Annotated in this window: 51 protein-coding genes, 1 tRNA gene and 1 pseudogene (1 of these 53 running past the window's edge); 24 read left to right on the forward strand and 29 right to left on the reverse strand. The window is 46.3% G+C overall.

Annotation, left to right across the window (positions count from 1 at the left end):
* Positions 1-80: 80 nt before the first annotated feature.
* Positions 81-512 (forward strand): Hsp20/alpha crystallin family protein, encoded by a 432-nt coding sequence (locus ASG33_RS00555; RefSeq protein WP_056279258.1) that lies wholly within the window; start codon positions 81-83, stop codon positions 510-512.
* A gap of 217 nt (positions 513-729) precedes the next feature.
* Complete coding sequence (locus ASG33_RS00560; protein WP_056279260.1) at positions 730-2262, forward strand: Do family serine endopeptidase; 1533 nt, start codon at positions 730-732, stop codon at positions 2260-2262.
* A gap of 58 nt (positions 2263-2320) precedes the next feature.
* On the opposite strand, the gene ASG33_RS00565 is transcribed toward ASG33_RS00560, so the two are convergent.
* Positions 2321-3928, reverse strand: coding sequence for a pseudouridine synthase (locus ASG33_RS00565; RefSeq protein ID WP_056279262.1), 1608 nt, complete (start codon positions 3926-3928; stop codon positions 2321-2323).
* A gap of 298 nt (positions 3929-4226) precedes the next feature.
* Here ASG33_RS00565 and ASG33_RS00570 point away from each other — a divergent pair, with 298 nt between their 5' ends.
* From ASG33_RS00570 to ASG33_RS00580, 3 genes are all read left to right on the forward strand, one after another.
* The gene (locus tag ASG33_RS00570) at positions 4227-6176 is read left to right on the forward strand and encodes an acetoacetate--CoA ligase (protein ID WP_056279264.1); all 1950 of its coding nucleotides are present in this window, start codon (positions 4227-4229) and stop codon (positions 6174-6176) included.
* A 164-nt stretch (positions 6177-6340) separates the two neighbouring features.
* Positions 6341-8047 carry a S41 family peptidase gene (locus ASG33_RS00575; protein WP_056279267.1) on the forward strand — a complete coding sequence of 569 codons (1707 nt, stop codon included), beginning with the start codon at positions 6341-6343 and terminating at the stop codon, positions 8045-8047.
* A gap of 28 nt (positions 8048-8075) precedes the next feature.
* Positions 8076-8828: an SDR family NAD(P)-dependent oxidoreductase gene (locus ASG33_RS00580; RefSeq protein WP_056279269.1), complete on the forward strand. Its 753-nt coding sequence runs from the start codon at positions 8076-8078 to the stop codon at positions 8826-8828.
* Positions 8829-8836: 8 nt separating this feature from the next.
* On the opposite strand, the gene ASG33_RS00585 is transcribed toward ASG33_RS00580, so the two are convergent.
* From ASG33_RS00585 to ASG33_RS00595, 3 genes are all read right to left on the reverse strand, one after another.
* Positions 8837-9517 carry a peptidoglycan DD-metalloendopeptidase family protein gene (locus ASG33_RS00585; protein WP_056279271.1) on the reverse strand — a complete coding sequence of 227 codons (681 nt, stop codon included), beginning with the start codon at positions 9515-9517 and terminating at the stop codon, positions 8837-8839.
* 58 nt (positions 9518-9575) lie between these two features.
* The gene (locus tag ASG33_RS00590; protein WP_056279273.1) at positions 9576-12152 is read right to left on the reverse strand and encodes a zinc-dependent metalloprotease; all 2577 of its coding nucleotides are present in this window, start codon (positions 12150-12152) and stop codon (positions 9576-9578) included.
* Positions 12153-12228: 76 nt separating this feature from the next.
* The gene (locus ASG33_RS00595) at positions 12229-13164 is read right to left on the reverse strand and encodes a phosphatase (RefSeq protein WP_056279276.1); all 936 of its coding nucleotides are present in this window, start codon (positions 13162-13164) and stop codon (positions 12229-12231) included.
* Between the two features lie 157 nt (positions 13165-13321).
* On the opposite strand from ASG33_RS00595, the gene rpsU reads away from it, so the two are divergent.
* From rpsU to ASG33_RS00610, 3 genes are all read left to right on the forward strand, one after another.
* Positions 13322-13516 carry a 30S ribosomal protein S21 gene (gene rpsU, locus ASG33_RS00600; protein WP_026629542.1) on the forward strand — a complete coding sequence of 65 codons (195 nt, stop codon included), beginning with the start codon at positions 13322-13324 and terminating at the stop codon, positions 13514-13516.
* A gap of 102 nt (positions 13517-13618) precedes the next feature.
* Positions 13619-14491, forward strand: coding sequence for a tyrosine-type recombinase/integrase (locus ASG33_RS00605; RefSeq protein WP_056279278.1), 873 nt, complete (start codon positions 13619-13621; stop codon positions 14489-14491).
* Positions 14492-14557: 66 nt separating this feature from the next.
* Complete coding sequence (locus ASG33_RS00610; protein ID WP_056279280.1) at positions 14558-17143, forward strand: phosphoenolpyruvate carboxylase; 2586 nt, start codon at positions 14558-14560, stop codon at positions 17141-17143.
* Between the two features lie 90 nt (positions 17144-17233).
* On the opposite strand, the gene ASG33_RS00615 is transcribed toward ASG33_RS00610, so the two are convergent.
* Positions 17234-17746 carry a hypothetical protein gene (locus ASG33_RS00615; protein WP_056279282.1) on the reverse strand — a complete coding sequence of 171 codons (513 nt, stop codon included), beginning with the start codon at positions 17744-17746 and terminating at the stop codon, positions 17234-17236.
* Positions 17747-17817: 71 nt separating this feature from the next.
* A complete protein-coding gene (locus ASG33_RS00620) occupies positions 17818-19671 on the reverse strand; it encodes a zinc-dependent metalloprotease (RefSeq protein WP_056279284.1) in 1854 nt (617 codons plus the stop codon).
* Between the two features lie 256 nt (positions 19672-19927).
* Here ASG33_RS00620 and ASG33_RS00625 point away from each other — a divergent pair, with 256 nt between their 5' ends.
* The 3 genes from ASG33_RS00625 (at position 19928) to ASG33_RS00635 (ending at position 21749) form a co-directional block, all read left to right on the forward strand.
* Positions 19928-20362: a MarR family winged helix-turn-helix transcriptional regulator gene (locus tag ASG33_RS00625; RefSeq protein ID WP_056279286.1), complete on the forward strand. Its 435-nt coding sequence runs from the start codon at positions 19928-19930 to the stop codon at positions 20360-20362.
* A gap of 192 nt (positions 20363-20554) precedes the next feature.
* Entirely contained in the window at positions 20555-21286 is a 732-nt protein-coding gene (locus tag ASG33_RS00630; protein ID WP_056283063.1) for an SIMPL domain-containing protein, read from the forward strand.
* A gap of 127 nt (positions 21287-21413) precedes the next feature.
* On the forward strand, positions 21414-21749 hold the full coding sequence (locus tag ASG33_RS00635; protein ID WP_056279288.1) for a YtxH domain-containing protein: 336 nt from the start codon (positions 21414-21416) through the stop codon (positions 21747-21749).
* A gap of 50 nt (positions 21750-21799) precedes the next feature.
* Here the strand turns inward: ASG33_RS00635 and nudK are convergent, their stop codons facing one another.
* On the reverse strand, positions 21800-22396 hold the full coding sequence (gene nudK, locus ASG33_RS00640) for a GDP-mannose pyrophosphatase NudK (RefSeq protein ID WP_056279290.1): 597 nt from the start codon (positions 22394-22396) through the stop codon (positions 21800-21802).
* Between the two features lie 131 nt (positions 22397-22527).
* Here nudK and ASG33_RS00645 point away from each other — a divergent pair, with 131 nt between their 5' ends.
* On the forward strand, positions 22528-23034 hold the full coding sequence (locus ASG33_RS00645) for a cupin domain-containing protein (RefSeq protein ID WP_056279291.1): 507 nt from the start codon (positions 22528-22530) through the stop codon (positions 23032-23034).
* Positions 23035-23038: 4 nt separating this feature from the next.
* Here ASG33_RS00645 and ASG33_RS00650 read toward each other — a convergent pair whose 3' ends face one another.
* Both ASG33_RS00650 and ggt read right to left on the reverse strand, forming a co-directional pair.
* Positions 23039-24388 carry a hypothetical protein gene (locus ASG33_RS00650; RefSeq protein ID WP_056279292.1) on the reverse strand — a complete coding sequence of 450 codons (1350 nt, stop codon included), beginning with the start codon at positions 24386-24388 and terminating at the stop codon, positions 23039-23041.
* A gap of 110 nt (positions 24389-24498) precedes the next feature.
* Positions 24499-26265 carry a gamma-glutamyltransferase gene (ggt, locus tag ASG33_RS00655; RefSeq protein WP_056279293.1) on the reverse strand — a complete coding sequence of 589 codons (1767 nt, stop codon included), beginning with the start codon at positions 26263-26265 and terminating at the stop codon, positions 24499-24501.
* A gap of 128 nt (positions 26266-26393) precedes the next feature.
* Here ggt and ASG33_RS00660 point away from each other — a divergent pair, with 128 nt between their 5' ends.
* Both ASG33_RS00660 and ASG33_RS00665 read left to right on the forward strand, forming a co-directional pair.
* Positions 26394-27635 carry an ABC transporter permease gene (locus tag ASG33_RS00660; protein WP_056279294.1) on the forward strand — a complete coding sequence of 414 codons (1242 nt, stop codon included), beginning with the start codon at positions 26394-26396 and terminating at the stop codon, positions 27633-27635.
* A 61-nt stretch (positions 27636-27696) separates the two neighbouring features.
* Positions 27697-28149: a hypothetical protein gene (locus ASG33_RS00665; protein ID WP_056279297.1), complete on the forward strand. Its 453-nt coding sequence runs from the start codon at positions 27697-27699 to the stop codon at positions 28147-28149.
* 12 nt (positions 28150-28161) lie between these two features.
* Here ASG33_RS00665 and ASG33_RS00670 read toward each other — a convergent pair whose 3' ends face one another.
* Positions 28162-28494, reverse strand: a complete 333-nt coding sequence (locus ASG33_RS00670; protein ID WP_056279299.1) for a translation initiation factor — start codon at positions 28492-28494, stop codon at positions 28162-28164.
* A gap of 33 nt (positions 28495-28527) precedes the next feature.
* On the reverse strand, positions 28528-29403 hold the full coding sequence (locus ASG33_RS00675) for a diacylglycerol kinase family protein (RefSeq protein WP_056279301.1): 876 nt from the start codon (positions 29401-29403) through the stop codon (positions 28528-28530).
* Between the two features lie 225 nt (positions 29404-29628).
* Between ASG33_RS00675 and ASG33_RS00680 the strand changes: the two genes are divergently transcribed.
* Positions 29629-30063 (forward strand): DUF4440 domain-containing protein, encoded by a 435-nt coding sequence (locus ASG33_RS00680; RefSeq protein ID WP_056283066.1) that lies wholly within the window; start codon positions 29629-29631, stop codon positions 30061-30063.
* A 50-nt stretch (positions 30064-30113) separates the two neighbouring features.
* Here the strand turns inward: ASG33_RS00680 and ASG33_RS00685 are convergent, their stop codons facing one another.
* Positions 30114-30596 (reverse strand): lipocalin family protein, encoded by a 483-nt coding sequence (locus ASG33_RS00685; RefSeq protein WP_056279302.1) that lies wholly within the window; start codon positions 30594-30596, stop codon positions 30114-30116.
* 104 nt (positions 30597-30700) lie between these two features.
* Entirely contained in the window at positions 30701-31687 is a 987-nt protein-coding gene (meaB, locus tag ASG33_RS00690; RefSeq protein ID WP_056279304.1) for a methylmalonyl Co-A mutase-associated GTPase MeaB, read from the reverse strand.
* A gap of 134 nt (positions 31688-31821) precedes the next feature.
* Here meaB and ASG33_RS00695 point away from each other — a divergent pair, with 134 nt between their 5' ends.
* Positions 31822-33816: a M1 family metallopeptidase gene (locus ASG33_RS00695; protein ID WP_056279306.1), complete on the forward strand. Its 1995-nt coding sequence runs from the start codon at positions 31822-31824 to the stop codon at positions 33814-33816.
* A 73-nt stretch (positions 33817-33889) separates the two neighbouring features.
* Here ASG33_RS00695 and ASG33_RS00700 read toward each other — a convergent pair whose 3' ends face one another.
* The 5 genes from ASG33_RS00700 to yihA all read right to left on the reverse strand — a co-directional run bounded on the left by ASG33_RS00700 (position 33890) and on the right by yihA (position 38057).
* The gene (locus ASG33_RS00700; protein WP_056279310.1) at positions 33890-34834 is read right to left on the reverse strand and encodes a 3-oxoacyl-ACP synthase III family protein; all 945 of its coding nucleotides are present in this window, start codon (positions 34832-34834) and stop codon (positions 33890-33892) included.
* Between the two features lie 129 nt (positions 34835-34963).
* Positions 34964-36088, reverse strand: coding sequence for a glycosyltransferase (locus tag ASG33_RS00705; protein WP_056279311.1), 1125 nt, complete (start codon positions 36086-36088; stop codon positions 34964-34966).
* Positions 36085-36744 (reverse strand): deoxyribose-phosphate aldolase, encoded by a 660-nt coding sequence (gene deoC, locus ASG33_RS00710; RefSeq protein WP_056279313.1) that lies wholly within the window; start codon positions 36742-36744, stop codon positions 36085-36087. Before deoC ends, ASG33_RS00705 begins: the two co-directional genes overlap by 4 nt.
* A gap of 70 nt (positions 36745-36814) precedes the next feature.
* Positions 36815-37351, reverse strand: a complete 537-nt coding sequence (locus ASG33_RS00715; RefSeq protein ID WP_082489048.1) for a DUF5606 domain-containing protein — start codon at positions 37349-37351, stop codon at positions 36815-36817.
* A gap of 94 nt (positions 37352-37445) precedes the next feature.
* Positions 37446-38057, reverse strand: coding sequence for a ribosome biogenesis GTP-binding protein YihA/YsxC (yihA, locus tag ASG33_RS00720; RefSeq protein ID WP_056279315.1), 612 nt, complete (start codon positions 38055-38057; stop codon positions 37446-37448).
* Positions 38058-38209: 152 nt separating this feature from the next.
* Between yihA and ASG33_RS00725 the strand changes: the two genes are divergently transcribed.
* Complete coding sequence (locus tag ASG33_RS00725; RefSeq protein WP_056279317.1) at positions 38210-38683, forward strand: thioredoxin fold domain-containing protein; 474 nt, start codon at positions 38210-38212, stop codon at positions 38681-38683.
* A 70-nt stretch (positions 38684-38753) separates the two neighbouring features.
* Here ASG33_RS00725 and gmd read toward each other — a convergent pair whose 3' ends face one another.
* Positions 38754-39866: a GDP-mannose 4,6-dehydratase gene (gene gmd / locus ASG33_RS00730; protein ID WP_056279318.1), complete on the reverse strand. Its 1113-nt coding sequence runs from the start codon at positions 39864-39866 to the stop codon at positions 38754-38756.
* Positions 39867-39921: 55 nt separating this feature from the next.
* Positions 39922-40488: an SPOR domain-containing protein gene (locus tag ASG33_RS00735; RefSeq protein WP_200942709.1), complete on the reverse strand. Its 567-nt coding sequence runs from the start codon at positions 40486-40488 to the stop codon at positions 39922-39924.
* A 110-nt stretch (positions 40489-40598) separates the two neighbouring features.
* On the opposite strand from ASG33_RS00735, the gene murB reads away from it, so the two are divergent.
* The 3 genes from murB (at position 40599) to ASG33_RS00750 (ending at position 44912) form a co-directional block, all read left to right on the forward strand.
* The gene (gene murB, locus ASG33_RS00740) at positions 40599-41615 is read left to right on the forward strand and encodes a UDP-N-acetylmuramate dehydrogenase (RefSeq protein WP_056279320.1); all 1017 of its coding nucleotides are present in this window, start codon (positions 40599-40601) and stop codon (positions 41613-41615) included.
* 3 nt (positions 41616-41618) lie between these two features.
* Complete coding sequence (locus ASG33_RS00745; protein ID WP_056279322.1) at positions 41619-42848, forward strand: hypothetical protein; 1230 nt, start codon at positions 41619-41621, stop codon at positions 42846-42848.
* Between the two features lie 63 nt (positions 42849-42911).
* Complete coding sequence (locus ASG33_RS00750) at positions 42912-44912, forward strand: T9SS type A sorting domain-containing protein (RefSeq protein ID WP_082489049.1); 2001 nt, start codon at positions 42912-42914, stop codon at positions 44910-44912.
* Positions 44913-44965: 53 nt separating this feature from the next.
* On the opposite strand, the gene ASG33_RS00755 is transcribed toward ASG33_RS00750, so the two are convergent.
* The 3 genes from ASG33_RS00755 to ASG33_RS00765 form a co-directional block, all read right to left on the reverse strand.
* Positions 44966-45676, reverse strand: a complete 711-nt coding sequence (locus ASG33_RS00755) for a glycosyltransferase family 2 protein (RefSeq protein ID WP_056279325.1) — start codon at positions 45674-45676, stop codon at positions 44966-44968.
* Between the two features lie 50 nt (positions 45677-45726).
* On the reverse strand, positions 45727-46635 hold the full coding sequence (locus ASG33_RS00760; RefSeq protein WP_056279327.1) for an ROK family protein: 909 nt from the start codon (positions 46633-46635) through the stop codon (positions 45727-45729).
* A 73-nt stretch (positions 46636-46708) separates the two neighbouring features.
* Positions 46709-47419, reverse strand: coding sequence for an SDR family oxidoreductase (locus tag ASG33_RS00765; RefSeq protein WP_056279329.1), 711 nt, complete (start codon positions 47417-47419; stop codon positions 46709-46711).
* A 60-nt stretch (positions 47420-47479) separates the two neighbouring features.
* Between ASG33_RS00765 and ASG33_RS00770 the strand changes: the two genes are divergently transcribed.
* Both ASG33_RS00770 and ASG33_RS00775 read left to right on the forward strand, forming a co-directional pair.
* Complete coding sequence (locus tag ASG33_RS00770; protein WP_056279331.1) at positions 47480-48208, forward strand: ABC transporter permease; 729 nt, start codon at positions 47480-47482, stop codon at positions 48206-48208.
* 29 nt (positions 48209-48237) lie between these two features.
* The gene (locus tag ASG33_RS00775) at positions 48238-48984 is read left to right on the forward strand and encodes an ABC transporter ATP-binding protein (RefSeq protein WP_056279333.1); all 747 of its coding nucleotides are present in this window, start codon (positions 48238-48240) and stop codon (positions 48982-48984) included.
* Positions 48985-48994: 10 nt separating this feature from the next.
* On the opposite strand, the gene ASG33_RS00780 is transcribed toward ASG33_RS00775, so the two are convergent.
* From ASG33_RS00780 to ASG33_RS25995, 6 genes and pseudogenes are all read right to left on the reverse strand, one after another.
* Positions 48995-50494: a polysaccharide biosynthesis C-terminal domain-containing protein gene (locus tag ASG33_RS00780; protein WP_056279335.1), complete on the reverse strand. Its 1500-nt coding sequence runs from the start codon at positions 50492-50494 to the stop codon at positions 48995-48997.
* A gap of 114 nt (positions 50495-50608) precedes the next feature.
* A complete protein-coding gene (locus tag ASG33_RS00785) occupies positions 50609-51214 on the reverse strand; it encodes a TetR/AcrR family transcriptional regulator (protein ID WP_056279337.1) in 606 nt (201 codons plus the stop codon).
* A 279-nt stretch (positions 51215-51493) separates the two neighbouring features.
* Positions 51494-51564: transfer RNA gene (locus tag ASG33_RS00790), tRNA-Gln, on the reverse strand.
* A 66-nt stretch (positions 51565-51630) separates the two neighbouring features.
* Positions 51631-52509, reverse strand: coding sequence for an ACP S-malonyltransferase (gene fabD / locus ASG33_RS00795; protein WP_056279340.1), 879 nt, complete (start codon positions 52507-52509; stop codon positions 51631-51633).
* 109 nt (positions 52510-52618) lie between these two features.
* Positions 52619-53005, reverse strand: a 387-nt coding sequence (locus tag ASG33_RS25675) for a gliding motility-associated C-terminal domain-containing protein (RefSeq protein WP_157474642.1), incomplete at its 5' end; no start/stop codon positions are given.
* 1 nt (position 53006) lies between these two features.
* Positions 53007-53179 (reverse strand): annotated as a pseudogene (locus ASG33_RS25995) (gliding motility-associated C-terminal domain-containing protein); the annotation flags it as partial.
* 3027 nt (positions 53180-56206) lie between these two features.
* Here ASG33_RS25995 and ASG33_RS00810 point away from each other — a divergent pair.
* Both ASG33_RS00810 and ASG33_RS00815 read left to right on the forward strand, forming a co-directional pair.
* A complete protein-coding gene (locus ASG33_RS00810) occupies positions 56207-56878 on the forward strand; it encodes a succinate dehydrogenase cytochrome b subunit (protein ID WP_056279346.1) in 672 nt (223 codons plus the stop codon).
* 59 nt (positions 56879-56937) lie between these two features.
* Positions 56938-57671 carry the start of a fumarate reductase/succinate dehydrogenase flavoprotein subunit gene (locus ASG33_RS00815; protein ID WP_056279347.1) on the forward strand. 1255 nt of this gene lie beyond the right edge of the window, so the window shows 734 of its 1989 coding nt (coding positions 1-734); it begins with the start codon at positions 56938-56940; its stop codon lies off the right edge, out of view.

Raw genomic sequence — 57671 nt, forward strand, 5'->3', positions numbered from 1 at the left:
AACCCGGAATGGAAGTTGATAATATCACTGCATACCACGAAGGTTAAAACTGGAAATTAAAAACATAAAATCTTATAGCAATGAGCACATTAGTTAAAACCCAATTTGCAACTCCTTCTTACCTGAACGGATTTTTTGGAAAAGACCTTTTCAATGAATTTAACACACCAGCTTTCTCGGGAAGTGTACCGGCTGTGAATGTGGTGGAAAGTAAAGAAGGTTTCCGTATCGAAGTAGCCGCTCCGGGTTTACAGAAGTCGGACTTTAAATTGAACCTTGAAAAAAACCAGCTGACGATCTCTGCGCACAAAGAGCAGAAAAGTGAGGAAGCAGGGGAGAAATATACTCGCAGAGAGTTCAAATACAACTCGTTCCAGAGGACTTTCACATTGCCGAATTCAATTGACGGCGAGAAAATTGAAGCTAATTATGCCGATGGGATTTTGAGCATCTTGCTACCAAAAAGGGAAGAAGCGAAAGAGAAACCTGCCCGTCAGATCGAAATCGCCTAATTAAGTTCAGTATTACGGAAGGCGTTATTTTCACGAATAACGCCTTCTTCTATGATCAACGAAATGGCCCAAAATGCAGACAGAACTGGCAGGATATTTTGGTTAGATTTGAAATGAAATATCTTTGTTAAATTATGTTAAACGGGCCTGATAAGGGAATAAATAGTTATTTGCTTTGCGTTAATCATTCATAAAATTAAAACCCCAACATATGTCTATGAAAACAAATTGGAAAGGTTTAGTGTTGGTTGGGTTGATTTCAAGTGCGTCAACTCTTGCCGGCTTTAAACTATTAGGTCCGGACAGCGGCACGAATGTGATTTTCAAAGAAGCCCCTGCCGAATCTATTGCACGTTTTACCTCAACAGGCACGCCGGTAGGTGCACCTGGCGATTTCGTCTACGCAGCAGAAGCAACTACTCCAACGGTTGTGCACATAAAGTCAACAATGACCCGCCAGGCTTATCGCGGAGGCGGGCAGCAGATCCCGGATATTTTCAGGGACTTCTTCGGAGATGATTTTGGAGGCAGCCAGCGCGGTCCCCAATCTCAGGAAGCTTCGGGCTCTGGTGTTGTAATTTCAGCTGACGGTTACATTGTAACAAACAACCACGTTGTGGAAGGTGCACAGGAGCTGGAAGTGACTTTGCATAACAAGAGAAAATACAGAGCGAAAGTAATCGGAACCGACCCTTCTACGGATATTGCCGTAATTAAAGTGGAAGCGAAAGATCTTCCTGCGGTGACCTTGGGTAACTCCGATGCAGTGAAAGTAGGAGAATGGGTAGTGGCAGTCGGTAACCCTTTTAACCTGGAATCAACAGTTACTGCCGGTATCGTTAGTGCAAAAGGCCGGGGTCTTGGGATCATTGGTCAATCACGCCGCAATGGTGTGACACCGGCTTCTGCAAGCGCAGGAGATTCGCCGCTTGAATCTTTTATTCAGACTGACGCAGTTGTAAACCCTGGAAACAGTGGTGGTGCACTTGTGAACCTTAAAGGTGAGTTGATTGGTATCAATACCGCGATCGCGAGCCCGACAGGTAGCTTTGCAGGTTATGCTTTTGCAGTTCCTTCCAGCATTGTGAAGAAAGTGTCCAGTGACCTAATCAAATTTGGTAATGTACAACGCGGATACCTTGGCATTCAGCTGGACGATCTTGACAGCAGAAAAGCAGAAGAGTATGGAGTGAAAGTGAATGACGGTGTTTACGTACGTGAATTCACTGAAAACAGCGCAGCAAAAGCAGGCGGTGTAAACAAAGGCGACGTGATCGTGAAAGTAGATGGAATGGATATCCATTCTGTTCCTGAGCTGCAACAATCAATCGGCTTGCACAAGCCTGGCGATAAAGTGAACCTGACTGTAAACCGTGATGGCAAGGAAAAAGACCTGAGCATTACGCTACGCAACAGGACAGGCGGTTCTGATATCATCAAACGCGATGAAACCGCTGCGATCATGAATGTGCTGGGTGCACAATTCGGTAACCTGAGCGACGCGGAAAAACAACGTTTGTCCAGATATAAAATCGAAGGTGGTGTAAAGGTAGTTTCTATTGAAGGCGGCAAGTTTGCCCGCTCGCAGGTGGAAGAAGGATTTATCATCACCAAAGTAAATGGAAAGGCAATCCGTACCGTGAAGGAGTTTGAAGCGGCAATTGCCGGCAAAGAAGAGTCAATGGTAACATTCGAGGGGCTTTACCCTGATGCACCTTACGATGTATTCTCTTTCGGATTCAGATTGTAATAGCAATAGATTGAAACAAAACGAGGCTGCGAATTCCGCGGCCTCGTTTTGTTTTGTATCAAAGCATATATTTGAGCTTGACAACCTCTTTCTCACTCAAAAACCGCCATTTACCTCTTGGCAGGTCTTTCTTATTCAAACCTGCAAAAACGGTCCGGTCCAGCTTCTGGACTTCATAACCCAATTGCTCAAACATCCGGCGAACAATCCGGTTGCGACCACTGTGGATTTCAAGTCCTACCACCATTGCATCAGGAGTCACGATACCAACTTCATCGGGGCGAATAAAACCGTCTTCCAGATCTACCCCGTGCTGTAACCGCTCGAAATCTTCTGTTGTGATTGGTTTATCCAGCTCAGCCTGGTAAATCTTCTTGATCCCACTTGAAGGGTGCGTCAGCTTTTCGGCGAGTTCACCATCGTTAGTCAGCAATAGCAAGCCTGTTGTGTTCCTGTCCAAACGACCCACCGGGTACACACGCTCATTACACGCGCCTTTGATCAGGTCCAAAACAGTTTTACGCTCTTCCGGATCGTCCGTTGTAGTGATATAATCCTTCGGTTTGTTGATCAGGATATAAACCATTTTCTCAGGATTAAGCGCCTTTTTGCCGTATTTGACAACGTCGCTCATCTTGACTTTATAACCCATTTCGGTAATCGTTTTTCCATTTACCGAAATCTGGCCGGAAGAAATCAGATCATCAGCTTCCCTGCGCGAACAGATACCTGCATTCGCGATATAGCGGTTCAGCCTGATGTCAGTGCTGATTTCTTCTTTTTTTTTTGGAGCTATCTTCTTCTCATAATCTTGCAGATTGTAGCGGGGTGCTGTCTCATATCTGCCCACTCTGCGGTCCAATCCGCTTCTGTCTTCGGCATCAGGTGCTCTTTCTTCTCGCGGAGCTCTCTCGTCCCTTACTGGTCTTTCGCCTCTTGGCGCTCTTTCATCGCGTCCGGATCTATCACTTCTCGGTGCCCGCTTGTCGCTTTGATCCCGATTTTCTCTCGGTCTGAAACCTTCACGCGGCGCTCTTTCTTCACGTCCGAAACTCTCTCTTGGCGCTCTGTCACCATCCTCTCTTGCCCTGAAATTTTCTCTCGGTCCGCCTTCTCTGGATTCTCTAGGACGGAACTCATTTCTGTCTTCCCTCTTCCCGAATGCAGGTCTTCCTTCCGGCCTGAACTCACGTGTTTTATCAAAACGTGGCCTTTCATCCCTGTCGGAAGATGTTCTTCTGTCTGAAAAAGGCCTTCTTTCTGAATTTTCATCTGTACTGCGTGGTCGGAACGGGCGGCTTTCTCCTGATTCAGGTTTTCTGAAAGACCTTTTCTCTCCCTGGAAGCCCGAATCTTTTTTGAAACCACCGGCATTTCCGAAGGGTTTGTCCTTGCGGAAACCACCTTGTTCGCGATTGAAACGCGGCCTGTCATCTGCTGGTTTTTCGTGTCCGAAGCTTGGACGTGATTTGGCTGGCTTGTTTTCCTGTGCTGAGAATTTCAGACTGGATTTTTTAACACTCGGCTTACTGAAACGGCTTTCAGTTTCTGGCTTTGGTTTTCTGAATGAATTACCGCCGCCGCCGCTGCTTTTGCGGAAGGATTTGTCCCCTCCACCCGAAGACTGGCCACCTGCCGGTCTCGAATTGTTTGTTCTTTTTCTCATTTTAGGAATGCAGTATCACTACTGGGATTTTTTCCTCTTAACAAATTGCTTGTAACTGAAAGTTAATTTGTGGTATATTTTCCGACATTAATGCCACCAAAATCAGTTAGCCAGCGTATCTGATCATCAGAAAGTGTTGATAATTTATAGATTAGCCTGCAAAGATACGCCAATTTTCCGGTTAAATATTTCGCGGCCATTTTATGTCAAAAGTCATAAAGCAACGTTTATTAGTACTATCAGCGAAATGCCGGTTACAAGGCTTTCGGATCTAAATCTTCAATGAACGATATCGTATATGTCAACCGAGGTGCAGACTCAGCCATTATGGAAACCTGGACGGACATTGCTGGAACAATCCAATCTGAAAAAGTATATGGATTGGCTTTTTGTCAAAAAGGGACTTTATTTTCGATCTTATCACGACCTGTGGGAGTGGTCTGTAACCGATCTGGAAGATTTTTGGGAAAGTCTCTGGAATTACTTCAATATTAAGTCACACGATCTTTATCTCGAAGTTTTGCAACGCCCGCAAAGTGGAATGATAGGTACCAAGTGGTTTACCCGCTCCAAGCTCAACTACGCAGAGCATATTTTCAGGAATAAAACAAAAGATCGGCCCGCCATTCTGTTTAAATCTGAGCAAGAAGGACTTCGTGAAATATCGTGGGAGCAGCTGGAAGCGGAAGTAGCAGCGGTAGCTACCTGGCTCAAACAAATAGGAGTGCGGCCCGGCGATCGTGTAGCGGCTGTTCTACCCAACATACCTCAGGCAGTGGTGGCGTTTCTGGCAGCTAACTCCATTGGTGCAGTTTGGTCTTCGTGCTCGCCGGATTTTGGAAAAACGGCGTTGGTCGAGAGATTCCGGCAAATTGAACCCAAAGTCCTGTTTATCGCCGACGGTTGCCAGTACAACGGCAAAGTTCACGATCTGACCGCATTCGCGCAGGAGCTTTCCATTTCGCTTCGCTCTGTTAAGGATATCGTTTTAATCAATAATACTGGTGCCGAAAGCAGGTACGAAAGATATACATCCTGGGAGGATATTCTCCATTTGCAGCATTTTGGCATTGACTTTGAGCCGGTTCCCTTCGATCATCCGATCTGGATTTTGTATTCGTCGGGAACAACTGCTGAGCCTAAGGCGATTACGCACGGGGTAGGCGGTTGTTTAATAGAGCATTTGAAGGCTTTGGTTTTACACCAGAATGTGAAACCGGGCGACCGTTACTTCTGGTACTCCACAACGGGCTGGATGATGTGGAATTATGCGTTGAGCTCACTGCTTTGCGGTGCTACGCTGGTGCTTTACGACGGGGCGCCTGCTTATCCTTCCTCACAGGTACTTTGGAGTCTGGCAGAAGAAGCCAGGATTACGCACTTTGGAAGTGGCGCTGCGTTTTTCATAAACTCCATGAAAAGCGGTGTCAGCATTACATCTGAGCGCCTTTCCGCATTAGAAACGATTGGGTCTACCGGGTCCCCCCTGCCCCCGGAAGTTTTTGAATGGGTTTATAAGCAGGTTAAAAAAGATGTGTGGCTGATCTCGCTAAGCGGAGGTACCGACGTTTGTTCCGCATTCGTAGGTGGCTGCCCCATCGTACCGGTATATGCTGGCGAGATACAATGCAGAATGCTCGGTGCACGCATTGAAGCTTTTGGCGAAGATGGTAAACCGGTAAAGAATGAGCTGGGAGAAATGGTAATTACCCAACCAATGCCTTCTATGCCCGTCTGTTTCTGGAATGACCCTTCCCAGGAAAAATATCACAGCAGCTACTTTGAAATGTACCCGGCTGTTTGGCGGCACGGAGATTGGATCAAAATAACCGACCGGCACTCAGTAATCATCTACGGACGCTCTGATGCCACATTAAACAGAGGAGGAGTGCGTATCGGAACTGCGGAGATTTACCGGGCAGTTGAAAGCCTGCCCGAAGTGAAAGACAGCCTGGCTGTTTATCTTGAAAAATCCAATGGCGAGGGTACCATTTCTCTTTTCGTTGTGCTGGGCAGAGAGCAGGACCTGACCGATGAATTGAAGGCCAAGATCAGGGAAACGATTCGCAGCCAGTACAGTCCGCGGCATATTCCTGATACGATCGAGCAGGTTGCCGACATTCCTTACACGATCAACGGGAAGAAAATGGAGGCTCCCATGAAGCGCATACTTATGGGCCAGGATCCGGAGAAGTGCATTAACCTGGATACAATGCGTAATCCTGAATCACTGAAATCTTTTGTTTGAGGCCGAAATTCAATTTCTGTTCAGGATCTAAGCCTGCTCTATTTTCGTTTTCCTTCAAAACGTGCCCTCGGCTCTCTTGCAATAAGCAATCAAAATCGCTTACTTCACGTTAGATAGAAGTGTGCCGGACAGTCTTCTCAACACCCTTTTCAAACTTGACCAGCATGAATCCAGAAAAGTCTCAGACACCGATTAATAATCCAAAATCGGTTGTGCGTTTGCCAATCATCATTGGAATAACGCTGGCGGCGGGTGTGTTGCTGGGCAGCACGTTTTTTAGCGGCGGAAAGAAACTGTCAGAAGTTGCCAAGGGATATGCCAAGTTCCGGGAAGTATTGATGCTGGTTGAGAATAACTATGTTGACTCTGTGAATACCGAGGAGCTGGTTGATTTTTCAATTTCAAAAATGCTGGAAAAGCTCGATCCGCACACAGCCTACTTCAATGCAGAAGAAGCTACCGCAGCACGTTCGCAGCTGGAATCGGGCTTTGACGGGATAGGCGTTGAATTCAATATTTACAATGATACGGTTTACGTGGTAACGCCCCTGAGCGGCGGACCTTCGGAGGCAGCGGGTATCCAGAGTGGTGACCGGATTATCTCGGTTAACAAAGAGAACCTTTCGGGGCCGGGTGTAACCAATGCACAGGTCTATAAATTATTACGTGGTAAAAGGGGCACGAAGGTAAATCTCGCCATTGAGCGCGTGGGATTGAATGAGAAGATGAACTTCTCGGTAGTCCGCGACCGCATTCCAACATTCTCCGTTGATGCATCTTATATGGTTGATCAGGAGATCGGCTATATCAAGGTCAGCCGTTTTTCCGAATCAACATTTGAAGAGTTTAAATCTGCACTGAAGACATTGAAGGGGCAAGGATTGAAGAACCTGATCCTCGACCTGCGCGGCAATCCCGGAGGTTATATGGAGCGTGCTACAAGCATGGCCGATGAATTTATCGCGGGAAATAAGCTCCTGGTGTACACCGAAGGAAAGGACAGCCGCTTCGACCGAAAAACACGTTCGCACGTCGACGGACTTTTTGAACAGGGTCCATTGATCGTTCTGGTAGACGAAGGAAGTGCCTCCGCTTCTGAAATTCTCGCCGGCGCATTGCAGGATCATGACCGCGCATTGGTTGTGGGACGGAGATCTTACGGAAAAGGCCTGGTTCAAATGCCAATCAAGCTTTCTGACGGATCTGAACTGCGCCTGACAATCTCGCGCTATTATACCCCGAGCGGAAGAAGCATTCAAAAACCTTACGAACTGGGCAAGGGAGAAGATTACAGCCAGGATCTTTCACATCGTTACGAAAGCGGCGAGCTGTTCAATGTGGATAGTATCAAATTCGATAAAAGTAAAGTTTATAAAACTGACGGCGGGCGCATTGTTTACGGCGGCGGCGGCATTACACCGGATATTTTTGTTCCAAAAGATACCTTGCAGAACAGCAAGTATCTGTTTGAGCTTTACTCAAAAAATATCATCAGAGAATACGCATTGCGTTATGCCAATTCAAATCAGAAGAAATTGGAAAAACAGACTTTTGACGAGTTTGTGAAATCCTTTGAAGTGTCTGATGCTATGCTGGCCGATATGGTAAAAGACGCAACGAAATCAGGCATCAAGCCAAATCCCGCTGAGCTGGATCTTTCAAAAACACTGATTACCTCTCAAACGAAGGCAATCATCGGTCGCTATGTTTGGGGCAGAAAGCAGAAGAGCGGACTTAATAATGAGGTTTTCCAGGTACTTAATCCTACCGATAATGTTTTTCAACAGGCAGTCCAAATGTTTAACCAGGCAGCCCAGCTTGAAAAAGGTCAATTTAGCAGTCTGAATATCCCGCGTAAGAAAAAGGAGTAGTCAGACCAGTAACACAATCAAAATTCTAATGTCCCGTATTGCATTAATTACCGGAGCTACCTCCGGGATAGGAAAAGCAACAGCCGAACTCTTCGCTGATGCAGGAATTGATCTTATTCTGTGTGGTCGCCGCCAGGAAAGGCTCGATGAGCTCGCTGACAAATTATCTTCCAAAGTACAGGTGACCACCCTTCTTTTTGACGTTCGCGACAAAGGTGCTGTGCTTGCAATGATCAACTCGCTTTCCGATGATTGGAAAAATATTGATATCCTGATCAACAATGCAGGCAATGCGCACGGGCTCGGCTCCCTGGATGAAGGCGATACGAATGACTGGGACTCTATGATAGATGGAAATGTAAAAGGCTTGCTATACGTTTCGAAAGCGGTTATTCCATTGCTTTTGGAAAAAGGGAAGGGGCATATCGTCAATATCAGTTCCATTGCAGGCAAGCAGACTTACCCTAATGGAGCAGTATACTGCGCTTCGAAAGCGGCTGTGGAAGTACTAAGCGAGGGAATGCGCCTGGAATTGACACAACACGGAATCAAGGTAACAAATGTGGCGCCCGGAGCTGTGGAGACAGAATTTTCATTGGTTCGCTTCAAAGGCGATGAGGAGCGTGCAGGGAAAGTGTACCAGGGTTTTGATCCATTGCAGGCCGGAGATATTGCTGACGCAATCTTGTACGCTGTAAATGCACCGGATCGCGTGACCATTGCGGATATCACGATTCTGGCCGGTGCACAATCTACTGCAACTACCATTCACAGGAAGTAGCAACCAACTCAGCTATTTTTCGCTATTCTTAAAATGAGATTGGGATCGGGACATATTGAAAAATAATAGTCCTGATCAAAAAAGCTACTTACCCCTGGGAAATCGCCCTCATAATCACCAATATCGCTGATCACCTGGAAATGCAGGTGCGGTGGCCAGTCACCATTTTCCGGATAGTCGCCAATGGAGGCGAAGCGTTCCCCTTTCGCAATGCGTTTTCCGACAGCAAGTCCGTCGAGCGACGAAAGCGACAAATGCCCGTACAATGTATAAAATGGTACTCCGGATAATTCGTGGGCCAAAATGATCGTGGGGCCATAATCTCCGTAGTGGTTGTTGAATGCGTAGCTGTGAACTGTTCCGTCAAGAGGCGCAAACAGCGGCTCGCCCGCTTCAATCCAGATATCAGTACCCAAGTGAATGCTCCTCGCGCCCGGTTCATCGCCTCCGAAATGCATTCGCTGGCGGTATATCACCCGGTTTTCTCCATACCCGCCAATTCCATTGTATCTGCTTCGCGACAGAAGCTCTTCAAAAACATACTTTGAAAACTCACTCGTTTTTGAAAGATCGCGGGTAAGTAATACCTCGTTGCTGGCTGAGAAATCCAGTCTTCTGTAAGGTTTTACGTTGTCAATAACTTTGGCAAATGCAGGATAGTTGCCTAGTATTTGTTTCAAATCCGACATAATTGAGGTTTAAAGCAAAAGAGCCAGGCACGAATGCCCGGCTCTCTGAATTCAAGACTTATTTAGGATCGAGACTTTGTTTGATCCTCTGCAGAATATCCTGCAAGTGATACTTTGTGATTTTGTCCGCACTTTTTGGAATAGCAGCTGTAATCGTCGTTTTCAGATTTTCCAGGTGCGCCCGGGCCACAGAAGGCAGATCCGTTTTTTCCAGCTCCACAACGCGGGTTGAAAAACCATAGGTAATCCCCACCGGAATTGACTGTACATTGGCTTTGCCAGGTTTCAGCAAATCGATCAGCTTTTCGGTATAAACCTTTTGCAGGTTGCGACGATACAAATCGATGTTCTTGCCCGTTTTGGTTTCCGACCAGATACCGCCTTCCAGATCAGTGAACAGCTCATCGAGCGTGTAATTTTTGGCAGTCATACCTGTTTCCATTAACCTCACAGCCCTGTCGCCTGCAAAAAGCGCCGTGATCGCATATTCGTGCAATGCTTTAATCGCCTCTACACCTGTCTCGGGCTTGATCTTATTGATGATATTCTGATCTAAAAGCCAGGTAGGCGTTTTGAAAAGCTGCGCATTCAGGAATTCAACTGCCTCTTTCTGGGTGCTTTTCGCGACCGGTGTAAATGTCGGCCCTTCCATGTCGTAGGTAGTTGGTGTATCGTAAATACCGCCTATATTTTTGATCACGTGGCCGAGGTACCGGCGATATTGCGCAGTTACATTGCTGTAAATCTCATCAAGTTCCTTATAGCTTTCTCCATCTTCACGGCTCCATTCGATCAGGTTCGGGAGAATCCTTTTCAGGTTTTTTATACCATATTCGGAAGCTTTCATCGCATTGTCGCCCAAATCTTCCGTTTGGTACCTCGGATCGTACGGGCTGATTTCTGTTCCAAAGTGCAGCCTGGTATCCTTGTAAGCCTCTTTTGTCATTTCATTTAGCTTCGCCTTCTGCGCTTTTGGATCGCGGATGTCGGCGAAGTTGCTGTAACCCCATTGAATCGCCCACTTGTCATAATCTCCAATCCTTGGGAAAAGATCGGTAATACCATCTTCGGGCTGTGCCACATAATTAAACCGCGCATAATCCATAATGGAGGCTGTGTGGCCGTGCTCTTTGATCCACTCTTTGTCACGCAGCTTTTCTACCGGCGTAGCCGAGCTGGCGCCCATATTATGCCGCAGTCCCAATGTATGTCCGATTTCGTGGGAGGATACAAAGCGCACGAGCTCGCCCATTAATTCGTCGTCAAACTTCTTTGTACGTGCTTTTGGATCTACCGCAGCCGCCTGAATAAGATACCAGTTACGCAGCAGGCGCATTACATTGTGGTACCAGCCAATGTGGCTTTCCAGGATTTCGCCACTTCGCGGATCGTGTACATTCGGACCGTATGCATTCTGGATATCTGCTGCGAAATAGCGGATTACCGAGTACCGGGCGTCTTCCAGGCTCATGGTTGTGTCGCCTTCCGGCCAGTATTCGCCACGGATCGCATTTTTCCAGCCTGCTTTTTCAAAGGCAACCTGCCAGTCATCAACGCCGGCTTTCAGGTACTTGCGCCATTTTTCTGGCGTTGCAGGGTCGATGTAATAGATTATAGGCTTTTTCGGTTCAATCAGCTCGCCATTCTTCTGTTTCGCTGCGTCTTCCGCATTCTTGGGTTCAAGCCTCCATCTTACTGCAAATACTTCCGTATCTGATCGCTGCGATTCTTCACCGAATACCGCATACTGATTGGCAAAATACCCAACTCTGCTATCGAAAATGCGTTTTTGCATGGGTCTTTCGGGCAGCAGGATCATGGAAGTATTCATCTCAAATGTGACAACCCCGGCGTCGAGCCCCGATGGTAAGTACTGGCCGATCTGCGGTACGGGCGTAGGTGTGAGCATTTGTGGCGATACGGTAAAGGTTTTTACAGTCCGTATTTCCGTGTTGATCGGGAAACTTCTCATTTTTTCAATGTAAGAAGCCTCCTTTTTGAAACCTGTCAGTTTCAGCAATTGCTTGTTGACCGAGTTAAGTGAGAAAACCTGGTTATCAGAATTGAAAAACTCGGTAACGTCGATCACCGAAGCTTTTGTGCCCGGATCTTTTTTAACTGCTTTAATGTCGAAAACACCAATGATAGGATCAGAGTTGGAGTTTTTAACAGCCTGGAAAATAGGTTTGGTACTGTCGGGACTGGTTAAAACGACTGTCACGGATCTGAGCAGTACGTTATTGTCTACCCCTTTTTCCCAGCGGATCATCTGACGGTTTACTTCCTCCCCACCAAAAATCCCGCCTCCTGCGGCCGTCTTCGAATATCGGGTAACTGCCATGATATCCCGGTTCAATAACGAATCCGGTATTTCAAAATACCATTTGTCGTCCATTTTGTGCACCGAGATCATTCCTTTCTGGCTCACTGCACTGGTATCGATCAGGTCTTTGAAAGCCTTCGGACTTTTTTTCTTGTCCTCTTTCAGCTTGTCTTTAACCGCCGTCGCCATTGCGTCGACTGCCTTTTCGATTTTTACATCTTCTTCCTTCTTTTTCTTCTTTTTTTGGGCTTGGGCATCATTAAGATACACGAGAGCTAGTCCCGTAAGAATAAGGCACCGAAATAATCTCATGGAATTGTTTAAGAGTTTTGTTTTAAATGATAGAAGCCAGGGAGTAAATCAAAATCTAATTTACGATTAGAAGCAATTAGTTTGACAATAATTCGGCAAGAACACCTTCTTTTAATGCGTAACTGGAAATCTGAATTTTGTGAATGCCGTAACTTTTTAAAACATAGTCAATCAGGCACACTGCGACTACGATCATATCCACCCGCAGCTCGATCATTCCTGAAATTTGCATCCGCTGGTCGTGGTTTCCGGAAACGATAAGGTGATAGGCGCGGTAGAATTCTTCTAATGGAAGATGAAAGTCAGTCTGGTGTTTTGGAGGACCTTCGCCAAGGCGGTATTGAAAATCCATGTCAACAAGCGTGTCGAACGTGCCTGAGGAGCCGATCAGCTTCTGCGGGGCGTATTGATGAATCGCATTAGCCAGTGGAATGAGGTTTTCGTCAAAATAGTTATAGAGGTTCTTCTTGTCGGCGACAGATAGCGGATCGTTTCTCATAAACTTGTCCATCAAACGTTGTCCGCCGATCTCAAAGCTTTGTTTCCAGAATATTTGCGCGTGGTTTCCGATAATGAACTCCACACTTCCGCCCCCAATATCCATGATCAGCGAAGGCTCGTTTCCAATATCGGTACCAAAACGGACACCACGATAAATGTACTCCGCTTCCTTGTTCCCGTCTATAACTGTAATGGAAATGCCCGTTTTGTGGAATACCTCAGTGCAAAACTCGCCCTGGTTTTCTGCATTCCGGATTGCACTGGTACCGAAAGCAAACGTGTGTTCAGCATGGACTCCGTGCAAGTCCAGTGTTTCCCGGAAGTAGGAAAGTACGGCACTCGCGCGGCCGAAAGCCTCCGGTGTGATCGTTTTCCGGTTGATCCCGCCCATTCCAATCCTGGCCGGACGGCTGTCATGAAAGATTTTGGAAAACTGATCCCCATTTTTTTCGATGATCAGCAGGTGAAATGTATTTGTTCCTAAATCGATAATTCCCAGTCGAGAGCTCATATTGGGCTGTCTAATTGTTCCATTGCTTTCCTTCTATCGCGGTACTTGCAAAAATAACCTAATTTTAATGACTTATTTCTTGATTTTCTGTTTGATATAACTTTTCTTTGCAGTCCAATTTCAGAAAACCATTCAAAATAACATTACATTAATAAGCATGCTGATTATTAACATAAAAGACAACGAATCGATTGACCGCGCTCTTAAGCGTTACAAGAAGAAATTTGAAAGAACCGGTACAATGCGTCAGCTTCGTGCTCGTACAGCTTTCGAAAAACCATCTGTTAGACGTCGTTTCGAAGTTTTGCGTGCCGTTTACAAGGAAAAGACTTACGGTCATTTAGAGGACTAGATCCAAAGGAGTGGTTTCTGAATGAATTATACAGGATCATTGTATCCATATCAAAAAAGAGCTGTCTGATTTCAGATAGCTCTTTTTTGTATATTGGCCGCTATGATCGATGCCTTTCTGCAATTTCTGAATTTTGAAAAGCGCGCCAGCGCACATACGGTCAAATCGTACCAAACTGATCTGGACCAATTTCAGAAATACCTGTTGCTTCAATATGAATGCAGTGCTCCTGAAACAGCACAGCCGGCTATGTTACGGTCGTGGGTTGTCAGCTTAATGGAAGAAGGATTAAACCCGACTTCTGTGAACAGGAAAATTGCCTCTCTGCGGAGTTACTATGCATTTTTGAGACGAAAACAATTGATTTCCAAAGATCCGACGAAAGTCCTGTCGGCGTTAAAAACGCGAAAAAAGCTTCCTGCATTCGTTGAAGAGCAGTCAATGGAAATGCTTTTTCAGGAAGATACGTTTTCGGCAGACTTCTCGGGGATGCGTGACCGGGTGGTAATTGAGTTGCTTTATGGTAGCGGGATCCGGCTTGCCGAGCTGCTGGATCTGGAAGTAAGGCACGTGGACCTGCACGCATATACGCTTCGGGTTTTTGGAAAACGCGCCAAAGAACGCATTGTACCGATCGGAAAATCTTTGGCCGAGCTGCTGGATACCTATCTGCAACAAAGAAAGGAAGTTGCGGCCGCACATAACCTGATTGTCACGGACTCGGGGAAAGCAGCTTACCCGGTGTTTATTCAAAGGCTTGTTAAAAAATATCTTTCGGCAGTAACTACTTTATCTCAAAAGAGCCCCCACATCCTCCGTCACACCTACGCAACGCACTTGCTTAACCGCGGAGCCGATCTGAATGCAATTAAGGAGCTGCTTGGTCACGCCAACCTGGCAGCCACGCAGATTTATACCCACAACTCCATTGAAAAGCTGAAAAAAACGCATCAGCAGGCCCACCCAAAAGCCTGAAACCGATTTTTAGGATTATATTTGACCTCCATAGCAGATCTCAAAATATAATTTCGTCGCTTCATTATGAATAACAGTTTTCAGGACGCAGTTGTAACGAAGTATAATATTTTCAACAGCCTTTTCCTGAGTTTGCCCTATCGCGGTATTTTTCAGACGGGTTCGTTACTTCCGATACTTACGCAGCAGAGTGAGACAGGTTTTCAGGAGGGAAAATCCCCGAAGGAAATCATCGAGCACTTTTTTTCGGAACTACTTGAAACCGCCACTCCCAAGGAAAGGACAGATCTGCTTTTTGCATTTATTCAATATATTGAAAGGCAAGTTGTACTCTTCGATTCCGTTGAAGATGCTGCATTTGACCAAACCCACGATCTTACCGGAAAAGGCTCCGTTACTTACCTGACCGAAAGGCTGGACAAAGACGAGCTGAAAAAGAAGCTGCTGACGAAATTGCAGGATTTCAGTGTTCGCATCGTTTTGACTGCCCACCCAACCCAGTTTTACTCAGGTAAAGTGCTCGGGATTATCAACGATCTCGAAGACGCGATCAAAGAGAATGATTTTACCGAGGTAAATCAGCTTTTGCTTCAACTTGGTAAAACTGCATTTATCAATCACGAAAAACCTACTCCATTCGACGAGGCTGTCAGCCTGTGCTGGTTCCTCGAAAATGTATATTATGACGCTATTCCGTCTATCCTTGAAAAGCTGATCAATGGGTTGGGAATGAGCGTTCACGACTGGCCTTATCCGAATGTGTACCGGCTTGGTTTCTGGCCGGGGGGTGACAGGGACGGTAATCCTTTTGTTAATCCGGACATTACGTTGCAGGTAGCGGACAGGCTGAGAGAGACACTTTTGCGCAGCTACTACCGCGATATCCGTCAGCTGAAAAGGAGACTTACATTCAAGGGCGTCGACGAAGCAGTGTCAATTGCGGAAAAGAAGATGAACAGTACCATCTTTGGTCCGTTCGAAGAGGGTTATGCCAATGCACAGGAGCTGATTGACGAGTTGCTGAAAGCACGGGAAGTGCTGGTGAGCAAGCATCAGGGACTGTTTGTGGAGCTGCTGGACAATTTTATTTTGAAGCTTAACCTGTTCGGTTTCTTTTTCGCGAGCCTTGATGTGCGGCAGGATAGCCGGAAACATGCGAAAGCGTGGGAGGATATTCTGAAAAGACTGGAAAAGAAGATCCCGCTATTGAAATACAGTGATTATGAAGGCTGGGACGAGCCGAAGAAAATAGAAATGCTGCTCTCGCTCAATATTCCTTTGCGCGACGAAGATTATGAAGATCCTTTGACAAAAGATATCCTCGGGTCAATCAGAGCAATTAAGACGATCCAGGAGAAAAATGGTGAAAAAGGCGCTCACCGCTATGTTATCAGCAACAATACTTCTGCGTTGAATGTAATGCAGGTGGTTGCGCTGGCGAAGAATCTGATTGCTGATGAAAATGGCAAGCTTGCGCTCGATGTAGTTCCATTGTTCGAGACGGTGGACGACCTGGCCAATGCGCCGGAAATCATGCGCAGCTTGTATGAGAATGAATTTTACCGCAACCATTTACAAAATCGCGAGAACCACCAAACAATTATGGTAGGATTTTCGGATGGAACGAAAGATGGCGGTTACCTGCGCGCCAACTGGTCTATCTACCGCGCGAAAGAGGAGCTGACAAAGGTTTCGAGAGAGTTTGGGATCAAAGTCACATTCTTCGACGGTCGCGGCGGACCGCCTGCACGCGGAGGTGGCAATAACCACAATTTCTACTCCTCGCTTGGATCCGATATTGAAGATAAGGAGATACAACTGACCGTACAGGGACAAACTATCAGCTCCAATTACGGAACCGTAACCACGGCGATGTACAATCTGGAAAGATTGTTTACCGCTGGCTTGGAAAACCATTTATTCCGTGACAATCGTGCTGAGGATGAACTAAGTACAGAAGATAAGGAGTTGATCGAGGAAATGGCAGAAGCAGCCTACAACTCTTACCTGGACCTTAAAAATCACCCGATGTTTGTCAAGTACCTTGATAAGAAAACGCCATTGCGTTTTTACGGTCAGACCAACATTGGCAGCCGCCCCACGAAGCGCGGAAACGATGATGAAGGCTTGAAATTTGAAGATTTGCGGGCTATTCCATTTGTAGGTTCCTGGGCGCAGATGAAGCAGAACGTACCTGGCTTCTATGGTTTTGGATCGGCGATCCGGCAAATGGCGGACGAAAACAAGGTTGAGGATATCAAGCAACTTTACAAGAAATCCCTGTTTTTCCGGACTTTGATCGAAAATTCAATGCAGTCGCTTTCAAAGGCGTTTTTCCCGGCAACAAAGTACTTGCGTGACGAGGAAGAGTACCGCGAGTTTTGGGACAAAATGTATGACGAATTCCTGCTAACGCGCGACCTGCTGTTGGAGGTATCAGGACAGAAAGAGCTTCTGGACAGTAACAATGTGACAAAGGTATCAATCAAAACACGTGAGCGCATTGTATTGCCTTTGATTACCATTCAGCAATATGCATTACAAATGCTTGCACTTGACCCCAAAGACCTGCCGGTTGATGTAGAAACCTACAATCAGCTGATCATGCGGGCGATGTTCGGGATTATCAATGCAGCGAGAAATTCGGCATAGGTAGTTATTCCTATTACATAAATGAAAATGCTCCTGGAACTTACTTTCAGGAGCATTTTCTATGTAAAATGAAATTCAAAATCTAGCCGTTTAATCCTGCACAAATCGCGTGTGAAACCTGCCATTCGTGAAACGCAATGTATCCGGAAGAACAGGCTCGCCACCATCTCTTGTCTTTATCATGGTTATCTGGAAAGTCCCTTTGATTTCTCCCGTTTTGCTGTTGTACATTTCGATATTTAAATAGTTGTCAAAGCCTTCCGCCGGCCCGTAAGAATCTCCTACAACATCCCCATCTTGCATGACCACTAACAAATCCGCATAAACAGGATCCTTTTCATCACAATGCAACGCTGACCTTGCAATGATTTTGTTCATTCCGGCTTTCTTCGGGATCTTCATTAAATTAAGTTGCTGTCTTAGATGGCCTTCAGGAGAATACAATTCTGTAAGTACTTCCAGGTGGTCTTGGGTGCAGGGCATACTTGAAGAGTAGGGGATCATTCCAGAGGAAACGGTTTGATAAGCGTTTTCATAAGTCTTATTCCAATTTTTCCCATTCAAATCAGCTTCAAAATAGCCGATAGTGCCCCGGCTTGGCATGAGATGCTGTTTATAACAGCCAGTTAAAATATAAACAACAATGGAGGGATATAGCGATTTTCGTAGAAGTCTCATTTCTGAACGATAATACGTTTTACAACTATCTTGTCATCAATGGTCAACTTAACTAAATAGCTTCCATTTTCGAGCTTGTCATTTTTCCAAAACAAAGAATGTGCTCCCCGCATCTGCCGGGTTCTTGGTGGAACCAAGTTTTTCAACAGAATACCAGATAGGTCCATAATTTCCAGGCTGACATCTGCCTCAGTTTCCAAATTGTAGTGAATTTGTATCTGTTCACTTGCCGGGTTTGGGGTCACTTCAAAATCGGGATTGAATGTGTCCATTGAGTCAATCCCTGCACTTCCCTGTCTGTATGGGCTTGGCATCTGAGCAGTTATTGCGATGAATGCAGTAGTCGATTTTCCACCAGCTGTAACAGTACCCTTCAGATAAATTTTTTGATTTTGATAGAAAAACCAGGTGAAAATGTCAGTTGTCGTATTAGATAATGTATAGTTTACTCCGTCATAGCTGTACTGCCAGACGAAAGAATATGGCGCGTTACCACAGCTATAATTAAGCTCGAAGTTTTTTCCACCCTGTGTTGTCACGTAGGTTGGTCCGTCAATGTAAGCTGCCAATGGAGGAGTAGGGTTCGGCCGGAAACCGCCGACTACTAAATGGGTTTCAGTGATTCTCTTTGCATTGTTATTGTTAGCAGCAGTTCCAGTTGCCTTTCCTCCTACACTAATGTTTGGATTGGAAAAGTTGAGGAGTCTATTACTCCCGTCCGCAGTCTTGTCGCTCATCATTGTGCGATCAATTACGACTCCCAATCCATTTTTTATGTTGTAGCCTTGGGCATATTGCGGGTTACCATCTTCCCCATCGTGTCTGCAACCAAGTATATGCCCAACTTCGTGCGTAAATGTCTTATTTGTCACCGCATTTAATATTTGCACGATTGAATAAGCCGTGGAGTTGTTGAAAAATGGAGTTGCAGTTGCTCCTCGGGCGCCGTAATTGCCGTTTGTAAAAAGTACAACCAGATCTGCCTGATATTGGTCCCGTAAATTTTGAGCGGAGATATTCATGCTCAAATCGTTCACATCACCAGTCATTTTGTTGTCTTTCTCAATGAAATCCAGGGCAGCAACTCCCGCCAGCGTCAACACTGCATTGCTGGTAATACCGCTATTGTAAATTGTACTGTTAAATTGGGCAATGGAGAGGTTTGCCTGATCAATGATTGTTTGAACATTGTTTGCAAGCTCCAAAGCTTTAGGCGTATACAGCACCAGCACCCGCGGATTTACAAGCGGCTGACACGCGTTCATCTTGGCATTGTGATCAATCGGAGTTTCAGTTGAAGGCGGCGAGAGCTCTGCATGGGTCCGGTTACCAGCTTTGTCGCCAGCATCTGTGGCACATCCCACATCACTTGCTTTTCCAGGATTAATCTCCTGCAAGCAATACAGTCCATTCGGGGCAGGAAATATTTCATAAATGCCCGCTGGCGTGGATATGTGTGCACTGATTCTGCCTGATTTTGCAATGAGTACAATGGTACCACGACCTTCGTCTGTCTTTCCAATCCATTCATAATTCGAGTCGTCGTGATATTCCACGTGACTCACTTCGGCAGTGATCGGGCGCGCCTGGCCGGGAATGTTGATTTTCATTACTCCATCTCTTTGCGCCTTTTTCAGCGGATTTAGCCGGACAAAATGAAATGCGGTGACATTTGGATTTCTCCTGATTCTGGTTTCGTATTCGTCTAGCTCAGGGGAACTTTGAAGTTCTTGCTCGGCGACAGGTTCGATAAAGTGGATTAACTGCGCGAATGCAGCACCCGAACAAGTGCAGAAAATAACAAATGTAATCCAGGCAATTTTTCCGAAATGCGTAAAGTATCTATGCATAAGTAGAAGGGTTAATAGTAGAACAATGCCAACTAGATTGGTCGAAATGTTCTATTATTTCTAGGATTAACAAAATAGTTTTATAGCTGCGGGTGGCGCGAATTAGCTGCCGGTAAGAAGCTGAGTACGAACGGAAAGGTTGACAGGAAAAGTTGCCTGTGATCAGCCAATTTTCGTTGCAATTATTAGTAGACGAATAGTTGGGGAGACTTATAACCCGATATACTCAATATCTAAACTTCAACTTGTACTCTACATGACACATCACTCCGATCATCGTGCCTATTTTTTTAAGATAGACACGACTATCAAAAAAATTCGTAACGCCTTGCAAAAGCAGCTGACAGAAGCCGGTTTCGATTTGACAGTGGACCAATGGGTGCTCATAGATCATATATTCAGGAAGCAGGGAGTGAGCCAGAACGAGCTCGCTGAAATGACCTTCAAAGATCCGCCAACTGTCACCAGGATCATCGATCTGCTTGAAAAAAAGGGGTTGGTGGAGCGCGGGCCGGCAGCAGGTGATCGCAGGAAATTCAACCTTTTTTTAACAAAAAATGGTCAGGCTATCTACAACCAGGCTTTTCCGATCGTAGCGGACATTAGGAGAAAAGGGTGGGGCAGCCTTAACGATTCAGATTATCAGCATTTTGTGCGGATAATGGACTCCATTTACCAGAATTTTACCTGAATCTTTCCACAACGAAATCAAATGGAAGATGATCCTCACAAGGGCAATCTTCCATTTTTTATTTTACAGCCATGCTACATTCCTTTAAACTTTAGCAACAATAAAGCATCTAAACTGCGTTGAGATACAAAACACCTTTGCATGGTGTGTATTACAGCGTTCATTTTCAATTCATTTTTATTTTTTAAAGCCATGAAAAAAGCATTTTTAGCAAGCTTCCTCTTATCGGCAGCCATGTTGTCCCCAGCGTTCTCACAGGTAAAAACAGAACAATTGATGCAGGTACCGAATATTGAAGTGGCCGGTTTCGCTGAAATCGAGGTAGTGCCGGATGAGATATACTTTAACATTTCGCTGCGTGAGTACTATGCAGATGAAAAAAACCAGAAGGATAAAGTGGTTATCAGTACTTTGGAAAAGCAGCTTGTGAAAGCAATAGCCGACGCAGGTTTGCCGAAAGAAAGTCTGTCGATCAGCGGGGTAGGCGGTTACCAGGATTATGTTGATAAAAAGAAAAAGCCTGCCACTTTCCTCGAAAGCAAGCAATATGAGCTGAAAGTGAGCAGTGCGGAGAAACTCGATATTATCATGTCAAAAGTGGAGAGCCGCGGGGTTAATTATGCGAATGTTTCCCGCGTGGACCATTCCAAAAAAGAGGAATTTAAGAAGCAGGTAAAGATCGATGCATTGAAAGCAGCCAAAGCAAAGGCTGAATACCTGCTTGCGTCACTGGATCAGAAACTGGGCCGTGTGTTGGAAATTAAAGAGCTGGATGAAAACCTGTACTTCCCTCAGCCGATGTTTGCAAAGGCCAATGTACGCGCATTCTCAGCCGAGTCGGCCGATGCAGTTACCCAGAGCGATGTACAGTATCAGAAAATCAAGATCAGCTACCGGATGCAGGCGGCATTTGAAATTAAATAAATCCTTCTGAATTATGCCTGCTTTTTGCAGGCATAATTTTTTGGTGGTAACTCACCACCGGAGCAGGTCTCCCGGGAAATTTAGAAATGGTTATTTAACTTAAAGCTAAACTAAGTAACTGGAAATCATGGGCATCAATTCAAAACATCTGGCCACATTTATTCTTGGCGCCGCAGCAGGGGTTGCAGCACACAAGTATCTTCAATCCGAAGATGGAGAAAAGCTTTTGGAAGATCTTAAAACCAAAGCGAATAGTCTCAAAGCAGAGGCCGAGGGCGCAATTGATAAAGCTCCCGAGTACTTTGAAGAGCTGAAAAGCAAAGGAGCTGAATCGCTCAAGGGAAATTTCCCTGACGTGGAGTCGTTTCTGAAAGATCTTTACGAAAAATTCGTCGGGAACAAAGAAACTTCCACCACCACAGCCACTCCCGCGAACACACCTATTCCCGATCCCATTTCGTAGGAGCAGGATAGTATATTGAAATGCAGCTTGAAACCGGCGTTACGTCGGTTTCAAGCTGCATTGTTTTTTAAAAGGTGGTTAATCTGCGCATACTGGATCAGCATGATGGTTTTTGCATCCTTTATCTCGCCACGTGAAATCATGGAGAGTGCCTCTGCAAACGGGATTTCCATTACTTCAATGTTCTCCTGCTCGCCGTCGGCGCCGCCACCTTCACTCACTTTCATTTCTTCGGAATATTCGCCTACAAAAAAGTACAGAATTTCAGTTACCGATCCTGGCGACATATAGGCTTCAAATATTTTGCGCACGGAACTGAGCTTGTAGCCGGTCTCTTCCTCTGTCTCCCTGATAATGCAATCTTCGGGATTGTCTTTATCGAGCAAGCCTGCACACGCTTCTATGAGCATTCCTGATGCATTTCCATTCGTGTATGTCGGGAGCCGGAATTGATTGGTAAGGATAACTGTTTGTTTATCAGTGTTGTACAGCAGAATGGTAGCCCCATTCCCCCGATCATAAGCCTCCCGGCTTTGCCGCTCCCATTGGCCGTTGTTACCCTGATAATCAAATGTATACTTACGCAATGTGTACCAGTTATCAGACAGTATCTCTTCATTGACCAACCTTATGCGTGGATTCTCCATTGAACAGTTTTGATTAAAATTGATTAATAATGATCAAAAGTAGATGAATTGATCAATACTGACAAATGTGATTGATTATTTGGCAGCTATCAGCTTTCAACCTAGTTTAGGAGCTGCTTACTGTAACTACTATGAAGTCTCTTGAATATTGGGTTGAGAAATACCAGCTGCAACCACACCCGGAAGGCGGGTTCTATGCAGAAACTTACCGTGCGAAAGATGTAATCAGTTCGGAGGCACTGCCGCCTCGATTTGGTGGGGAAAGAGCGGCGAGTACAGGCATTTATTTCCTCCTGGATGCGCATCATTTTTCCGCATTTCACCGGATCAAATCGGACGAAATGTGGCATTTTTATGCAGGTGACGCTTTGGAGATATTTGTAATTGACCCAATAACCGGGAAACTTCAGATCATCAGATTGGGAAGTGATCCCGAAAATGGAGAGACTTTTCAGGCAGTAGTTCCGGCGGGAGCCTGGTTCGGCTCGCGCCCGGCTGCCGGAAGTTCCTATTCGCTGGTCGGCTGTACAGTCGCGCCCGGCTTTGATTTCAGGGACTTTGAAATGGCAGACAGAGCGGCATTACAAGCCGAGTATCCCGAATTCCAGACAATCATTGCTGAGCTGACCAGGATTTAAGCTGCTATTTAACTTCCATTTTTGACCAGTAAGGTTTCGATTCGTACCGGTTAGTATAAACACCGGTAACCGTATATTTCCCCACAGGCAGATCAGCCGGGAGCTTGTATTTGCCCAGGGGATAACTCACACCAGCTATTCCCCAGTAATAAACGACAAGTTCAGGAGCAAGATCAACCGTTTTGGCCGCCGATTTCAGGCGAAGTCGGGGAAGCCTGTTTACATCAAAATTGGTATTTCCTGATCCGTAATCGAGTGGCTGGGATTTGGTGTAGAATTCGTCACCTCTGTTAAGAGAAAGAGGTAAAGTATTTCGCTCATGCGTTTTTTCGATACTCCCTTTCCAAATTGTTTCCAGACAGTTCGTTTCGAAGTTGCCTACATAAACACTGTTCTTGCCAATCAGTTTGTCCTTTTCATAAAACGAAAGCAGGTACACACCCTCCTCTAAATTGGCCGGGATCTTGTCAAGCGAGATCTTGGAATGGTCATTCACCCGCATTGCGGCGGTCACTGGTTTTTCAAGAAAGTCGCTTGAAAAAGTCACAGTATACTTTCCTTCCGGGATAAATATTCCGCCCGTGGCAGCAACGGTATCTTTCCTTGTATACTGAAATTTATAAGTCGGCCAAACAGTAACTATCGGCGTGTCGCGGATGAATTTGATTCCTTCAAAAACCACCGGTTCCTGATTATAAAACAAAATTTCCAGCCTGTACGGATCAGAGGTAAGCAGCGCTTCTGTCTTCTCCAATCCAATCCGACCTTCTATATTATACACGACTGTTTCCGTCGAAAAGCCAGTTTTTGGATTGACAACTCTTAAAATAGGTCCGGCCTGGTTTGGACTGGAAGGAATACTGCCCACTTTGGCCTCAAACCGAAGCGGGAAGTTGATACCCTGCGCATTGATGGGCAATTCTTTACTAAGCAGGGTAATATTGGGTTTTCCGGAGAAATTAAAATATACATTGAAGAAGAAGGTGCCGCGATTGGCTTTTTCGCGCAGCTCAAACATCAACGGACCGGCTCCCTGGTATGTGAACCTGATAATACTGTCTTTGGTAATTTCACCGTTCTGGTTTACCAGTCCGATGTTCGAATGCAGCGACAATTTAACTTCGGCCTGCTGCTCGCTGTAAGTGTCGGGCAGGCTCACCATATAGCTGTTGGAAGTAGAATCAAAAGTGATTTGCTGTGCACCTGTTACATTCAGACCTTTCAGGAATTCTCCTGCTTTCGTCGGATTTTCGGCTTGCGGCTCAGGCTTTGGACCAACTTCCGGGTCTTTATCTTTCTTACACCCTGAAATAAGTGCGACTAGCAGAAGTATCAGGTAAATGGACTTTTTCATGGCAAATTCGAATAAACAAATGGTTACTCTGTTCATCCGAATTTAAGTCTTATTGCAGACAAATTGCAATTAATCATCAACAATCTATAAGCCCGTCCGCCCGCATTCCATCAGTACCCGACGCTTGTATCGTCGCCCCGGGGATCCGAGCCGCCTTCAAGCGTTCCGTCGGGTAAGACAAGAATGCAGTCCATGCGGCCGATTGTATTTCTTTGTTGTTCAAGAATATATCCTTTATCCTGTAACTTTTTGATTGCTCCTTCTGAAAATGCATTGGCTTCAAATGTTGTCTTGTCGGGAAGCCACTGATGGTGAAATTTCAATGCATTCACCGATTGCTGCATTGTCATTCCATGTTCGAGCACGTTCAAAACGGTCTGGTACACAGAAGTAATGATGGTCGAACCTCCGGGAGTACCTACCACCATGAAAAGCTTACCATCTTTTTCGAGGATAGTCGGCGTCATGGAGGAAAGCATTCGCTTACCTGGCGAAATTGCATTGGCTTTATTTCCAATAAGTCCGTACATATTCGGCGCACCGGCTTTGATACTGAAATCGTCCATTTCATTGTTCATGAAAAATCCGGCGCCTTTGATTACAACGCGGCTCCCGTAACCTCCATTCAATGTAGTAGTGAGCGAAACTGCGTTTCCCTCTTTGTCCACAACCGAAAAATGCGTGGTTTCCAGACTTTCATATCCCGGAAAAGTACCGCCTTGAATATCCTTGCTGTCGGTTGCTTTATTCCAGTTGAAATCTGCCCAGCGACCAGCCAGGTATGCTTTGTTCATCAGCGTCTCCTGCGGCACTTTCACGAAATCGGGATCACCCAGGAACTTGGCCCTGTCAGCATAAACGCGCCTTTCGGCTTCAATCATCACCTGAATGGTTGAATCAGCATGCCAGCCCCATTTCCTTAACGGAAACTGTTCGGTAAGGCGCATTAACTGCACCAGTGCAATTCCGCCACTCGAAGGCGGCGCCATGGTGATCACTCTATAGTGTTTATAGCTCTCAGCTATGGTTTCCCTCCATTCCGCATTATAGTCAGCAAGGTCTTTTTTGCTGATTATCCCTTCCCCATTCCGGTTTATGTCTTTGACAAGCAGCCGGGCTGTTTTGCCTTTGTAAAAACCATCACGCCCTTTTTTCTGGATCCTTTTCAAAACCTTTCCCAGATCCTTCTGAACAAGAATATCGCCCGCAGCCCATTCCTTTCCGCCCGGATGAATAAAGTAGCCGGTACCTGGATTGAGCGTTTCGACATCTTTTCGCACTGCATTTAATCCACGTGCTTCCCGCTCTGTCTGCACCACGCCATTCATCGCCAGGTCTATTGCGGGCTGTAAAACCTGCTTCCATGAAAGTTTACCATGTTTTGCATGCACTTCTGTCATTCCCGCTACGGATCCCGGCACACCGGAAGCAAGTCGGCCCAGAGTACTTGCTTTTGGAATGATGTTTCCGTCTTTGTCGAGGTACATATCTGCGTGCCCTTTTGCCGGCGCTTTTTCACGAAAATCGATGCTGTAACTCTTCCCGCTCTTGTCGCGCAGCACCAGAAATCCACCGCCGCCGAGGTTACCTGCGGAAGGGTGCACGACCGCCAATGCAAACTGCACAGCCACTGCCGCATCAACCGCATTTCCTCCTGCTTTCAATATCTCAACTCCCACCTTTGAAGCTTCGGGATGTGCGGATGCAACCATGCCATTTTTGGCGAAAACACCCTGCCTGTCGCTGAAATAAGGTTTTTGATTTGGATCGTCGGAAAGGAACTGGTAAAAGCCGGTGGATTCCTGAACAGGTTTCTGGGCAGATGCAAGCCACGGAATGCAACAGAAAATAATGAAGAATGTGTAGTGTTTTTGCATAACAGGAGTGTAAGGTTAGTGTTGTAAGATATCAAATCAGACCGTTTTTCTTACCTTTTGTAACAATTTATTTCAGGATCAGAGGCTTAACCGTTAACTTTTGAATTGAATATGTCCCGACTGTGATTATGAAATTTTTACGACAGGTTTTAGAAAGTCTCAGATTTGCCTGGCAAGCGCTAAAGTCTAATATTACGCGCACAATCCTTTCCCTGCTCGGTGTTACAGTCGGCATTTTCGCCATTGTTGCCGTCTTTACCATTGTTGATTCCTTGGAAAGAAGCATCAAGGACAGCATGAGTTTCATTGGCGATAAAGTGATTTATGTTCAAAAATGGCCCTGGGGTTTTGGAGGTGAATATCAATGGTGGAAATACTTTCAGTGGCCGGAGCCCACTTATGCCGAATACAAATATCTATACGAAAACCTCGAAAGTGCCAGCGCAGTTGCCGTGATGGATTTCAAGGGAAATACAACTCTTAAAAACGGCTCAAACAGCATCACAGCTCAAATCCAGGGCGTTTCCTTCGAGTACAATCAGATCTCCGAAATTCCGATCGCGACAGGCCGCTACTTCATTCCGCTGGAAACAAGCAATGCAAGGAATGTCGCCGTGGTAGGTGCGGATATCGCCTCTGCCTTGTATCCGGGACAGGATGCGATCGGGAAACCTTTCAAGTTGGCCGGTAATAAATTCACGATTGTTGGGGTACAGGTGAAAAAAGGAGAGAGTCTGGTCGATTTTGGCGGTAGTCCCGATAAGAACTGCATTATCCCTTTTACTGCATTTTCAAAGTTATTCCAGTCAGGCCGCAGGAGTGCTGATATAGTTGTCAAAGGCTTCCCGGAAGATGAGGGAATGCAGGAAGTCGAAGCTGAGATAACCGGCTTAATGCGCACCAAACGCGGTATAAAGCCCCGTGAAGGAAACAACTTCTCACTCAATCGTCCCGAGGCGGCAGCACAGGCAATTGCCGGCTTGTTCGCTGTGTTAACGATCGCGGGCTGGGTGATAGGCAGCTTCTCCATTCTGGTAGGAGGCTTCGGGATTGCAAACATCATGTTTGTTTCGGTAAAAGAAAGGACAAATCTGATCGGTATCCAGAAATCACTTGGCGCGAAAAACTATTCCATTCTTTTTCAGTTTCTTTTTGAGGCGGTTATGCTCAGTCTGGTAGGCGGATTGGTAGGGATATTCCTGGTTTACCTGATGTCTTTTGTACCAATGGGTTCGCTGGAAATCCTGCTTACACCGGGTAATATCCTGCTCGGGCTTACCGTATCCAGTGTTATCGGCGTGCTTTCAGGGATCATTCCCGCGATGCTTGCCGCCAGAATGGACCCCGTTATTGCAATCCGCGCGAAATAATAGGAAAAATCAAACCGTTTTCCGAAGTTAGCTTTCATCATAAACACTGAATTTCACACTTATGCGTAAATGGGTCATATTCGCGATTTTTCTCGCGATTATCTTTGGAATCTTATACTATCTCACGTTCGGATATTACAGCGAAGGCAAAAGGGGCGGTTTTATTACCAAGCTCAGCAACAAAGGATATTTGTTCAAAACTTATGAAGGCGAACTTAGAATGGGCGGGCTTTACGAGGGCGACGGAACAATGAACTCGTCGGAATGGGTCTTTTCTGTAAGCGGGAAGAATAAGGATGCGATTGCAAAACTCGAAGAAGCGATCAAAAATGGTCACCGCGTGTCGCTGACCTACGAAGAGAAATTTTTTACGCTTCCCTGGAATGGGGATACCAAATATTTTGTGACGAATGTTGAGGTGCTGGGCGGCTCGAGACCTGCTTTGCCAGACAATCAGCCGCAGACGGAACCGCTGCCTTCGCCTACTGAAATCGATACCAACGAAGTACTTTAATGCAAAGCCGGACTAGCCTCCGGCTTTTTTTGCTTTATATCCTTTGCTGGTCAGCCAGGTGATTACCTTGTCGCGGTGGTCGCCCTGGATCTGCACTTCGTGGTCCTTTACTGTCCCGCCGCTTCCGCAGAGGTTTTTGAGCAGCTTGCCCAAAGCTTCCAGGTCCGATACTTTGCCTGTATAACCTTTTATCACCGTACTTACCTTTCCCCCGCCCTTTCTTTCCAGCCAAACCCGCAGGTCCTGCTGATTCGGCGGCAAAGTCTCAGCTTCATCGTCGGCATCATTAAACTCGAAATCGGGATTGGTTGAATAGATGATCCCGGAGCGGTTCTTTTTTGACATTTTTAAAACTGTATTCCTGTTTGTAATGTGAATTTAAACAATCACGCGCAGACTTTCAGGTTTGATACTGACTTCAATGCGCGCAGTTGTTAGCTGCAGGGGCTCGCCATCGTAGTGGATCAGCGGCGGCGCTTCGGTCTCGATCACGGCGTGCGTTGCACTTTGATAATCGATAAAACGCGACGCCTTCATTTGTTTGGTAAAAAGCTGGTATGCGAGCGAAGTACCATACCATTTTGGAAAAGGTTTGATCGTGCAGATATCGAGCATTCCATCCTGCAAGTTAGCCTGCGGAGCTACCCAGGCATTATTTCCAAACTGACCTGCATTGGCAAACGAGATGGAGAATGCATTGGTCTTTACACCATTCAGCTTGAAGCTCTGCGGCTTGTAATGCCAGTAGGAGCGGAACGAAACATTGACATAAGTAGCCAGTCCGCGCACTTTCTGCTGACTGAAAAGGTGACCAACGTACGCGTCAAAGCCCATCCCCGCCGTGCAGAAGAAGGGAATGTCGTTGAGTGTTGCCGTATCTATTGTAACCTGCTTGCCCGAAAAAAGCTTGTACAGCGATTGGTCCAGCGAAATCGGAATCCCTAAATGCCTGGCCAGCCCGTTTCCCGAACCCAGCGGAATGATACCAACCGGCGTTTTGCTACCTACAAGCGGCTGCGCGATTTCGTTAATGGTACCATCTCCCCCCACTGCCACAATACCAGCCCAATCCTGCCGGTTAACGTGTTCTTTCACAAGCTGCGTAGCATGCGCCCGGCCTTCGGTAAAAAGAATTTCTGCATTACAATCATTTTTGTCCGCGATAGACTGAATGCGGGAAGTAATGAAGTCAGTTCTTTTGCCGGTTGAAGTACCCGAGTTTGGATTGAGGATAAAGAGAAAGGAGCGAGCCACTGATCAGGCGAAGAATAAGAAAAGTATGAGTAGAAAAACGATAATGAACAGGTAGTAAATACCATCGATAAACGGATATTTCTGCCTGTCAATCTTGCTGAAAAGATCATTGAACTTTCCCATTCCTGCGAATTACTGTCGTGTAAATGCTGTTAGTCCCGGCCAATCAAATCTTTCATTATATTGGAAGACCGAATGACTGTTTTACAAAAATCTGCAAAAAATATGAGAAACTGGCTTTTTACCCTCATCCTGCTTGCTACCTGCACCTTCGCATTCGCCCAGTCGGACAAGGACAAGGAAGAAGTGCTGGCGATACTCCGGCAGCAGGAGGCGGACTGGAATCAGGGAAATATCAAATCCTTCATGAATGGATACTGGAATTCTGACTCGCTGATGTTTGTGGGAAAAGCAGGTATTACTTACGGGTACAAAGCAACCTACGAGCGCTATATGAAGAGTTATCCCGACAATGCAACAATGGGAAAGCTGAAATTTACATTCCTGAATTTCTCCTTTCCAGGCCCGGGTGTAGCATTTGTTGTAGGTAAATTCCATTTGACCCGACCAGAAAAAGGCGATCTGGAAGGACACTACACTTTACTTTTCAAGAAAATAAAGGGGAAATGGCTGATCATCTGCGATCATACCAGTGGCTAAAAACAAGAAAGCCGGGTTGATGCCCGGCTTTCTTGTTAGATATCGGTCGCCTATACTCTTTTGAAAATAAGCAATGCATTCACAGGAGGCTTGGTGGTATCTGTGTTTGTGTTCACCACCACAGTCAGGTCTGTTTGTGTTTGCGTGATCTTGAATTCTTCCGAGTTACTTCCCTCAGTCAATGTAAGTTTATCGCCATTTACCTTCCATTTGGCATTGGTACCTACGGGAACGAGCGTACCTATTGCAGTTACCGCCACCGGGCAATCAGCCGTTGCGATGGTGTTGTTGGCATTGAAGGTCAATTTCATCTCGAAAATACACGGAACTACCGCCTTGATCTGCTCAATGTTTCCAATAGGAGGAGCGCCCGGCTCGGGAGTAATCGCAGTCAGCTGCCAGGTACCTACAATCGGATTATTATCGAGCGGCTCGGCATCGGGCTCTTTGTCGTCTTTACAGGCAGCTACTATCAAAGCCATCGCGAGCAGCATCGCATAGAGAGACCTGGTTGCGTAATGAGTGATTTTCATGGATTTTGGAATTAATGTGATCAGTTGGGAAATGGTAAGTTTAACGTTCAAACCTACCTTAAAAATGCTTCCGGCGAAAAACTTTTAGCGGTGAAGCGGAAGAATTACTGCTTCAACCATAATGCGATCAGCTCTTTTGCCGCGCTGGCAGGAAGTAAATTCCCTTCTTTGACAGCCGCTTCAAGGCTTGGTAACCGGGTTTTGACCTTATTGTTTTCGTAAAAACTATCTTCCAGCAGCTGCCGGATCATTTCATGCATCCAGTCTATTTGTTGCAATGCGCGGCTTTTTTCAAAGTATCCGCTGAGCCGCGTGGTATTTTCAAACTCAGCGATTAGATTCCAGATCTCTGCAATGCCTTTGTTTTCAATTGCCGAGCACGACATGACCTTTACCGGAACACCGGAGCTTGCCGGGGGCATTAAATGCAATGCATTCTGATAATCAGAAATGGCGGTTTCCGTTTGCTGTGCATGATTTGCATCTGCCTTGTTGACCACAATGGCGTCGACCATTTCCATAATCCCCTTTTTGATCCCCTGTAACTCGTCACCGGCGCCGGGCAATGTAAGCAGCAGGAAAAAGTCTGTCATTCCTTTCACGAGCGTTTCCGATTGTCCCACACCGACCGTTTCCACCAGGATTATATCATAACCGGCCGCCTCACACAGCATCATAGCCTCACGGGTATTTCGAGCAACGCCACCGAGCGACAAGCCCGTTGCAGACGGCCGGATAAATGCAAGCGGATTTCTGACCAGCTCTTCCATTCGGGTCTTATCGCCCAGGATACTGCCGCCGGTCTTTGAGCTTGTGGGGTCTACTGTAAGCACCGCCACACGTTTTCCAAGAGAGGTAAGGTGTGTGCCGAGCGCCTCGATCAGCGTACTCTTTCCTACGCCGGGTACGCCTGTGATCCCTACGCGCAATGCATTTCCTGAGTGAGGTAATATGCCTTGAAGAATGGAATGCGCCAGTTCGCGGTCGCCTTGCAGCCGGCTTTCAATGACGGTAATAGCGCGGCTCAGGATAATGCGGTCACCGGCCAGGATACCGTTGACGTAAGCTTCTGAAGAAAGGCGCTCCCGCATAGTTTTTGATTAAAATACTGCCTCGCAGGCGGTATGTCGTTCGTCGCCGAAAATTAAACTTTTTATATGAGAAAAGGCGAAAAGGCGTATCTTGGTCGTTTTCAATTCTATATTTTCCAATTATATTGATCAGAATGAAAATTTCGATGGTTCGTCTGGGTTTGCTTGTGTTAAGCAGTCTGGGCTTTTTTAGCGCAAGTGCACAGGAGGCTGGGAAAGGGGCTTATGACGCACACGTATTGTTTCACCCGCTGTTTAATTTCCAGCCTGGTAACGAATACCGCACAGGCAGCGGCGCGCAGGGACCTAAATACTGGCAGAACAAAGCCGACTATAAAATCAACGTAACGCTTGATGAGGCGAAAGGAACAGTGAGCGGGGATGTAGAGCTGACTTACAAGAACAACAGTCCCGAAAACCTTGAATTTATCTGGCTTCAACTGGATCAAAATGCATTCAGCGAGCAATCGAGAGGAGGCAGAACAACGCCGGTGACCGGCGGAAGATTCGGGAACACAGGTTTCAATGGCGGAGATTCCATTACCACTGTAACTGTTCAGCAAGGCAAAGACAAGTTTGTTGAAGCCGATTTTAAAATCACAGATACACGCATGCAGATCCGCCTGAAAAATCCGGTGAAAGCAAACGGCGACGTGATCAAAATCAAAATTGCTTACGCCTTCAAAATTCCCGAGTACGGTTCAGACCGCATGGGAACGTTGGAAACAAAAAATGGTATCGTCTATGAAATGGCACAATGGTACCCGCGGGTAGCTGTTTTCGATGATATAGAAGGCTGGAACCTGTTGCCCTACCTGGGTGCGGGTGAATTTTACCTGGAATACGGCGATTTTGAATATAATGTAACTGTGCCCTGGGACCATATCGTGGTGGGTTCGGGCGAGCTGCTGAACCCGGGTGAAGTACTTACCTCAGAGCAAAGAACCAGGCTGGCGAATGCAGCTAAAAGCGACCAGACTGTGATGATCCGGTCGGCAGAAGAGGTTTCAAATCCTGCTACAAGGCCGAAACAATCAGGTATGCTTACCTGGCGCTTCCGTTGTTTGCAGGCGCGTGATATTGCCTGGGCCACTTCAAAAGCATTTGTGTGGGATGCTGCGAGGATGAATTTACCAAAAGGAAAGACTGCATTGGCGCAATCGGTATATCCTGCTGAGGACGGCGGGCTAGACGGATGGGGCCGCTCAACCGAATACGTAAAAGGCTGTATCGAGTTTTATTCGAGCTATATTCATGAATATACCTACCCGGTGGCTACCAATGTGGGCGGTATCGTTGGCGGAATGGAGTATCCGGGTATCGTGTTTTGCAGCAGCAAAAGTCGCAAGGATGATCTTTGGGGAGTAACAGATCACGAATTCGGCCACAACTGGTTCCCGATGATCGTGGGTAACAATGAGCGTAAATACGCGTGGATGGACGAAGGTTTCAACACATTCATCAACTTCCTGTCCAGCGACAACTTTAACAATGGCGAATACAAAACGACGCAGATGAATGATCTGCACCAACTGGCGCCCCTTATTTACAGACAGAAAGCCGACCCTATCATGACTATCCCTGATGTAGTTCAGGCGCAAAACCTGGGTTGGGAAGCTTACCTGAAACCAGGTTTAGGTCTTAAAATGCTGCGTGAGCAGGTTTTGGGCAAGGAACGGTTTGATTATGCATTTAAAGTATATGTGCAGAGATGGGCATTTAAGCATCCGACTCCTTATGATTTCTTCCGTACAATGGAAGATGCAGCGGGCGAGGACCTGGGCTGGTTCTGGAAAGGCTGGTTCTTCGAGAATTACAAGCTTGATCAGAGTGTGAAAAGCGTAAGCTACGTGGAGCAAAACCCGCAGCGCGGCTCATTTATCACAATTGAAAACCTGGACCAGTGGGCAATGCCAGCGAAGATTGACATTGAAGAAGTAAGTGGCAAGAAAACGCGGATTGAACTGCCTGTTGAAATCTGGCAGAGAGGCGGGACCTGGACTTTCAAGGCACCAACCCAGCAGCCAATTCGTTCGGTAACGATTGATCCGGAACATGCATTGCCGGATATTAATCCGTCCAACAATACTTGGAAACCTCAGATGTTTGCCGAGCCGGAGGTAAACTGATAAGTTTGCAAAAAGGAAAAGCCTTCCGATTGAACTGTGTGTTCCGTCGGAAGGCTTTTTTAATGTCCTGCTGTTAAATTGTAACCAGCATTGCTCCGTAAGAGTAACCTCCTCCGAAAACGGTAACCACGATATTTTCTCCTTTTTTAAACTTATCCTTGTTTTCAGATAACGCAATCGCGCAGCCTGCGCAGCCGGTATTTCCCAGATATTGGATGTTGGAAATCAGCTTGTCGACCGGAATGCCGAGTGTATTGATCACATTGAGGCTGATCCGGTGATTGGCCTGATGCGGAATCAGGTAATCAAGATCGTCAATCGTAAGTCCGCAAGCATGCAGTACCTGCTGACTCACCTTTGGCATATAAATACACGCATTCTGGAACACATCGCGGCCAAATGGCATAATGACGCCGCGATCATTGGGCCTGAGTACTACTGCTTCAATCGCTTTTCCACTGGTAGCTGCTCCGCCTGTGATGATCTTTTTGATATGCATATCCGAATCGGTCTGGCGCTCTTTGGAAATCAGCAGTGCCGACGCTCCATCGCCCCATAAATGACCGGAAACCGTATCCATTTCATTGTAATAGGCAGTATTATGGTCTGAAACGACGACCAATGCTTTGGACGCTTTGCCCAATGCAAAGTAACCTTCCACGATCTCGATTGCATTAAGCAGCGAGGAGCAGGCGGATGAAATGCTCACCACCGGAATATCCGGGATTTGCAGCTGGTGCTGTACTGCATGGGCAAGCGTAACAATGGTATCGTAAGGCGTATAAGTAGCGCCGATAATAAGGTCTATTTCGTTCTTGCTGTAAGGAATATTTTCAAGTAGTGATTCAACCGCTTTAATTGCCATGGTGGAAGTATTCTCTTCCGCTGATGCCTTACGTCTTTCTGAGATTCCGGTCCGTTCTACAATCCATTCGTTGGACAGGTTGTTGAGATTTGTAAAATATTCATTACCAATAACTTCGCTTGGCAAATAATGACTGACTGTATTAATATACATGATTGAGAAGTTGACTCCGCAAACTACGATTCTTTTTGATTCCGAAAGTTAAATATTTCATAGAAATCGTAGTACTAAATATTTGAACAATTCAATAGTAAATTTATAAAATCATAATAACCAGATGGTTCAACCGCGATCTTTTTTTGTATCTGATATATCTACGTAAAAAGACAGCAGTTTTTGTGTTTCGTGCTTCCAATTATAAAAATTTTCAACGCAAATCTTACCATTCTTCCCCATCTGCGCTCGCTGCGGTTCATTTTCTGCCAGTAACACCAGCTTGTCAGACAGCTCCGCGTCGTCGTAAGGAGAAATACAAAATCCGCATTGAGAAGGTTCTACAATGGACTTGTACAAGGGAAAGTCGGAAGTGACCACCGGCAGGCTATGCGCCATGTATTCAAACAACTTGGTTGTATAAGAATCCGGGTAGTCGGCAACTGGTTTGAGCAGGGCAATCCCGGCTACACAGCGCGAGGCACATTGGAAGGCAGTCTGCTGGTCGGTATACCCGTAAAAAACCACATTGTCGCGTACCTGGTCAAACCCCGGCAATGCTTCAAGTACATTCTGATCCAGCCGCAACGGTCCGAAAAAGTGAGCTTTAAAGTGCGGGTAGCGGATTTTCAATCTCGCAAAAGCCAGCATGATAACATCAATGCATCTTTCCAGGGAAATCACACCAACATATAAGAACTCGGGATTTGCTGAGGTAGATTTTTGAGTGGATCTGCAAAGTTCAGGCTCCGGGATCCGCGCAAAGTTTTGAATCACAGCATAGGGATACCTCAATTTGCGGTAAGTACCGAGATATGCTTGTTCAGTAAAAATCAGGAAGAATTGCCTGCGCGCCAGCTTGTCGAAATACCGGAAGAACAGCTGATAGATCCTCGCATTGTTGTATTTCTTTATACTGAATTTCTGATAGAGATTTTCCTGAACTTCATAAATGACCTTGGCTCCCAGCCATTTGAACACGAAAGCAGCCGGTATAAGCTCAGGAACAAAAATGTGCAGAATGTCGGGTTTCAGCCGGAAGCATTTCCAGAACACAACCGGGTAGGTTACCAGTAATCTTGACCAGAGTTTTTTGAAAAAAGGCAGGGAAATGGTTCTAAATGCCTTTTGTTGCCTGACCTTCGGCAAAGCACATATCACCTCGTAATGCGCCGCCAGCGCAGGCGCTATTTTGTACATAATGCGCGGGTCGGTCGGCGGATGTACCGTGCTCAGTAGCAAAACCCGTTTCATTGCTGGCCGACAATGGCTACTCCCGCCGAGGTACCAATGCGATCCGCACCGGCCTCTATCAATGCAAGGGCTTGTTCAGCTGTGCGGATGCCGCCGGAAGCTTTGATTTTGACCTCTTTGGGAAGGATCGTGCGGAGGGTTCTGACTACTTCCACGTCGGCACCTTTGGGAGCAAACCCGGTAGAGGTTTTTACATAATCGGCCCCCGCCTCGGCACAGATTTCAGAAACTGTGTAAAGCTCGAATGAATCGAGGTAGGCAGTTTCGATAATGATCTTGATCAATGCATTTTTGCTGTGAGCCAGCTGGGCCAGTTGTGTCAGCTCCTGCCGCACACTCAGGTAAGCCATTGATTTAAATCGCGACAGGTTCATGACCACGTCCAGCTCGGTAGCTCCCTGATCCAATGCAATCTGTGCTTCTGCGAGTTTGGCTTCCGTGGCGGAGTAGCCCATTGGAAAACCGATGACAGTCGCAAGCTCAATCCTGATAGGACAAAACTCCATCATTTCAACCACGTAAGGCACATAGGTGGGTGCCACACAAATCGCTTTGAACTGGAACGTCCACGCCTCTTCGCATATCTTGCGAATATCGGTTTCAGTTGCGACAGGACTCAGCAGTGTGTGATCAATGCGGGAGCAGAGTGCGTTCATGTATTTGGTACAAGATGAAAAAATAAAAACCCCGCCATAAGACAGGGTTTTCGGATATTATCAGGCTTGACTAAGCTTTGCTTTTTTCTTTTTTAGCAGTTTTCTTGCCTTCGTCCTCCGACTCCGCACCAGCTTCTTCGGCTGCCGCTTCGGGTTCACTGGCTGCTTCTGTTTCTGTCACTACAAAAAGCTCCGGTAAATGCTTAGACAGCAGGTTGTACCACGTAATGATCTTTTTGATATCAGATACATATACTTTTGAACGATCAAAATCAGGCAGGATCTTGTTCAGGAACTCAATCAGCTCTTTGTCCGAGGCAGTTTTGATAGACAAGTCCACCTGTTCGCCATGTACTTCGCGAATTTTGGTAAATACGTCTTCAAGCGGAGCTGATTCCTCCTCTCCGTCTGTAAAAATAGACACGTCTTTCAACACAGAAACTCTCGCAGTGGGCCCGATCAGCGTTTTCTCGCGCTTTTCATCCAGGCTTTCAACAATCACGCCGGCGCGGCTGGGTTTGAGAATACGGAACAGTCCGCCTTTACCTGAAACATTTGCTATTTCCTTTAACAGCTCCATTCCTGTAGACTCTACTTTTTCACTCATCCTTTTTGTTATTTGTTATTTCTGATTTGAATGCGGTTTACTGACCGGCAAGTTTTCCGCAAAATAACGGAAAGATACTTCGCCAAACAACTTGCTAAGGCTGTGTATTCTGAAACGCGTCGTTGTAAGTTTGTATTGCTTTCAGAACAGCATCCCGGCCTTCGTTTTTTTCAGCCGAGGTCACAAACATCGGCGGTATTTCTTCCCAGAGTTCAGCCAGTTTAGCGGTATATGCCTCCACCTGTTTCGCTACCTGCGCCGGTTTGAGCTTATCTGCTTTTGTAAAAATGATATGAAATGGAATGCCGGCTTCTCCCAGCTGCGACATAAATTCCAGATCGACGGCCATTGCGCTGTGCCGTACGTCGATCAATACAAATGTGCAGATCAGGTTTTGGCGGTTGTACAGATAATCGTTGATCATCTTCTCCCATTTATCCCGCTCCGATTTGCTGACTTTGGCATAACCATAACCAGGCAAATCGACGAGGTACCAGGTCTCATTGATGATAAAATGATTGATCAGCTGCGTTTTTCCTGGTTGCTGCGAGGTTTTCGCCAGCGCTTTCTTACCTGTAAGCATATTGATCAGCGAAGATTTGCCTACGTTGGAGCGGCCGATGAATGCGTACTCAGGCAATTCAGGGGAGGGACATTTCAGATAATCTGAATTGCTCATTACGTACCTGGCATCCTGAACTTTCATAAGGAATTAATGTTAATGAAGCTGCGAAGTTATCTTTTTTGCCCCGCAAATCCATTGTAAAAGCTTAATCGTATGTTTAACAAGGGATTGTGAAAAACAAGATTACACGTTATTTTCGTTATTAGGATATAAGTATAACTATCAAGCAAGTAATGAGAAATTTAAAGAAATTAGGTCTGCTGATCGCTGTAATGGCTTTGTCGTTTTCTGTGGCCACTGCCGGAAATGGAGATAAGAAAGTAAAAGAAGCGGAAAAAGGCATTCAATTTGTTGAAGGATCCTGGGCTTCCATCCTGAAAAAAGCAAAGGCTGAAAACAAGATCATTTTTTTTGACGCATATACTACCTGGTGCGGACCGTGTAAGTTGCTTCAGAAAAATGTTTTTACAAGGGCAGATGTAGCCGAAGTTTTCAATGAAAATTTCATCAATGTGAAGTTTGACATGGAGAGTGGCGAAGGTCCAAAGCTGGCTGGCAAATACCCGATCGAAGGTTACCCAACTTTGTTTTTTATCAATCCAAATGGAAAAGTGGTGAAAAAGGTATTAGGCTACACTAGCGCAGAAGACCTGATCAAAACGGGGAAATCGTTGAAAAAGCCAACTGCGAAAAAGAGGACAGTCTAATAACAGTATATAAAGCGAAAGCCCCGGAAGCAAATGAGTTGCTCCGGGGCTTTTTCTATTTCTGCTATTCTTATTCGTAATAGTTTGGAACACGGTGACCGCTGCTTTCGAGCAACCTGTCTTTTTTGAACAGGGTCACGTCAGCTGCAACCATATCATTAACCAGTGCTTTCAGGTCATACTTAGGTTTCCAGCCCAGTTTTGTCATTGATTTCGTTGGATCACCAATCAATAATTCCACTTCGGTAGGACGGAAATATCTTGGATCAACAGCTACTACTTCTTTGCCAACTTCGATCTGGAAATCAGGGTTGTTGCATGCAACAACGGTCGCGATCTCGTCTACACCTTCGCCTGTAAATGCAACTTCGATACCTACTTCGTCAAAAGCCATTTTCACGAATTCGCGAATGCGGGTGGTGATACCCGTTGCAATTACAAAGTCCTCGGGGGTATCCTGTTGCAGGATCAGCCACATCGCTTCAACGAAATCTTTGGCGTGGCCCCAGTCCCGTTGTGCGTCCAGGTTACCCAGGTACACTTTGTCCTGCAAGCCCAATGCGATACGTGCAACTGCGCGGGTGATTTTACGCGTCACGAAAGTTTCACCTCTCAATGGAGATTCGTGGTTGAACAAAATCCCGTTCACTGCAAACATATCGTAAGCTTCGCGGTAGTTAACTGTAATCCAGTAACCGTACAGTTTCGCAACTGCGTATGGCGAGCGTGGATAAAAAGGAGTCGTTTCCGATTGTGGAACAGCCTGCACCAAACCGTAAAGCTCTGAGGTAGAAGCCTGGTAAATCTTGGTCTTTTTAGTCAATCCCAGCAAACGAACCGCTTCCAGGATCCGCAAAGTACCGATACCGTCCACATTGGCAGTGTACTCAGGCTCTTCAAAACTTACCTGTACGTGCGACATAGCGCCCAGGTTATAAATTTCGTCAGGCTGAACTTCCTGAATGATCCGGATGATGTTGGTAGAATCACTCAGATCACCATAGTGAAGATGGAAACGCACATTTTTCTCGTGTGGATCTTCATAAATATGGTCGATCCGCTGCGTATTGAACAAAGAGCTACGGCGCTTAATGCCGTGTACTTCATATCCTTTGCTCAGTAAGAGCTCGGCCAGATAAGAGCCATCCTGCCCGGTTATCCCGGTAATCAATGCCTTTTTCATTTAGACGTCTAGTATATCGAGTGAGATTACGATTAAATTATTACTGGTAATTTGATTAATTGTTTTCTGCTGAGGGATTTACGTTCAAGCTTCTTTTTATATCGACACGGTCGGGCAAAATAACGGCCGAGGCATATTGTTCTTTAATCAGGTCGAGGTACTGTTCTGCATCGCTGCGATACATGAAGTCACCTGCTTTAACGCGGTAAGTAGGTTGAGAGTAGGAAACGTAAGGGTTCAGATCTGGAAATGCCTGGTATATATAAGACTTTGCGCCGTCAGCTTCCTGCCGCACATTACCAACATACAGCTGAATGCGATATCCATTGATATACCTGATCGACTTGTTGTGTTTAGCCAGCGTATCCAGAACTGTATCCAGCTTTTTGTTAACGTAAAGCGGCTTGTCCACATCCGTTTTCGGCGCTGTGCCCGCCTTCGGAGCTGTTTCTGTGACGGCTTTGTCAAATACAGGTTCTACATATTCATACCTCGGGCGCACTGCCGAAAGGTCTTCTCTGTACTCCGAGCTGGACGAGCTGACTACCGACTTTTTACTACAGGCTGATAAGATGATCATGCCAATCTGCAGCGCCAATAAGGAATTCTTTTTCAGCTTCATATCTCTGAAAACGGTAACTTAACTAACAAACATAATAAAAAAGGATGAATCGGCATACCACTTAGTTTTGATTGTAATACCTAACTTTACCAATACAATTCACAATACCAATGCAAATTCAATCCAATTTTCCGCTCCGACATTATAATACCTTTGGGCTGGAATCGACGGCGTGCTTTTTTGTTGAAATTACATCTCTAACGGAATTAACCGAAATCCTGACCAATCCGGAATGGAAAAAAACGCCGAAATTTATTTTAGGCGGAGGCAGCAACATCCTTTTAACACAGGATATTGACGCGCTTGTAATTCATCCGAAACTCACTGGAATTGATAAAATAAAGGAGACTGACAGTCAGATCTGGCTGAAAGCAGGTAGTGGTGAAAGCTGGCATGAGTTTGTATTACACTGCGTGAGAAGCGGTTATGGTGGTGTTGAAAACCTCTCTTTGATCCCTGGCAGTATAGGCGCTGCGCCCATGCAAAATATTGGCGCGTACGGTGTAGAGGTTAAAAATGTGATTGAATCGGTGGAGGCTGTCGAGGTTGAAACCGGCGCACTGCACATATTTTCAAATGCGGAATGCAAATTCGGCTATCGTGAAAGTATTTTTAAAAAGGAGGCTAGCGGCCGCTTCGTAATTACAGGCGTCACCTTTGTTTTGTCCAAAAACCCTGTGCTGAACATTGGTTACGGCGACGTCCAGAAAACACTGGCTGAAATGGAAGTTACAGTTCCAACGATCAGCGACGTAAGTGAAGCGATTATGCGGATCAGGAAAAGCAAATTACCCGATCCGGCGCAGATCGGAAATGCGGGAAGCTTCTTTAAAAACCCCGAAATTCCTGCGGCACAATATGACGATCTGAAAAAGACATATCCTGAAATACCGGGTTATCCTGTTGATGAAAACACCGTGAAAGTGCCCGCTGGCTGGCTGATCGAAAAAGCAGGCTGGAAAGGCTACCGGAAAGGGAACATCGGTGTACATGAAAAGCAGGCGCTGGTACTCGTGAATTACGGAGGCGGTACCGGAAACGAAATCAAGTTATTATCTGAGTCAATTCAGGAATCCATTCTGTCCAAATTCGGGATCAGTTTAAAGGCGGAGGTAAATTTCATTTGATATATGAATTCAAAAAAGCGCAACGCGACGCTGTTTCTTGTTATTCTTTTTATTGCAGTCTTCTTTTTGAAGCAACGGTTTACGGTATCGCTTTATCAGGATGAGTTCCATTACCTGCCGACAGCCGTTTATTTCAGTCCCGAACCCATCCCTTCCATTGATCTGCTGAAAAGCTACAATGAGCTTAATACGCCCATTCCTTTTATTCTCGGCGGGTGGGTTGTGAGTCTTTTTGGCGAAAGCATTCAGGCCCTGCGTTTGCTAACATTCGTTTTCAGCTTCGGTCTGTTAATGCTCTTTGTATGGAACAGTCCTCAGAAAAGCAAACGCTTCTGGCTCTGCCTGGGCGGACTGCTGCTTTTTCCAAACTACTATCTGGTCAGCGTTTATTACTACACGGACATTTTTGCGATGTTTTTTGTACTCGCTGGCATCGTCGCTTATATCAAACGTGTACACTGGGCCGGGATGCTGCTGTTTGCGGCAGCTGTTTGTTGCAGGCAGTATATGCTCGCGTTTCCGGCTGCGGTGGTGGCTTACGAGCTGTTTAATCATTTGAAAAAATCAACTAAACCCGCATTGCTGATCAGGAATGCGTGGGAAGATAAAACGTGGCTTTGGTACGGAATTGCGGTTTTGAGTATCGTGCCGTGGGTTCTGCTCTGGAAGGGGCCGGCCCCTGCTGCCGTTATGGCCGACCAGCACTACGATTCGGATAAGATCGCGCAGTACAATTTTGGTTATCTGATGTATGCATCGGTGGTCATCGCCGTTTATCACGTGATCCCCGAATTGATTTTTACCAGAAAGCTGGGCTACCTGTTTAAGTTTCCGTCACTTTATCCCAAGCTGTTCGCCGCATTCGTCGCGTTACTCGCGGCCGTGATCATCTTTTCACCTGCCAAACAAGCCTATAATCCCTATTTCACGTGGCCTTATCTGGGTTACATTGATCAGTTATTGATGACGATCGGGATAAGCGGACTGATTAAACAGGTCATTTTCGGACTTTTAGCGTTAGTTACTTTAATGCGTTTTTTCTCCCCCAGATTCAATCTTGCGAGCTGGATGGTTGCCTTCAATGTGTTGCTGCTTGGTAAGGCGCAGTTGTCGTGGGATAAATATTCGTTACCGGTAATTATGGCTTTGTGGTTCCTGGCTATGTTTGACGAACAATGGTCGCTGACCGAAAAAGTAGAAGAAAAAGCAGAAGCAGTAAATGCAAAATATTAGGGATATATTTATATCAATTGAGGTGTAAAATCAAGCTTTTGAATTTAAAAGTTGCTGAATGAAATGAGCTTTACAAGTAAGGTAAGTGCCTTTTTCCTGATCATACTCGCAGGAATATCGCAGGAAACATACGGCCAGCGTTTCTTCTCTGTTGTGTTCAACAAGCTGCCTAAGGATATGCAGCTGTTCGCGCGCGATGACAATAATGTAGCCGAAGTTCCCTTTGCAGGAAAAATCGAAGCAACAGGCTGGGACCACATGTCGGTGGTTACTTTCCGTAATGGAAAGCAGGTTGGCTTGCAGCAGCAAAAGTTGGATTATGCCGGTCAGAGTTTCGCCAATTTTGAGCTGAAACCAAAGATCAAAGCTGAAATGGCGGATTATGAATTCGCATTTTATGTTTGTAAAACAGATGATTCTGTACTGATTGTAAAACGAACAGAAATCGTTGCGGGCGATTTTTACGTAATCAGCGGACAATCCAATGCGGCCGCGGTCCATTTTGGAGATTGGTCAAGTAAATACGCGCGCACCCTGGGCAGAACCCCCGATGACAGCCCTGCACAAACTTTGGGCGATACCATGTGGATACCTTCTTCGTGGTCGTGGCCTTACGCAGGCGCGTGGGGCGTGGAAATGCAGCGCCGCATTCTTGAGAAAGATAGCATTCCCACCTGCGTAATCAACGGTGCATTGCCCGGCTCGTATATCCGCTACCACACTGATCGCAATGCTGAAAATCCGGCCTCATCGAATTTATATGGTTTTTTGTACCAGAGGATCAAAGCCGCCAGGGCTGGCCGCATTCGTGCTTTCTTCTGGTATCAGGGCGAGCAGGAAGCTTTGGAGGATATCCGTAATTATGAGCAGGAATATGACAAGCTTTTTAAATACTGGCAGCAGGATTACCCGCAGGTTGACAAGTTTGTGGTCGTTCAAATTCCTGTACTTTTTAACCCGTATTACGTAGCAGGTACGATCCGCGAGTTTCAGCGGAAAACCAAATACATTTATCCCAAAACGGATCATTTCAATGTAAATGGCTTGCCTGGTTTTGACGGCATTCATTATAGTCTTTCCGGCTATCAGGAACTGGGGAGGAGGGTTTACAATTTCCTCAAACCAAAAGTGTACGGTTCTGCTGACAGCAGTAATGTAAATTGCCCGGATGTGCAGAAGATTTACTATTCATCTGAACAAAAAGATGAAATAACGCTGGTTTTCGAAGAAGGACAAAACCTGCGCTGGCCAAAGGATACGCTGATTGACGATGTCAGTGGAACGAAGTTCCTTAAAGGGTTGAAAGATGTTTTTTACTTTGACGGTGACGAATCGAAGCCGGCAAGCATTGCATCAGGCTCTGCAAATGGCAACAAGGTTATCTTAAAGCTCGCGGGCGCCTCTAATGCGAGCAAGCTGACCTACCTTCCTGCTTACAAAGGCGAGCAGATCAGGATCTATTATGGGCCTTTTCTGACGAATGCACGCGGTTTGGGGGCATTTTCCTTCCAGGAGTATGCTATTGCTAATATCATTACATTCCCTGTTTTTGAAGCCAAAGAATCCGAGTTAGCCAGTGTGCTGGTTTCCTGGCAATCCACGGGCGCAGACCAGTATGTGCTGGAAAAGAAAGGACCCGATGATGCGGACTTTAAAACTATCGATACATTCAATGGAAGTACGCTGTCTTATGAGGACAAAGACGTTTCTCCGGATGAAACTTACAGCTATCGCATTCAGGCTTTTAGCAAAACCTCGCAGTCGCTTGTGAAAACTACGACCGTAAAAATGCTGCCGCTTCTGGCTGTAAAACCAGAACCGCGCGAAATGTTCTGGAAAATTTATCCTAACCCTGTTTCAGCGGCTTTAAAGGTGGAGTTCAAAAATCCGGTGAAAGGACAAATCCGGCTGAGCAATGCGCGCGGGCAGCTGGTGCACAATGCGCAGCTAAAATCTGAAAGCAGGTATGAAATGGATATTTCAACGATGCCGACCGGCCTCTACATTCTTACAGTAGATCAGGGCGACGGGACCATGATCAGCAGTAAGATCATCAAGCAGTAACAAAAAAGGGTAGCGAGCGCTACCCTTTTTTGTTACTATATATATTGTCAGAATCAGCTTCCTAATCCGTAGCGTACAATGCAGTACAATGCGCGGAAACCGTCTTTCCAGTTAATCTTTTTGCCTTCTTCGTAGGTACGGCCGTAATAAGACACACCTACTTCATAAATTCTGATCTTGGGTATTTTGGAGATCTTTGCGGTTACTTCCGGCTCAAAGCCAAAGCGTTTTTCGTGAAGTGAAAGGTTCTTGAGCAAATCGGCCCTGAAAAGCTTGTAGCAGGTTTCCATATCCGTCAGGTTCAGGTTAGTGAACATATTGCTCAGGAATGTCAGGAATTTGTTTCCGATCGTGTGCCAGAAAAACAGGATCCTGTGCGGCCTTCCGCCCATAAAGCGGGAGCCATAAACTACATCGGCGTAACCCTCGACGACAGGTTTCAGCAGAATATTGAATTCCTGCGGATCATACTCCAGATCTGCGTCCTGCACGATGATGTAGTCGCCGGTAGCACGTCGGAAACCGGTATGTAGCGCCGCTCCTTTTCCCTGATTGTATTCGTGACGATAGTAGCTTACTTCCAAAAGGGGGTTTTCAGCCATAAATCTTTGTGCTACTCCCTCGGTATTATCTGAGGAACAGTCATTTATGATTACAATTTCTTTCTGAAAACCATTTATTAACTCGACGGATTTTAGCTTTTCCAGCACTCTCCAAATGGTCTTCTCTTCGTTGTAAGCAGGAACTATGACTGATAATTTCATCCGGGACTAGTAACGTGTATGGCTAATATGAAGTTGTAAATCTCTGTATCTCAATCAAAACATAACGAAGCCGCTCCAAGCAATCCTGCATCATTGGCCAATGTAGCACGCTTGATGCTGATTGTTTTCAGATAATAAGGAGTTAACCAGTATTGAAAGCGCTCGTTAATTGCTGGCAAAATAAATTCAAACGAAGCAGAAATGCCACCGCCGATCAAAATTGTAGTAATATCCAGGATGCGTACCATTGAAACCAGTCCTTCTCCCAGCAAGTAACCCATTTCCTGGAATACCTGCTTGGCAAGCTCGTCACCGCCCGAAGCTGCAGCTACGAGGCCGGTTGTTGAGATAGTACCGTCAGCAGGAAGTTGTGTTGTGCCTGTATAGGCTGCACGCATGGAAATAGCCAGGTCGAGGAGTTCTTTTTTGCCGATATTCCTTTCCAGTACCTTACCGTTTTTGGATGGTATATGTCCGGGCTCCATGGCATTACCACCGCCTCCTTTGAAAACCTTCTTATCTATAATCGCTGCTCCGCCGATCCCGGTTCCGAGCGTCACAAAAATGTAATCTTCCGGCAATTTATCCTCTCCGAAATAGTACTCTCCCAATGCAGCTGCATTGGCGTCATTTTCGAGGTAAAAATCGTGTGTTGGAAAGCGGGCTTTCAAGTCAGGCACGATCGCGATACCATCTATTTCGGGAATTGCTGTAATTTCAATTAATGTAGTCCGGTCGCGGGTAGTCAGTCCAGGAACTCCGATACCTACTCGTCTCACCTCGGGATATTCGACCAGCTGCAATGCGATTGCATCGCCCAAACGTTCAATGAAATGTCCTGAGCTGCGCCAGCTGGCCGTATCATGGCTATAAAAATTTGAAATTCTCCCATCCGTAGCGTCAACGATTCCCATTTTTACGTTAGTACCGCCCACGTCTATACCGAGGTATTGTTCCATGAAAAAAGCTAAAGGTTTTAATAAATAATTTTAAAAATGCGGCAATTTACTAAAAATGCGCTTTGTACACTAATCAATCCAGGTCTCCCAACTGCGGGCGGATCAATATTTCTTCAACAACTGTGCGTCCGGAAAGCGAGTAAGTTGACCAGATTGCCTCTGCAACGTCCTTTGGATCAATAAACCGTTCTTCCGGTAAATCAGTCCCTTTCCAGCTATCGGTCAATGTAGCTCCCGGAATCACTGCGGTTACTTTCACATTGTGGGGCTTCATTTCTTCCCTGAGCACTTTCGTCATCCCGTAAAGCGCAAATTTGGATATACAGTAAGAACCTCCGTTTGGATATGCGATAATGCTCGCGGTGGAGCAAAGTGTAAAAATATGCCCTTTTCTCGCGGCTGTCATTTCTGGCAGCAATCCTCGTGTGAGGTGGTAGGCGCTGTAAAGGTTGGTGTTAATCGTTTTCTCTAAAACACCTTCTTCTTCATTGTGTACCTGTCCGGGAATAAATACGCCGGTATTGTTAATAAGTACCTCTGGAAAACGGTTTTGAGACTTAATAAAATCAAGGAATGCATTCACCTGAGAACGTTCGGACAAGTCGGCCTGAAAGATGGAGACTTCGCTTCCCGGGTAAGTTTGGTTGCATTGACTTTTAAGCTGCAGCAGATCGTCATTATTCCTCGCGCAGGTGACCACATCAAATCCGCCTTGCAGAAATCGCTCAATTACCGCCCGGCCGATTCCCTTTGTGCCACCGGTAACTACCGCTAATTGATTCATTTTTCTAAATGCTTCTTTTTTTGCCTAATTTTCCCGAAAATATTGAATACTATTAAGATTATGTCTGTAATCGGGAAATACTTTATTTTTCTAGGGACAATATTCTCGAGAGGTGAAAAGCTGTCTGTTTATTGGCGGCGTCTGATGGAGGAATGCGTGGGAATCGGGGTGAGTTCGGTCTTCATTGTTGCGATTGTTTCCACATTTATCGGTGCGGTTTCCTGCATTCAGACCGCCTACAACCTGGTTAGCCCGATTATTCCGGTTTCTACGGTTGCATTAATCGTGCGGGATATGTCGATACTTGAACTTGCGCCGACGATTACCTGCATTGTGCTGGCGGGAAAGGTGGGCTCCAATATTGCCAGTGAGCTGGGTACTATGCGGATCACTGAACAGGTAGATGCATTGGAAGTAATGGGGATCAATTCAGCGGCATATCTGGTGTTGCCGAAGGTAATTGCTGCGATGTTGACGTTTCCAATGCTTGTTATATTCGCCGGATTCCTGAATATTTTCGGAGGGTATCTTGCCGGAACATTAACCGGCGTGATTTCAGAAAGAGATTATCTGGAGGGGATAAGGGATTCCTTTGTTCCATATAATATCTTCTTTATGTGTGTAAAACCGTTTGTATTCGGTTTTCTGATCGCAACGATATCTTCATATAAAGGATTTTTTACACAAGGTGGAGCTTTGGAAGTGGGCAAAGCAAGCACTGGCGCGGTAACGAGTAGCTGTATCTCCGTATTAATTGCGGATTATTTACTTGCACAACTCCTGTTATAATTTAGCCTGGGCTATCAATTCAGCAAGCAATGATCGAGATCAATAATATTTCCAAAGCTTTCAACGGAAAACAGGTTTTAAAAGGCATTTCCGCAACTTTCAAGAAAGGGGAGACCAACCTGATTATCGGCGGGAGCGGGACCGGAAAAAGTGTTTTACTCAAATGCATGATCGGCCTCGTAAAGCCGGATCAGGGTAATGTAATTTACGACGGCCGCGACTTCTATAACAGCGATAAGGAAACACAACAGTCGATTCGCCGCGAAATGGGAGTGCTTTTTCAGGGCGGCGCGCTCTTTGACTCTAAAACGGTTGAGGAAAATGTGCGCTTTCCATTGGATATGCTGACGGATCAGTCCACGCAGGAAAAACAGGAGCGGGTAGCATTCTGTCTTCAAAGGGTTGGCCTGGAAGCAGCTGCCAAAAGAATGCCTTCCGAAATCAGCGGTGGAATGAAAAAGCGCGTAGGAATTGCGCGGGCTATCGTCATGAACCCGATGTATCTTTTTTGTGATGAGCCGAATTCGGGCCTTGATCCGCTTACTTCGGTAAAGATTGACGAGCTGATCAAAGAGATCACCGAAGAATATCAGATCACCACGATTATTATCACACACGATATGAATTCGGTGATGGAGATTGGCCAGAACATTATGTTCTTGTACCAGGGAGACAAGTTGTGGGAAGGTGTCAATTCAGATATAACCAAAACCCCCGTCCCCGAGCTTAAAGAATTCCTTTTCTCCAATAAGTTGCTGCGTGAAATGCAGCCATAGCTAGCCTTTATTATTTCCTCAATGCAGGAAGATTTTTCCTTTCCAATATAAACACAACGGCAGCAAACAGTCCGAAGAGGATAATGTGCAGCGTAGCGGACAACCAGAGCTCAGGTATTTTTACGAGGGAAGAAAGAAAGATCAAGACCCCGCCGCCTGCCAGGTAGCCTACCGCGGATTTCACATCGTAAGGTACCGGATAAAACTTCTGTCCGTAATAATAGCACAGGACAAGCATCACCAATCCCGACAATGCAAAAGCTATTGCGAAGCCAAGGTAGCCGATTTGCGGTACCAAAAGGAAACTCGTGAGAATGGTAATGCAGGCTCCGGTCAATGTGAACCAGGTTCCATATTGCGTCTGATCTGTCAGCTTAAACCAGGTTGCAACATTATAGTAAATCCCCAGGAAGAAATATCCCGCGAGCAGCCAGGGTACTACCGGCAAGCCTTCATGGTAAATCTTTTGTTTCAGGAATATTTCAGCGAACAAGTCGAGATTCAAGGAGATACCAACCCACATCAACGCGCAGATAATGATAAAGTATTTTGTCACTTTTGCGAATATCGGCGGGGCATTCTTGTCTTCTCCTTTTGTAAAAAAGAATGGTTCTGCGGCATATTTGAATGCCTGGATAGCCAGGTTCATGAAGATGGAAAGCTTATAGCATTGCACATAGATACCAATTGCTGTTTTGGTACTGCGACCCGGATAAAAGCCGTCGGGAAGTAAGAACTGGATGAATGTACGGTCAAAAAGCATATTGATCACCCCACCCGCATTCATAATCAGAATTGGAAAAGCATATACCCAGACAGGTTGAAAGAGGGTTTTGTCAAAAACAAACCTGAACCCGGCAAACTCTTTGCGAAGTGAGACAAAGAAGAGGAGGTTGGCGATCAGATTGGCAAAAACAATGTAATCCGGGGCATGAGCGGGATTGTAGAACAGGTCTATCGCAGGTTTCAGCATCGACAGATATTTACCCTGATAAATATCCCTGCAAACGATCAGGAAAAAGAGGTTCAGCAGAATGGTAATAACGATGTTCGCAAGGCGCACTGTCACGAACTTTTTACCTTTTCCTTCCAGCCTCAGCCTGGCAAATGGAATAGCAATAATCGCGTCAGTCGCCATAATGGCCGCAAACATCCTGACAATATTGGCGCTTTCAGGATAGCGGATTGCCTCGGCAAGCTGGGGTGCAAAAATGAAGATCAGCCCGGAAAAAAACAGGCTGACCAGCATTACTGCACTTAAAATGAGATTATAGTAGGTTTTTCGATCTGCCTCCTGTCTCGCAAAGCGGAAGAAGGCTGTTTCCATTCCAAAAGTATAAATAACCATTGTCAACCCTGCGTAGGCGTACAATTGACCTTGTGCGGCGATCTGCTCGGGTTTAAACAGCCCGGTATGAAGGGGAACCAGCAGGTAGTTCAGAAAACGGCCCAGCATAGTGCTGATCCCGTACATGGCGGTTTCCCCCGCTAGCTTCTTTAAAACACTCATATTATATAGCCCGTCAACACTGGCAAGGCCTATTCAGAAAGTATCAGTATTATCATATATGAACGGGCAAATATAGGTTATGGTTGTTTAAAATTGCGATAGCAGCGTTGCGGGCTAGTTTCTGATATCTGTAATGATACGTTCAATAATTCGTTCAATGCGTTTCCAGCCGTCGTCTGAATGCAGGTCCACGTCGATCATTTTTTGGCGATAGTCGGTGGAAAGGGTCATAAAGTAGATTCCGGCAGAGAGGAAGGAGACCAGCGCACTGGTATCATTAAAATTGGGAAGCTCGCCTATCTTGCCCAGGATTTTGTGAGCCGTTTGATTTCTGGCGTCAGAAAGCATGGATTTGCCCGTGCCAATTTCCCACCTTAAAAGGTCGCGTGTCGCTTTTCTTTCACGAAGGTCCTTCATGAATGTCTGCATAAGGTTATTCAATGCCTCAGCGCGCTCCTCCGGGCCCAGTTCTGGGATGTTGTCGATGTAATCGGTACTGCTGGTGGAAGTGTACTCACCGGATTTTACGTACTGCTCCATGAGCCCGTCTACGCTTTCGAAATACCGGTAAATAAGAACTTTGTTGACACCGGCTGTGCGGGCAATGAGGTTAACCCCCACTTTTTCGGTTCCATGCTGCTCAATTACATCTCCTACTGCCTTGAGTATCTTACTCTTGGTCCGCTCTCGGTCACGCTTTTTGATTTTGTCAATTTTCATATGGGTGCTGTTTAGGTTAAAACATATAAATGTAATATTTCATCTGGAAATTTTATAGTATCCAAATATGGTAAGTAACCAAATCGAAGGATTGGTATATAAAACATCCAAAAACAGCGTCTATTGTGCCTTTTTAGCAGTTATGAAGGGATTTGAATGTTGTAATTTGTACACATTCTTAAAAAGGAGAGGGCCTGGTTGGCAGAAATCCCAAGAAGTGGGTATGAATTTGTGGGAAACAAAAAAAGAGCTCAGAAAACTGAGCTCTTTAAGTTACTGTTGGCCGACAAGGACTCGAACCCTGAATAAGACAACCAAAATGTCCTGTGTTACCATTACACCATCGGCCAAAACCGTAAACAGTGGTGCAAAAGTAATGTGACGAGATTAAGTTGTCAAGCTTTTGCGCAAAAAAATTAAATACTTTGCAGCAATGCGGTTGGAGAGATCTTCTTAACCAGTCCCTGCAACACTTTTCCCGGGCCGCATTCGATAAACATTTCGGCCCCATCGGCTGCCATTTGCTCCACAGACTGCGTCCATCTTACAGGCGCTGTAAGCTGAGAAATCAGGTTCTCCTTGATCACGGTAACCTCCGTAGCCGGCCTCGCATTTACATTTTGATAAATAGGGCAAACAGGGGGCTCGAATTGGGCAGCATGAATTGCCTCAGCCAGCTCTTCACGCGCCGGCTCCATCAACGGAGAATGGAATGCGCCGCCTACCGGCAGGATCAAAGCACGTTTGGCACCTGCTGCTTTAAGCAGCTCGCACGCTTTCTCAACGCCTTCCACAGAGCCTGAGATAACGACCTGTCCGGGACAGTTATAATTGGCTGGAACCACAATCTCGTCAGTAATACCTGCACAAACTTCTTCGATCACCTGATCAGGCAATCCCAGAATGGCAGCCATTGTCGATGGACGGATTTCGCAGGCTTTCTGCATTGCCGAAGCACGTTTGGAAACAAGCAGCAGGCCTTCTTCGTAAGACAATACACCAGCGGCAACCAATGCTGAAAATTCCCCCAGCGAGTGACCAGCGACCATATTCGGGTTGAAGTCGGTGCTGATCTTTGCCAATACCACGGAATGAATAAAAATGGCAGGCTGGGTTACAGCAGTTTGTTTTAAGTCTTCATCCGAACCTTCAAACATCACCTTCGTAATTTCGAAGCCAAGTACCTCGTTCGCCTTTTCAAATAGTGCTTTGGCAGAGTCTGAGGATTGGTAAAGGTCAAATCCCATTCCCTTGAATTGCGATCCCTGTCCGGGAAAAATATATGCCGTCTTCATAGTTTCTGAATTTTAGGTTGCTCACATTAAATAAAAAGCCCGCGCATCATGCGCGGGCTACAAAGGAAATACTTGATCTCGAAAGAAAAAAGACACATATAATCGTGCCTTACCTGATAAGCTGTACCCATCCTTTCAGGATAGTTTGCTCGCTTTCTCTTTTAGCTGATTCAAAACGGACCCTTGCTTCGTAGTARTACTGCCCTGCTGCGAGGTCTTTTCCTGCATTGGTTTTTCCGTTCCAGTTGATGTTCACATCGGTGGTAGAGAATACCTTGGCACCCCACCTGTTGAAGACAGTAAACTCCATGGACTGCACAAAAGCAGGGCATTCATAAGGCTGGAACACATCGTTTTTCGTGTCCCCATTTGGTGTAAACACATTGGGCAACACATACATCGGGCAGTTGTCCTTGCACACGGTGTTGCTGGGGGCACTCTCCGCACCAAACCTGTTGACGGCCGTCACATAGTAGCAGCCTGCAAAGGAAGTAAGNGTCGGTTCACGGCCGCACGCGCGTGCCACATCGGTGGTAGAGAACACCTTGGCACCCCACCTGTTGAAGACAGTAAACTCCATGGACTGCACAAAAGCAGGGCATTCATAAGGCTGGAACACATCGTTTTTCGTGTCCCCATTTGGTGTAAACACATTGGGCAGCACATACATCGGGCAGTTGTCCTTGCACACGGTATTGCTGGGGGCACTCTCCGCACCAAACCTGTTGACGGCCGTCACATAGTAGCAGCCTGCAAAGGAAGTAAGRCCGGTATGGTCGTACTCTGTTGCCAGCGGTGCAGGCGGGATAGTCACTGTTGCGATCAGGGCAGGTGTCTCATCTTCATAGCGGGCATAGTAGACCCTGTAAGCGGTCACTGCCGCGTCGCATTCTTTACCGTCTGCCTGCTGCGGRTAGGTCCACGAGAGGTGGTTGGTAAATGTAGGCGAGTCGCAGAATGCGTCCGGGTGTGCTTGTAACGAATCACAGTTGAGYGGRTCAAGTGCCAGCACAGGCGGGCAAGGCTTGGTGGTATCCGAAGAAGATACACACAGTATTTGCGAGAAGTTGTAAAGTACAGCAGGCCTGATCTGGCTGTTGTTGTAAGAGCCCACCGTTTCTACTTTGTAGCAGTACGTAGAATCGTTGTTGATGGTAATGCTGGCAGTCCCGTCGGCAGCATACCTGTCAACGCCGTCATCGACAAAAGTAAACGATCCTGTACCATCCACTTTCCAGTCGGCAATGCGGTTGAAAGTACCAGGCTTGGTTTTGTCTTCTCTGTATATCCTGTGTACGCGGTTGGTATTGTCCCAGGGCACAAGTGCCGACCAGTTGACGCGGATCTTGCCTGGCTCGGCCGCGCCCTGTTCAAGGCGTACACTGCTGGCTGTTTTTGTCTCATCAAACTTGACGAGCTGCCCGCNAGCCCCGCTCTGTCCCACGGCGCGGTAGAGGCGGTACTGTGCCGGCAGCCCGGCAGCAGCAGCTGGTTTAGTCCATTTAACGGTGATCACTCCCCTTGTCTCGCTGGTAGAATCAACAGTTACATTGGTGATGACCGGCATGAGCAAAGGCAGTTTGAGACAGAACTCGTCGGAAGCGACACTTTCCCCTCCGCCTACCAGGCTTCCCGGCTCAGAACCATTGGTGCCCGGCCTTGGGAAAATGACCACCAAACGGTAGCTGTACGAAACGCCCGGCCTGAGCCCTGCGCCATTGTTATTGTCCAGGTAAGTGGTTTGTGTGACCGGCACGCGGGCTACTTCCTCATAACCTGATCCTGCGGGTATACCCGTGATACAAACGTCCTCAGGGATGTCGGTACACCCTTCTTTTCTGTAAATAACCACCCTTGCGCCTTGTACCTGGCATTTATAGGCTGCCCAGTTGAGCCTGTAAGCAGTACCTGCCGGGTCAGTGGCCGCKACGGCAACCAGCCCGGTGGGCTTAGGCCCGTAGACACGGATGTTCAGGGTCGTCATATCGACGAGCTTGCGGAACAAAGACGGGTTGGGGGTACCACTTGCCGGGGCATCTTCTACCTTGAAGAGCACATCATAGGGTTCCATCCGGATGTGGTTGCAGGAAGTCTGCCAGGTAAACTGTCCCACGACGGTGTTCTGCGAACCTTGCTGGGGGACATTGAATGCAGCCAGGGCGGGCGGTACCAATGCACTCTGGTACACCCCTCCGGTGGAAGTAAGTGTAAGCCTGTCACCATTCTTGTCAGTGGCCCTGATCTGCTGGTTGATGAAAGTACCTGCTTCCACACANCGGGTTGGGGGTACCACTTGCCGGGGCATCTTCTACCTTGAAGAGCACATCATAGGGTTCCATCCGGATGTGGTTGCAGGAAGTCTGCCAGGTAAACTGGCCCACGACGGTGTTCTGCGAACCTTGCTGGGGGACAGTGAATGCAGCCAGGGCAGGCGGTACCAATGCACTCTGGTACACCCCTCCGGTGGAAGTAAGTGTAAGCCTGTCACCATTCTTGTCAGTGGCCCTGATCTGCTGGTTGATGAAAGTACCTGCTTCCACACAGATGTCATTCAGCGGGTCCATTAACGGGCGGTCATTACGGGCGTCTTCGACCAAAATCTGCATATCCCGAACAATCTGGCCGATTAATATACCATCCCTCCATTCTTCCACGATAAAGGCGACATTATACTGTCCCTTCAATGCAGGCGCATCCCAGACAAGGTCACCTGTGAGTTCATTGATGCTGAAATTAGCGGGTGAAGCACCTGCCTCAGTGCGGCCCGGCGCGCCGATTGCATTGGGGGCGGCGTACGGAATGTTGATTCCAACTCCACCGCCATTACTTTGCTGAGGAACGAAGAGTTTATACGCAAGACTATCGCCATCGGCATCAAATGCATTGGGATTGTGAATGTAACGCTGTCCTACTGCCGCAAGATCAATCGGCGGGTTCAGTAAAACGGGAGTTTGGTTCGGGCCGAATTGCGAGTTGATTTCAAGTGTACTGTGGACAAAGAAGTTGAGCCTGTCGGTCTGCACTCCGTTGTTGAGGTTAACTGTATTTGCATTCCGGTTTTCCATCCTTACGGAAATCTCGTAGGTACTGGCGGCCGGAAATGTGTAAGTGGTGACGTACTCGTTGTAAGTGGTATTGTTGCCGATGTTCCTTATTGCGCTGGGTATGCGGTCAACGCGGCGCGGACCATCAGTTCCGAAGAAGAAATCAACATTGATAGCTGCGTCAGCGGCAGTCTTGCCAGGAGGCGAAACGTCGAAATAGGCAGACAGCTTAATTTCGTAAGTCAGTCCTGATAACCTTTTCGCTGTTATTTCCCCCGCCCGGAAGTGGGTGGCTTTTACCTCGGAAACAGAAAACAGCAGAACGATAAAACTGATTAATGATAGAAGGGAACGTAAAGTACGTGACATATAAGAATAGATAATAGTCTGACCTGAACTCTCAACGAAATTCTTGCTATAAAATGTGTACGGTATTATCAAACAAAAGTAGGTTTTTCGGTGTTCTAAGGCTGTTTCGAACACACTGATTAGCACTCGCTTGCCGGGATCAGAAATTTCTTAATAATGATTATAAATAATACCCCATTCAGCAAAAATGGACAGGTTTTTTTGCCTGACGAGCGTTTGTGATATACCTTTGAATGGTTCTAAATATACCTCATTTTTTTGCACTAAAACCATTTGTGTTTCATATGTCGTGGTTTTCACAAACGTTAACGAGCTCGATCGGGAAAAAGCTTCTGATGGCTCTTACCGGTCTTTTTTTAATTGTCTTTCTGGTCATTCATGCCACCATCAATGCGATGATCTTCTATAATGATGGCGGAGAAACTTTCACTCACTGGGGTCATTTCATGGGTACTAACCCGATCATCAGGACACTGGAAATCGGATTGGTTGCAGGTTTCCTGATCCACATTGCCGACGGCCTTATTTTATGGAAAAACAACAGAGAAGCACGTCCGATCGGGTATGCAGTCACTAATGCTTCTGCAAACAGTACCTGGTATTCCAGAAGTATGGGATTGCTGGGCACGTTGCTGCTGATCTTTCTTGTTATCCACACGGCGCATTTCTGGATTCCCAACCGTTCCAACCAGTTTGCCACAGGCGAGGAGCTGAACTTGTATCAGATGATGCTGGATATATTTCAGAATGAGTGGGTTGTGTTGATTTATGTGTTGGGTTGTATCTCATTGTTCTGGCATTTGCTGCACGGATTCAAAAGCGCTTTCCAGACATTGGGAGCGAACCACGTGAAGTACAATGGTTTGATTTCATTTATAGGAACAGCTTTTTCGATCGTTGTGCCTCTTCTTTTTGCCTTGATGCCGATCGCGATGTATTTGGGTTGGGTCAAATAAACGAGTACCGGTAATACCGGTGATTCTTTCATTTCTAATTTCGATTAAATAAAATTTATATGGCGACTTCATCTCGTCTGGATGCCAAAATACCTCAGGGACCGCTCGAAACTAAATGGAGCAAATACCGTTCTTCGGTGCCGCTGGTAAATCCCGCGAATAAACGTAATCTTGAAATTATCGTTGTTGGTACCGGTCTGGCAGGCGCTTCTGCAGCTGCCACACTGGCTGAGCTTGGATATAAGGTAAAAGCTTTCTGCTTCCAGGATTCACCACGCCGTGCGCACTCCATTGCAGCGCAGGGAGGTATCAATGCTGCCAAAAACTATCAAAATGACGGGGACTCGGTTTACCGTCTTTTTTATGATACAATCAAAGGAGGTGACTACCGCGCAAGAGAAGGAAATGTGCACCGCCTTGCCGAAGTTTCCGGTAGTATTATTGACCAGTGTGTAGCTGCCGGTGTGCCTTTTGCACGTGAGTACGGCGGTTTGCTTTCCAACCGTTCTTTCGGTGGAACGCAGGTTCAGAGAACATTTTATGCTGCCGGACAAACCGGTCAGCAGTTGTTGCTCGGCGCGTATTCAGGTCTGCAGCGTCAGGTTGGTATGGGTACAGTTAAAATGTACAACCGCCACGAAATGCTGGATATCGTAAATATTGACGGTAAATGCCGCGGTATCATTGCAAGAAACCTGGTTACAGGTGAGCTGGAAAGACATGCAGGTCACGCTGTATTGCTTTGCTCGGGAGGTTACGGTAACGTATTCTACCTTTCTACCAATGCAATGGG

It is taken from the genome of Dyadobacter sp. Leaf189 (assembly GCF_001424405.1).
Taxonomy (GTDB): domain Bacteria; phylum Bacteroidota; class Bacteroidia; order Cytophagales; family Spirosomataceae; genus Dyadobacter.

Bases quoted from the DNA above. Each gene is read 5' to 3' on its own strand.
- ASG33_RS00555 (WP_056279258.1), top strand. From the start codon at position 81: ATGAGCACATTAGTTAAAACCCAATTTGCAACTCCTTCTTACCTGAAC.
- ASG33_RS00560 (WP_056279260.1), top strand. From the start codon at position 730: ATGAAAACAAATTGGAAAGGTTTAGTGTTGGTTGGGTTGATTTCAAGT.
- ASG33_RS00565 (WP_056279262.1), bottom strand. From the start codon at position 3,928: ATGAGAAAAAGAACAAACAATTCGAGACCGGCAGGTGGCCAGTCTTCG.
- ASG33_RS00570 (WP_056279264.1), top strand. From the start codon at position 4,227: ATGTCAACCGAGGTGCAGACTCAGCCATTATGGAAACCTGGACGGACA.
- ASG33_RS00575 (WP_056279267.1), top strand. From the start codon at position 6,341: ATGAATCCAGAAAAGTCTCAGACACCGATTAATAATCCAAAATCGGTT.
- ASG33_RS00580 (WP_056279269.1), top strand. From the start codon at position 8,076: ATGTCCCGTATTGCATTAATTACCGGAGCTACCTCCGGGATAGGAAAA.
- ASG33_RS00585 (WP_056279271.1), bottom strand. From the start codon at position 9,517: ATGTCGGATTTGAAACAAATACTAGGCAACTATCCTGCATTTGCCAAA.
- ASG33_RS00590 (WP_056279273.1), bottom strand. From the start codon at position 12,152: ATGAGATTATTTCGGTGCCTTATTCTTACGGGACTAGCTCTCGTGTAT.
- ASG33_RS00595 (WP_056279276.1), bottom strand. From the start codon at position 13,164: ATGAGCTCTCGACTGGGAATTATCGATTTAGGAACAAATACATTTCAC.
- rpsU (WP_026629542.1), top strand. From the start codon at position 13,322: ATGCTGATTATTAACATAAAAGACAACGAATCGATTGACCGCGCTCTT.
- ASG33_RS00605 (WP_056279278.1), top strand. From the start codon at position 13,619: ATGATCGATGCCTTTCTGCAATTTCTGAATTTTGAAAAGCGCGCCAGC.
- ASG33_RS00610 (WP_056279280.1), top strand. From the start codon at position 14,558: ATGAATAACAGTTTTCAGGACGCAGTTGTAACGAAGTATAATATTTTC.
- ASG33_RS00615 (WP_056279282.1), bottom strand. From the start codon at position 17,746: ATGCCAAGCCGGGGCACTATCGGCTATTTTGAAGCTGATTTGAATGGG.
- ASG33_RS00620 (WP_056279284.1), bottom strand. From the start codon at position 19,671: ATGCATAGATACTTTACGCATTTCGGAAAAATTGCCTGGATTACATTT.
- ASG33_RS00625 (WP_056279286.1), top strand. From the start codon at position 19,928: ATGACACATCACTCCGATCATCGTGCCTATTTTTTTAAGATAGACACG.
- ASG33_RS00630 (WP_056283063.1), top strand. From the start codon at position 20,555: ATGAAAAAAGCATTTTTAGCAAGCTTCCTCTTATCGGCAGCCATGTTG.
- ASG33_RS00635 (WP_056279288.1), top strand. From the start codon at position 21,414: ATGGGCATCAATTCAAAACATCTGGCCACATTTATTCTTGGCGCCGCA.
- nudK (WP_056279290.1), bottom strand. From the start codon at position 22,396: ATGGAGAATCCACGCATAAGGTTGGTCAATGAAGAGATACTGTCTGAT.
- ASG33_RS00645 (WP_056279291.1), top strand. From the start codon at position 22,528: ATGAAGTCTCTTGAATATTGGGTTGAGAAATACCAGCTGCAACCACAC.
- ASG33_RS00650 (WP_056279292.1), bottom strand. From the start codon at position 24,388: ATGAAAAAGTCCATTTACCTGATACTTCTGCTAGTCGCACTTATTTCA.
- ggt (WP_056279293.1), bottom strand. From the start codon at position 26,265: ATGCAAAAACACTACACATTCTTCATTATTTTCTGTTGCATTCCGTGG.
- ASG33_RS00660 (WP_056279294.1), top strand. From the start codon at position 26,394: ATGAAATTTTTACGACAGGTTTTAGAAAGTCTCAGATTTGCCTGGCAA.
- ASG33_RS00665 (WP_056279297.1), top strand. From the start codon at position 27,697: ATGCGTAAATGGGTCATATTCGCGATTTTTCTCGCGATTATCTTTGGA.
- ASG33_RS00670 (WP_056279299.1), bottom strand. From the start codon at position 28,494: ATGTCAAAAAAGAACCGCTCCGGGATCATCTATTCAACCAATCCCGAT.
- ASG33_RS00680 (WP_056283066.1), top strand. From the start codon at position 29,629: ATGAGAAACTGGCTTTTTACCCTCATCCTGCTTGCTACCTGCACCTTC.
- ASG33_RS00685 (WP_056279302.1), bottom strand. From the start codon at position 30,596: ATGAAAATCACTCATTACGCAACCAGGTCTCTCTATGCGATGCTGCTC.
- meaB (WP_056279304.1), bottom strand. From the start codon at position 31,687: ATGCGGGAGCGCCTTTCTTCAGAAGCTTACGTCAACGGTATCCTGGCC.
- ASG33_RS00695 (WP_056279306.1), top strand. From the start codon at position 31,822: ATGAAAATTTCGATGGTTCGTCTGGGTTTGCTTGTGTTAAGCAGTCTG.
- ASG33_RS00700 (WP_056279310.1), bottom strand. From the start codon at position 34,834: ATGTATATTAATACAGTCAGTCATTATTTGCCAAGCGAAGTTATTGGT.
- ASG33_RS00705 (WP_056279311.1), bottom strand. From the start codon at position 36,088: ATGAAACGGGTTTTGCTACTGAGCACGGTACATCCGCCGACCGACCCG.
- deoC (WP_056279313.1), bottom strand. From the start codon at position 36,744: ATGAACGCACTCTGCTCCCGCATTGATCACACACTGCTGAGTCCTGTC.
- ASG33_RS00715 (WP_082489048.1), bottom strand. From the start codon at position 37,351: ATGAGTGAAAAAGTAGAGTCTACAGGAATGGAGCTGTTAAAGGAAATA.
- yihA (WP_056279315.1), bottom strand. From the start codon at position 38,057: ATGAAAGTTCAGGATGCCAGGTACGTAATGAGCAATTCAGATTATCTG.
- ASG33_RS00725 (WP_056279317.1), top strand. From the start codon at position 38,210: ATGAGAAATTTAAAGAAATTAGGTCTGCTGATCGCTGTAATGGCTTTG.
- gmd (WP_056279318.1), bottom strand. From the start codon at position 39,866: ATGAAAAAGGCATTGATTACCGGGATAACCGGGCAGGATGGCTCTTAT.
- ASG33_RS00735 (WP_200942709.1), bottom strand. From the start codon at position 40,488: ATGAAGCTGAAAAAGAATTCCTTATTGGCGCTGCAGATTGGCATGATC.
- murB (WP_056279320.1), top strand. From the start codon at position 40,599: ATGCAAATTCAATCCAATTTTCCGCTCCGACATTATAATACCTTTGGG.
- ASG33_RS00745 (WP_056279322.1), top strand. From the start codon at position 41,619: ATGAATTCAAAAAAGCGCAACGCGACGCTGTTTCTTGTTATTCTTTTT.
- ASG33_RS00750 (WP_082489049.1), top strand. From the start codon at position 42,912: ATGAGCTTTACAAGTAAGGTAAGTGCCTTTTTCCTGATCATACTCGCA.
- ASG33_RS00755 (WP_056279325.1), bottom strand. From the start codon at position 45,676: ATGAAATTATCAGTCATAGTTCCTGCTTACAACGAAGAGAAGACCATT.
- ASG33_RS00760 (WP_056279327.1), bottom strand. From the start codon at position 46,635: ATGGAACAATACCTCGGTATAGACGTGGGCGGTACTAACGTAAAAATG.
- ASG33_RS00765 (WP_056279329.1), bottom strand. From the start codon at position 47,419: ATGAATCAATTAGCGGTAGTTACCGGTGGCACAAAGGGAATCGGCCGG.
- ASG33_RS00770 (WP_056279331.1), top strand. From the start codon at position 47,480: ATGTCTGTAATCGGGAAATACTTTATTTTTCTAGGGACAATATTCTCG.
- ASG33_RS00775 (WP_056279333.1), top strand. From the start codon at position 48,238: ATGATCGAGATCAATAATATTTCCAAAGCTTTCAACGGAAAACAGGTT.
- ASG33_RS00780 (WP_056279335.1), bottom strand. From the start codon at position 50,494: ATGAGTGTTTTAAAGAAGCTAGCGGGGGAAACCGCCATGTACGGGATC.
- ASG33_RS00785 (WP_056279337.1), bottom strand. From the start codon at position 51,214: ATGAAAATTGACAAAATCAAAAAGCGTGACCGAGAGCGGACCAAGAGT.
- fabD (WP_056279340.1), bottom strand. From the start codon at position 52,509: ATGAAGACGGCATATATTTTTCCCGGACAGGGATCGCAATTCAAGGGA.
- ASG33_RS00810 (WP_056279346.1), top strand. From the start codon at position 56,207: ATGTCGTGGTTTTCACAAACGTTAACGAGCTCGATCGGGAAAAAGCTT.